58 protein-coding genes, 4 tRNA genes and 1 pseudogene (2 of these 63 running past the window's edge) are annotated in these 57,671 nt (G+C 41.5%); 30 read left to right on the top strand and 33 right to left on the bottom strand.

Features of this window, described 5'->3' with window-relative positions; all coding sequences use genetic code 11:
- The 6 genes from AO382_RS00900 to AO382_RS00885 all read left to right on the top strand — a co-directional run.
- Nucleotides 1-648: the 3' end of a MacB family efflux pump subunit gene (locus tag AO382_RS00900; protein WP_064617353.1), read on the top strand. 1,344 nt of this gene lie to the left of the window's left edge; only the last 648 of its 1,992 coding nucleotides appear in the window; its start codon lies beyond the left edge, outside the window; its stop codon occupies nucleotides 646-648.
- 159 nt (nucleotides 649-807) lie between these two features.
- A complete protein-coding gene (locus AO382_RS10585) occupies nucleotides 808-975 on the top strand; it encodes a hypothetical protein (RefSeq protein WP_154806245.1) in 168 nt (55 codons plus the stop codon).
- Entirely contained in the window at nucleotides 930-1,088 is a 159-nt protein-coding gene (locus AO382_RS11395) for an MliC family protein (protein ID WP_081261341.1), read from the top strand. The genes AO382_RS10585 and AO382_RS11395 overlap by 46 nt, the downstream gene beginning before the upstream one ends.
- A 259-nt stretch (nucleotides 1,089-1,347) precedes the next feature.
- A tRNA-Lys gene (locus tag AO382_RS00895) sits at nucleotides 1,348-1,423 on the top strand.
- A 20-nt stretch (nucleotides 1,424-1,443) separates the two neighbouring features.
- A tRNA-Lys gene (locus AO382_RS00890) sits at nucleotides 1,444-1,519 on the top strand.
- 4 nt (nucleotides 1,520-1,523) lie between these two features.
- A tRNA-Asn gene (locus tag AO382_RS00885) sits at nucleotides 1,524-1,599 on the top strand.
- A 135-nt stretch (nucleotides 1,600-1,734) separates the two neighbouring features.
- On the opposite strand, the gene AO382_RS11185 is transcribed toward AO382_RS00885, so the two are convergent.
- From AO382_RS11185 to AO382_RS10935, 3 genes are read right to left on the bottom strand one after another with little or no spacing between them, the layout of a single operon-like run.
- A complete protein-coding gene (locus tag AO382_RS11185) occupies nucleotides 1,735-1,935 on the bottom strand; it encodes a TonB-dependent receptor (protein ID WP_258865232.1) in 201 nt (66 codons plus the stop codon).
- Entirely contained in the window at nucleotides 1,929-3,428 is a 1,500-nt protein-coding gene (locus AO382_RS00880; protein ID WP_258865233.1) for a TonB-dependent receptor, read from the bottom strand. The genes AO382_RS11185 and AO382_RS00880 overlap by 7 nt, the downstream gene beginning before the upstream one ends.
- On the bottom strand, nucleotides 3,362-4,207 hold the full coding sequence (locus AO382_RS10935; RefSeq protein WP_258865234.1) for a TonB-dependent receptor plug domain-containing protein: 846 nt from the start codon (nucleotides 4,205-4,207) through the stop codon (nucleotides 3,362-3,364). Before AO382_RS10935 ends, AO382_RS00880 begins: the two co-directional genes overlap by 67 nt.
- 21 nt (nucleotides 4,208-4,228) lie before the next feature.
- Between AO382_RS10935 and AO382_RS00875 the strand changes: the two are divergent.
- Nucleotides 4,229-4,597, top strand: a pseudogene (locus AO382_RS00875) (epoxyqueuosine reductase QueH); the annotation flags it as partial.
- 43 nt (nucleotides 4,598-4,640) lie between these two features.
- On the opposite strand, the gene AO382_RS00870 reads toward AO382_RS00875, so the two are convergent.
- The 5 genes from AO382_RS00870 to AO382_RS00850 form a co-directional block, all read right to left on the bottom strand.
- Complete coding sequence (locus AO382_RS00870; protein WP_064617351.1) at nucleotides 4,641-4,997, bottom strand: DUF4298 domain-containing protein; 357 nt, start codon at nucleotides 4,995-4,997, stop codon at nucleotides 4,641-4,643.
- Between the two features lie 304 nt (nucleotides 4,998-5,301).
- On the bottom strand, nucleotides 5,302-7,716 hold the full coding sequence (locus AO382_RS00865; RefSeq protein ID WP_064617349.1) for a TonB-dependent receptor domain-containing protein: 2,415 nt from the start codon (nucleotides 7,714-7,716) through the stop codon (nucleotides 5,302-5,304).
- Nucleotides 7,717-7,875: 159 nt separating this feature from the next.
- Nucleotides 7,876-8,922: a YadA family autotransporter adhesin gene (locus AO382_RS00860; protein ID WP_064617347.1), complete on the bottom strand. Its 1,047-nt coding sequence runs from the start codon at nucleotides 8,920-8,922 to the stop codon at nucleotides 7,876-7,878.
- A gap of 135 nt (nucleotides 8,923-9,057) precedes the next feature.
- Nucleotides 9,058-9,345 carry a hypothetical protein gene (locus AO382_RS00855; protein ID WP_064617345.1) on the bottom strand — a complete coding sequence of 96 codons (288 nt, stop codon included), beginning with the start codon at nucleotides 9,343-9,345 and terminating at the stop codon, nucleotides 9,058-9,060.
- 53 nt (nucleotides 9,346-9,398) lie between these two features.
- Complete coding sequence (locus tag AO382_RS00850) at nucleotides 9,399-9,728, bottom strand: hypothetical protein (RefSeq protein ID WP_064617343.1); 330 nt, start codon at nucleotides 9,726-9,728, stop codon at nucleotides 9,399-9,401.
- A gap of 518 nt (nucleotides 9,729-10,246) precedes the next feature.
- Here AO382_RS00850 and AO382_RS00845 point away from each other — a divergent pair.
- A complete protein-coding gene (locus AO382_RS00845; RefSeq protein ID WP_064617341.1) occupies nucleotides 10,247-10,549 on the top strand; it encodes a hypothetical protein in 303 nt (100 codons plus the stop codon).
- 72 nt (nucleotides 10,550-10,621) lie between these two features.
- On the opposite strand, the gene sppA is transcribed toward AO382_RS00845, so the two are convergent.
- The 11 genes from sppA to ccoN all read right to left on the bottom strand — a co-directional run bounded on the left by sppA (nucleotide 10,622) and on the right by ccoN (nucleotide 23,065).
- A complete protein-coding gene (gene sppA, locus AO382_RS00840; RefSeq protein WP_064617339.1) occupies nucleotides 10,622-11,650 on the bottom strand; it encodes a signal peptide peptidase SppA in 1,029 nt (342 codons plus the stop codon).
- Nucleotides 11,651-11,745: 95 nt separating this feature from the next.
- Complete coding sequence (locus AO382_RS00835; RefSeq protein WP_064617337.1) at nucleotides 11,746-14,268, bottom strand: ComEC/Rec2 family competence protein; 2,523 nt, start codon at nucleotides 14,266-14,268, stop codon at nucleotides 11,746-11,748.
- Nucleotides 14,269-14,281: 13 nt separating this feature from the next.
- Nucleotides 14,282-15,001: a 2-C-methyl-D-erythritol 4-phosphate cytidylyltransferase gene (ispD, locus tag AO382_RS00830; RefSeq protein ID WP_064617336.1), complete on the bottom strand. Its 720-nt coding sequence runs from the start codon at nucleotides 14,999-15,001 to the stop codon at nucleotides 14,282-14,284.
- A gap of 66 nt (nucleotides 15,002-15,067) precedes the next feature.
- Complete coding sequence (locus AO382_RS00825) at nucleotides 15,068-15,478, bottom strand: FtsB family cell division protein (protein WP_081261319.1); 411 nt, start codon at nucleotides 15,476-15,478, stop codon at nucleotides 15,068-15,070.
- 34 nt (nucleotides 15,479-15,512) lie between these two features.
- Nucleotides 15,513-16,829 carry a phosphopyruvate hydratase gene (gene eno / locus AO382_RS00820; protein WP_064617332.1) on the bottom strand — a complete coding sequence of 439 codons (1,317 nt, stop codon included), beginning with the start codon at nucleotides 16,827-16,829 and terminating at the stop codon, nucleotides 15,513-15,515.
- Nucleotides 16,830-16,886: 57 nt separating this feature from the next.
- Entirely contained in the window at nucleotides 16,887-17,738 is an 852-nt protein-coding gene (kdsA, locus tag AO382_RS00815) for a 3-deoxy-8-phosphooctulonate synthase (protein ID WP_181878887.1), read from the bottom strand.
- Between the two features lie 146 nt (nucleotides 17,739-17,884).
- Nucleotides 17,885-19,519 carry a CTP synthase gene (locus AO382_RS00810; protein ID WP_064617328.1) on the bottom strand — a complete coding sequence of 545 codons (1,635 nt, stop codon included), beginning with the start codon at nucleotides 19,517-19,519 and terminating at the stop codon, nucleotides 17,885-17,887.
- Nucleotides 19,520-19,688: 169 nt separating this feature from the next.
- Entirely contained in the window at nucleotides 19,689-20,756 is a 1,068-nt protein-coding gene (gene ccoP, locus AO382_RS00805) for a cytochrome-c oxidase, cbb3-type subunit III (protein ID WP_064617326.1), read from the bottom strand.
- Nucleotides 20,753-20,935, bottom strand: a complete 183-nt coding sequence (locus AO382_RS00800; protein WP_064617324.1) for a cbb3-type cytochrome oxidase subunit 3 — start codon at nucleotides 20,933-20,935, stop codon at nucleotides 20,753-20,755. Before AO382_RS00800 ends, ccoP begins: the two co-directional genes overlap by 4 nt.
- Nucleotides 20,935-21,573 carry a cytochrome-c oxidase, cbb3-type subunit II gene (gene ccoO, locus AO382_RS00795; RefSeq protein WP_003657543.1) on the bottom strand — a complete coding sequence of 213 codons (639 nt, stop codon included), beginning with the start codon at nucleotides 21,571-21,573 and terminating at the stop codon, nucleotides 20,935-20,937. The genes AO382_RS00800 and ccoO overlap by 1 nt, the downstream gene beginning before the upstream one ends.
- Nucleotides 21,574-21,583: 10 nt before the next feature.
- Entirely contained in the window at nucleotides 21,584-23,065 is a 1,482-nt protein-coding gene (ccoN, locus tag AO382_RS00790) for a cytochrome-c oxidase, cbb3-type subunit I (RefSeq protein ID WP_064603872.1), read from the bottom strand.
- A gap of 607 nt (nucleotides 23,066-23,672) precedes the next feature.
- On the opposite strand from ccoN, the gene AO382_RS00785 reads away from it, so the two are divergent.
- From AO382_RS00785 to AO382_RS00775, 3 genes are all read left to right on the top strand, one after another.
- Entirely contained in the window at nucleotides 23,673-24,056 is a 384-nt protein-coding gene (locus tag AO382_RS00785) for an SCP2 sterol-binding domain-containing protein (protein WP_064603874.1), read from the top strand.
- 327 nt (nucleotides 24,057-24,383) lie between these two features.
- Nucleotides 24,384-25,835: a cytochrome c oxidase accessory protein CcoG gene (ccoG, locus tag AO382_RS00780; RefSeq protein WP_064617322.1), complete on the top strand. Its 1,452-nt coding sequence runs from the start codon at nucleotides 24,384-24,386 to the stop codon at nucleotides 25,833-25,835.
- Nucleotides 25,836-25,947: 112 nt separating this feature from the next.
- Nucleotides 25,948-26,580 carry a FixH family protein gene (locus AO382_RS00775; protein ID WP_064617320.1) on the top strand — a complete coding sequence of 211 codons (633 nt, stop codon included), beginning with the start codon at nucleotides 25,948-25,950 and terminating at the stop codon, nucleotides 26,578-26,580.
- A gap of 30 nt (nucleotides 26,581-26,610) precedes the next feature.
- On the opposite strand, the gene AO382_RS00770 is transcribed toward AO382_RS00775, so the two are convergent.
- The 3 genes from AO382_RS00770 to AO382_RS00760 are packed head-to-tail and all read right to left on the bottom strand — an operon-like array spanning nucleotide 26,611 to nucleotide 28,538.
- Nucleotides 26,611-27,579 carry a LysR family transcriptional regulator gene (locus tag AO382_RS00770; protein WP_064611624.1) on the bottom strand — a complete coding sequence of 323 codons (969 nt, stop codon included), beginning with the start codon at nucleotides 27,577-27,579 and terminating at the stop codon, nucleotides 26,611-26,613.
- Nucleotides 27,580-27,603: 24 nt separating this feature from the next.
- Nucleotides 27,604-27,999 (bottom strand): hypothetical protein, encoded by a 396-nt coding sequence (locus AO382_RS00765; RefSeq protein WP_064611623.1) that lies wholly within the window; start codon nucleotides 27,997-27,999, stop codon nucleotides 27,604-27,606.
- 38 nt (nucleotides 28,000-28,037) lie between these two features.
- Nucleotides 28,038-28,538 carry a L,D-transpeptidase gene (locus AO382_RS00760; protein WP_064617318.1) on the bottom strand — a complete coding sequence of 167 codons (501 nt, stop codon included), beginning with the start codon at nucleotides 28,536-28,538 and terminating at the stop codon, nucleotides 28,038-28,040.
- A gap of 203 nt (nucleotides 28,539-28,741) precedes the next feature.
- On the opposite strand from AO382_RS00760, the gene argG reads away from it, so the two are divergent.
- The 6 genes from argG (at nucleotide 28,742) to AO382_RS00730 (ending at nucleotide 33,250) form a co-directional block, all read left to right on the top strand.
- Entirely contained in the window at nucleotides 28,742-30,085 is a 1,344-nt protein-coding gene (argG, locus tag AO382_RS00755; protein WP_064611621.1) for an argininosuccinate synthase, read from the top strand.
- Nucleotides 30,086-30,215: 130 nt separating this feature from the next.
- Nucleotides 30,216-30,521, top strand: coding sequence for a hypothetical protein (locus AO382_RS00750; protein ID WP_064617316.1), 306 nt, complete (start codon nucleotides 30,216-30,218; stop codon nucleotides 30,519-30,521).
- 191 nt (nucleotides 30,522-30,712) lie between these two features.
- Nucleotides 30,713-31,780, top strand: a complete 1,068-nt coding sequence (gene pyrC / locus AO382_RS00745) for a dihydroorotase (RefSeq protein ID WP_081261318.1) — start codon at nucleotides 30,713-30,715, stop codon at nucleotides 31,778-31,780.
- Nucleotides 31,777-32,475 (top strand): ribonuclease T, encoded by a 699-nt coding sequence (gene rnt / locus AO382_RS00740; RefSeq protein WP_064617312.1) that lies wholly within the window; start codon nucleotides 31,777-31,779, stop codon nucleotides 32,473-32,475. Before pyrC ends, rnt begins: the two co-directional genes overlap by 4 nt.
- Nucleotides 32,476-32,523: 48 nt before the next feature.
- On the top strand, nucleotides 32,524-33,012 hold the full coding sequence (locus AO382_RS00735; RefSeq protein ID WP_003657554.1) for a YajQ family cyclic di-GMP-binding protein: 489 nt from the start codon (nucleotides 32,524-32,526) through the stop codon (nucleotides 33,010-33,012).
- Between the two features lie 162 nt (nucleotides 33,013-33,174).
- Nucleotides 33,175-33,250: transfer RNA gene (locus tag AO382_RS00730), tRNA-Glu, on the top strand.
- Between the two features lie 119 nt (nucleotides 33,251-33,369).
- Here the strand turns inward: AO382_RS00730 and AO382_RS00725 are convergent.
- From AO382_RS00725 to ffh, 8 genes are all read right to left on the bottom strand, one after another.
- Nucleotides 33,370-34,104: a pirin family protein gene (locus tag AO382_RS00725; RefSeq protein ID WP_064617310.1), complete on the bottom strand. Its 735-nt coding sequence runs from the start codon at nucleotides 34,102-34,104 to the stop codon at nucleotides 33,370-33,372.
- 375 nt (nucleotides 34,105-34,479) lie between these two features.
- Complete coding sequence (locus AO382_RS00720; protein ID WP_064617308.1) at nucleotides 34,480-36,069, bottom strand: inorganic phosphate transporter; 1,590 nt, start codon at nucleotides 36,067-36,069, stop codon at nucleotides 34,480-34,482.
- 206 nt (nucleotides 36,070-36,275) lie between these two features.
- Nucleotides 36,276-37,190: a 4-hydroxybenzoate octaprenyltransferase gene (gene ubiA, locus AO382_RS00715; RefSeq protein WP_064617306.1), complete on the bottom strand. Its 915-nt coding sequence runs from the start codon at nucleotides 37,188-37,190 to the stop codon at nucleotides 36,276-36,278.
- Entirely contained in the window at nucleotides 37,187-37,450 is a 264-nt protein-coding gene (locus AO382_RS00710; protein ID WP_003671710.1) for a hypothetical protein, read from the bottom strand. Before AO382_RS00710 ends, ubiA begins: the two co-directional genes overlap by 4 nt.
- A 55-nt stretch (nucleotides 37,451-37,505) precedes the next feature.
- Entirely contained in the window at nucleotides 37,506-38,321 is an 816-nt protein-coding gene (locus AO382_RS00705; protein ID WP_064617304.1) for a class I SAM-dependent methyltransferase, read from the bottom strand.
- Between the two features lie 42 nt (nucleotides 38,322-38,363).
- Entirely contained in the window at nucleotides 38,364-39,206 is an 843-nt protein-coding gene (locus tag AO382_RS00700; protein ID WP_064611612.1) for an undecaprenyl-diphosphate phosphatase, read from the bottom strand.
- Between the two features lie 151 nt (nucleotides 39,207-39,357).
- Nucleotides 39,358-40,044: a tRNA (adenosine(37)-N6)-threonylcarbamoyltransferase complex dimerization subunit type 1 TsaB gene (gene tsaB / locus AO382_RS00695; protein WP_064617302.1), complete on the bottom strand. Its 687-nt coding sequence runs from the start codon at nucleotides 40,042-40,044 to the stop codon at nucleotides 39,358-39,360.
- 15 nt (nucleotides 40,045-40,059) lie between these two features.
- Nucleotides 40,060-41,604 carry a signal recognition particle protein gene (gene ffh / locus AO382_RS00690; protein ID WP_064617300.1) on the bottom strand — a complete coding sequence of 515 codons (1,545 nt, stop codon included), beginning with the start codon at nucleotides 41,602-41,604 and terminating at the stop codon, nucleotides 40,060-40,062.
- Between the two features lie 221 nt (nucleotides 41,605-41,825).
- Between ffh and AO382_RS00685 the strand changes: the two genes are divergently transcribed.
- The 4 genes from AO382_RS00685 to AO382_RS00670 all read left to right on the top strand — a co-directional run bounded on the left by AO382_RS00685 (nucleotide 41,826) and on the right by AO382_RS00670 (nucleotide 48,338).
- Nucleotides 41,826-42,617 (top strand): inner membrane protein YpjD, encoded by a 792-nt coding sequence (locus tag AO382_RS00685; RefSeq protein ID WP_064611609.1) that lies wholly within the window; start codon nucleotides 41,826-41,828, stop codon nucleotides 42,615-42,617.
- A gap of 75 nt (nucleotides 42,618-42,692) precedes the next feature.
- Nucleotides 42,693-42,998, top strand: a complete 306-nt coding sequence (locus tag AO382_RS00680) for a YbeD family protein (RefSeq protein ID WP_064617298.1) — start codon at nucleotides 42,693-42,695, stop codon at nucleotides 42,996-42,998.
- Nucleotides 42,999-43,045: 47 nt separating this feature from the next.
- Nucleotides 43,046-44,428 carry an exonuclease SbcCD subunit D C-terminal domain-containing protein gene (locus AO382_RS00675; protein ID WP_227513588.1) on the top strand — a complete coding sequence of 461 codons (1,383 nt, stop codon included), beginning with the start codon at nucleotides 43,046-43,048 and terminating at the stop codon, nucleotides 44,426-44,428.
- Between the two features lie 19 nt (nucleotides 44,429-44,447).
- Nucleotides 44,448-48,338 carry an AAA family ATPase gene (locus AO382_RS00670; RefSeq protein WP_064617294.1) on the top strand — a complete coding sequence of 1,297 codons (3,891 nt, stop codon included), beginning with the start codon at nucleotides 44,448-44,450 and terminating at the stop codon, nucleotides 48,336-48,338.
- Nucleotides 48,339-48,421: 83 nt separating this feature from the next.
- Here AO382_RS00670 and AO382_RS00665 read toward each other — a convergent pair whose 3' ends face one another.
- The 3 genes from AO382_RS00665 to mnmG all read right to left on the bottom strand — a co-directional run bounded on the left by AO382_RS00665 (nucleotide 48,422) and on the right by mnmG (nucleotide 52,038).
- Nucleotides 48,422-48,883, bottom strand: coding sequence for a hemerythrin domain-containing protein (locus tag AO382_RS00665; protein WP_064617292.1), 462 nt, complete (start codon nucleotides 48,881-48,883; stop codon nucleotides 48,422-48,424).
- 207 nt (nucleotides 48,884-49,090) lie between these two features.
- Nucleotides 49,091-50,062, bottom strand: coding sequence for an AEC family transporter (locus AO382_RS00660; protein ID WP_404932969.1), 972 nt, complete (start codon nucleotides 50,060-50,062; stop codon nucleotides 49,091-49,093).
- A gap of 83 nt (nucleotides 50,063-50,145) precedes the next feature.
- Nucleotides 50,146-52,038 (bottom strand): tRNA uridine-5-carboxymethylaminomethyl(34) synthesis enzyme MnmG, encoded by a 1,893-nt coding sequence (gene mnmG / locus AO382_RS00655; protein WP_064617290.1) that lies wholly within the window; start codon nucleotides 52,036-52,038, stop codon nucleotides 50,146-50,148.
- Between the two features lie 210 nt (nucleotides 52,039-52,248).
- On the opposite strand from mnmG, the gene AO382_RS00650 reads away from it, so the two are divergent.
- The 9 genes from AO382_RS00650 to AO382_RS00610 form a co-directional block, all read left to right on the top strand.
- Nucleotides 52,249-52,437, top strand: coding sequence for an NF038104 family lipoprotein (locus AO382_RS00650; RefSeq protein WP_064617288.1), 189 nt, complete (start codon nucleotides 52,249-52,251; stop codon nucleotides 52,435-52,437).
- A gap of 178 nt (nucleotides 52,438-52,615) precedes the next feature.
- A complete protein-coding gene (rplM, locus tag AO382_RS00645) occupies nucleotides 52,616-53,047 on the top strand; it encodes a 50S ribosomal protein L13 (protein ID WP_003657573.1) in 432 nt (143 codons plus the stop codon).
- A gap of 9 nt (nucleotides 53,048-53,056) precedes the next feature.
- The gene (rpsI, locus tag AO382_RS00640; RefSeq protein WP_003657574.1) at nucleotides 53,057-53,443 is read left to right on the top strand and encodes a 30S ribosomal protein S9; all 387 of its coding nucleotides are present in this window, start codon (nucleotides 53,057-53,059) and stop codon (nucleotides 53,441-53,443) included.
- A gap of 518 nt (nucleotides 53,444-53,961) precedes the next feature.
- A complete protein-coding gene (gene petA / locus AO382_RS00635; RefSeq protein WP_064617286.1) occupies nucleotides 53,962-54,546 on the top strand; it encodes a ubiquinol-cytochrome c reductase iron-sulfur subunit in 585 nt (194 codons plus the stop codon).
- A 23-nt stretch (nucleotides 54,547-54,569) separates the two neighbouring features.
- On the top strand, nucleotides 54,570-55,775 hold the full coding sequence (locus tag AO382_RS00630) for a cytochrome b (protein ID WP_181878888.1): 1,206 nt from the start codon (nucleotides 54,570-54,572) through the stop codon (nucleotides 55,773-55,775).
- Nucleotides 55,775-56,500 (top strand): cytochrome c1, encoded by a 726-nt coding sequence (locus tag AO382_RS00625; RefSeq protein ID WP_064617282.1) that lies wholly within the window; start codon nucleotides 55,775-55,777, stop codon nucleotides 56,498-56,500. The genes AO382_RS00630 and AO382_RS00625 overlap by 1 nt, the downstream gene beginning before the upstream one ends.
- Before the next feature lie 140 nt (nucleotides 56,501-56,640).
- Entirely contained in the window at nucleotides 56,641-57,264 is a 624-nt protein-coding gene (locus AO382_RS00620) for a glutathione S-transferase N-terminal domain-containing protein (RefSeq protein WP_064617280.1), read from the top strand.
- Nucleotides 57,265-57,266: 2 nt separating this feature from the next.
- A complete protein-coding gene (locus AO382_RS00615; protein WP_064610957.1) occupies nucleotides 57,267-57,659 on the top strand; it encodes a ClpXP protease specificity-enhancing factor in 393 nt (130 codons plus the stop codon).
- Between the two features lie 3 nt (nucleotides 57,660-57,662).
- A protein-coding gene (locus tag AO382_RS00610; protein ID WP_064610955.1) for an NRDE family protein crosses the window boundary here: on the top strand, nucleotides 57,663-57,671 show its beginning. 786 nt of this gene lie beyond the right edge of the window; the window shows 9 of its 795 coding nt (coding positions 1-9); its start codon is at nucleotides 57,663-57,665; its stop codon lies beyond the right edge, outside the window.

Genomic DNA, 57,671 nt, shown 5'->3' with positions numbered 1-57,671 from the left:
TTATCCAAAAAGAGCACAAGCTTTGGTCGCCAAACCAATACCCCTCAGCTGTACATGCCCCATACCACCGTCATGCATCGGATATTGGGCACAAGCTACATTGATCGGTTTGTGGTACTCATCGATGAAGACACGCCATCGGCTGTCGCAGAAACTGCCATCAGCGACCTCGTCGAAGCACGGCATGGGACAGATGATTTTAGCATCATGAATACCGACTCAATCCGCCAAACGGTCGAGTCCACGACCAGCACGATGACCTTACTCATCTCATCAATTGCCATCATCTCCTTGGTGGTCGGCGGCATCGGTGTGATGAATATCATGCTCGTATCAGTCACAGAGCGCACGAGCGAAATTGGCGTAAGAATGGCAGTCGGCGCACGCCAAAGTGATATTTTACAGCAGTTTTTGATCGAGGCTGTCTTGGTGTGTATTCTCGGCGGCTTACTTGGCGTGGGCTTAGCCTATGCTATCGGCAGCGCGATCAATCGCTTTGGCGGCGAGAATTTTCAGGTCATCTATTCGCCTTTATCAATCGCTGCCGCCTTAGTCTGCTCAATGATGATTGGGGTGATTTTTGGGTTTTTACCCGCGCAAAATGCAGCACGCCTAAATCCTGTCGATGCTCTAAATCGCCATACTTAATATCTAAAAATAGTCGTTTTGGCTCACCCCAGATCCATCACCTAAGACGCCATAGCGATACTAAAAATGCTATGCTATACTAAAATACTCAAATCAGGCATTGTGATGAATGCTTATATTATCGTTTTTCCAAGGAGATTATTATGAAAAACTCACTAATTGCCTGTATTTGCGCAGTGGCTGTACTTGCTGGCTGACAAGCTACCGACAACAAAACATCCGCACCCACCACACCCAACGACAAACCTACTAAAACTCAGCGATTTGAGTGCGAAAATGGCATCAGTGTCGCAGTCAGCCCAGCAGGCACAAGCAGAAGACATCTGACCATCATCAGTCACCAAAATGCGACCGCCATTCTCAATCACACACCTTCCGCTTCAGGCGAACGCTATGTGAACACCGAAGGTTTCTTTGGTCACGGCGGCGAATGGCACTAAAAAGCAAGCACTGCTTACTTTACATTCATCGACGCTGCGGGCGCATCCATCGGTGTCTCGTGTGAAGCACTTTAATTAGCTGACCACCCTCCCAAGCTTTTGCTTGGGATTTTTTTAGCACTCAAGGCAAAAATTGAGATTTTAGCCAAATTTTCATTTTTTTGACATTTTTTGAAAATAAACACTTGCAATCAAAAAATTTTTGCGTATAATATGCACCACGTTAGCGATATGGAATACCGTATCCGACTAGATAAATGGGTCGTTAGCTCAGTTGGTAGAGCAGTTGACTTTTAATCAATTGGTCGCAGGTTCGAATCCTGCACGACCCACCATTGATTCTAGTACTCGCTAAGGGTCGTTAGCTCAGTTGGTAGAGCAGTTGACTTTTAATCAATTGGTCGCAGGTTCGAATCCTGCACGACCCACCATCATTCCCCAATAGCTCAGTCGGTAGAGCATCGGACTGTTAATCCGTGTGTCCCTGGTTCGAGCCCAGGTTGGGGAGCCATATTTTAAAAGCCCTTATTGGTTTGATATCAAATCAGTAAGGGCTTTTTCTTGTTTGTCTGAATGATTCATGCATTTGAATAAAATCACCCTAAGGTAATCTTAGGGTGATTTTTATTTATCAAACTCAATCAAATCAGAACTTCGTCGTCAGTCCCAAGGTCACATTACGCCCCATTTGCAGCACAAATGGTAAGAATGAGTTATGGACATAGATTTGCTCATCAAGCAAGTTATTGGCGCGCAAAGACAGCATATAATCCATATTTTTATACACATTATTATAATCCACGCCAAGATTGAGCAAATTATAGCCTGTGGTTTTATTTTCTACCACATAACGCGGCTGATGGTCAAAGGCTTATTTTTGCTCACCACACAGTCGCTGTCGATGCGCTCACAGCCTTCTGGGCGTCTGAATTTAGGCTTGATAGCGATGGTTGAGGTGGTTACTTTATTTTGTGAAAACACATGGCTAAACTCAGCATTGGCTGACCAATTATCACCAAAATAGCCTTGCCAGCGCAATCCTAGGCGGCTCGGTGGTACGCGCGGTGCATTGGTCGCATGGCGAGCCAAGCGGTCGTAATCTTTCTCTCCAGCGATGGTTTTGCCATTTTTATAGACATTGATGGTTGTACTACAATCATTGGATTCATTAATCTGCCCCCATTCTTCAGGCGTTTTTGAGCTGCAGGTCAAATCACTGGTATCGTCATAGTTACCATATTCATTCACTGTCAGCTCTTTGATGTCATCGTCAAAATACCCCCATTTTCTGCCAGCGTGCATGAGTCTGCCTTTAACATCTGGTAAAGCGCCGATTTTGCCACGCACCATATCGCCAAAGAGCGTGATACTGTGATTCATATTCGGCTGATAAGTCACCTCACCTTCTAAGCCATAAAACTTAGCAGTGGTTTGATTATAGCGGCGCATATAAAGATTGCCTTCTTTGGCGATATTTTCATTAAAAATATAATTATCAAAATCGCTATAATAAGCACTGCCTTTGTAGCTCAGTTTATCCCCTGTATGAGTCAGCCCAATCTCATAGTTGTCTGATTTTTCTTTGGTGAGATTTTTATTACCGTGCTCAAATGAGCTGGTCACCAAGTGACCACCTTGATAATACAGCTCCATCGGTGATGGGATGCGCTCATTATGCGAATAAGTAAACGACAAACGATACTCAGGCGTAATGTCCCACAGCGCCGGCCCTACATAAGATGCAGCACTTTGCTTATAAGTGCTCAAATCAGGATGATCAGGCGCTTTGACATGCGCTTTACTCAAAAAATACTCCAAAGCATGATCAAGCAAATGCTGCTCATAATCAATCGGTGTTTTTTGTTTTTCGTAGCGCGCCACCACCTCAAAGGTTAAATTATCCAATTTAAACTGCTCAAGCCCAAATACGCTGAAACTTTTATTGGTATTAGGCACCAATAAATATGGGCGATATTGGTTGATATTTTGGCTTTGGGCTTTTTGCCACTCTTCTTCTGACTCAAAATAGCTTGGTAGATATGCTTCACCTGCGCTAGATTTTTGATCTTGGTACTGCACACCAATCATACCCGATAAGCGCTCGGTCGATGTGTGATAAAACTCCAAGCGGCTATTAAATCCTTTTTTGGTAAAAATGGAGCTAGCATAGCCTCGTTCCACCGTCGTCTGTCGTTCAGATGGCTTAAAATTATCTAAGGTTTGCTCGTTGCCTGCGTCTTTTTCATCATGATAATAGTCAGCATAAGTCAGGCTTAATTTGACCTTATCCAAGCCTGCGATCGGCTGGCGCAGCTCGCCGCGAATATCGTAGCGATCCAAGGCGAATGGTGCTCATGGTTCACAGGGACGCCTGTTGGATTGTGCTCACCCACATGATCTTCATGATCATGGCTGCAATGCGTATGTGGATTGTCATAAATATCCTCATCTTCCATCAAATGTGGATAGATGGGCAGATAATAATTGGATTTTGAAAGATCATGCCATTTAATAAAGTGCTCACGCTTACTGTCACAGTGGATATGACCTGGAATGCCGTAGCGATCTTTACGGCGGCTATAAGATGCGCCAATAAAACCTTTGTCGCCAATATAAGACACGCCCACCATACCAACGGTAGATTTATTTTCACTGCCTGGTAAATAATCTAGCACTTTATCGGCTTGAAAATGTGGCACTTTATACTCATCAGCATTACGGCTCAAGCCCTCGACCCTCACCGCGATATTCTCACCCACACCAAAGGTAACGCCAGCGGTAGCGACTTTTTCGTTACTGTTTGTGTTGTATCGTAAAATCGCCTCGCCTTCCATATTTTCATGGATAGTCCCTTCAGGCATACGCTCAGGAATACGACCATCAACCATATTGATCACTCCAGCAGGCGATGCAGTGCTATAGAGTAGCGTATTCGCGCCACGCACCAGCTCCACTCGCTCAGCCAAAAGCGTATCGGCTGCCACCACATGATCAGGCGACATAGAAGACACATCGATGACATCTGTGCCATTTTGTAAAATCTTCAGGCGAACTCTCTCTTGTCCACGTACCACAGGCGCTGATGAACCGCCATCAAAAGGATTGCTGTGCACACCCATCTCATTTGCCAAAGCATTACCAAGCGTGGCAGACGCTGTACCATGTGCTTTGACATGCGGTTTGAACGCACTGCCCTATACGCCCATGAAAATGGTTTTCCTGTGATAACCAGTTCTTTGGGCATCTCACGCTGGAAGAACATGGCACAAATCAATGACTGTGGTCATCGTGCCGCTGCCCCTTATGATGACCTTGAATATTGGGATTTTAACTGGCGTAAAGGCGGTGGCAGTAATCGCATGATTGAGATTAGCAAACGAGAGCATTTTTATCAACAAGAATACTGTGGCTGTGCTTACTCACTGCGTGATACCAATAATTTTCGCCGTAGCCAAGGACGAGAACCCATTAAGATTGGGGTTAAGTATTATGGTGATGATGAAGAATGACAAAAGCGGAGATTTATCCGCTTTTTTAACAAGACAACTATCTTTATAACGACCGAACCAATTGCTTAATTAATGCCACTTGAGTTTGTTCAGCATCAATCAATACATTCCAAATACCATCTTCACTTAAAATAGAATAACCTTTGGTCTGTGCTTTTTTGTTCACATAATCCAAATCTTGCTCACTGATACTACCATTTTGGTAAGCGGTACAAAGACTTTGGCATTCTTTTTGATAAAATTCATCAAGTTTGGCATGTTTATCTTGCAATTTTTGTATTTGCTTGAGTGTATTTTTAAGTTGTTGTGTCAACGCTTGAATATCATCATTCAGCTTTTGCATTTCAATGAGTCTGCCAAGTATGTCAAGATGCTGATGGGAAGTGTGAAAGTCGGACATGATAGTACCTATAGTCTAAATGTATAAAGTTGACACGACCGCTATGATACACCATCTATCAAGACACTATCTATTAGGGTCGTTTGTATCATCTTAACAAAAATTACTGCTTTATTGGGTATATTTTTTAAACATAATACGAATTGGTCTTATGATTTTAGTATTTATCCGCCTGTAACCATCCATATAAAAATCTGCACCCAAATTCCTTAATTGTGAATGCAGATTTTTAATGAATATCACATTTAATCAATATAATAGTTTAGTACAAGCATATATTGATTGCTTTTAGTTAAATGATTTGTCAAAATTTGAAATTTGCCCCGAGCATAAAGTTTCGCCCCATTTGTGGCATGTCTGGGAAAAATGTCTCGTGAGCAAAGACTTTATCGTTTAATAGATTATTGGCATTAAAAAATACCTGAACCGAGCCTGGCTTATCACTTGGCTTGTGCTGATAGTTAAGCCCCAAATTCACCAAGTTATGAGCTGGGGTTGGGCGTTCAAAATTCGCCAATTTATCTTGTTTGAAGGTATGGCGATATTCCAAAGACCCTGACCAATTTGCATTAACATTGGCGGTTAATTTCATGCCAAGGCGTTTTGGTGGCAGTCTTGGCGTATGACTGTCTGGCTGTTTGATGAGAGGACGGTTGCCATTCGCATCGGTTCTGCCTTGTTTGTCAGGCAAATTGGTGAGTTTGCCACGAATATAATCACCAAATAACGCCACATGATACACATCATTAATCTGATAACCGATGTTGGCATCAAATCCATAGAATTTTGCCGCCGCTTGTTCATAGCGTGCGGTTTTTAAGTCTTTATCATGACGCATGCCACGCAAACCTTGCTTATACTGCGACAATGTTTGTAAAAACACATAGTTATCAAAATCATAATGATAGCCACCAAGACGGTAATCCCATTTATCACCTTGAAATGTCAGCCCCAAATCAATGTTGTTGGATTTTTCTTTGTTTAAAAAGCGGTTACCAATTTCAAACGAGTTGGTGGCAAGGTGCATGCCGTGAGCATACAATTCCTGAGCATTTGGCAGGCGTTCTTGATGCGACAGATTCAGCGATAATTTATGTTTGGGCGTTAATTGTAAATGCGTCCCAACAGCATACGAGCGTGCGGTTTGTTTTTGGGGGTTTAGAGTACCGCTGTCAAGCAATCGTTTAAAGCGTATGTCTGGTTCATGAGCGGTTGCCAAACCTAAGTTTAAGCTCTGATAAATGGCGTCTTTGTCATAATCCATGGTGATGGTTTGTTTCTCAATGCGAGCGGCGGCATCAACTGTCAGCTTGTCATTGGGCTTGTATTCTTCAAACCAAAACACACTGCCTGTCTTGGTTTTATTATTATGTAAGATGTTTTGGGTGTCTTGTTTATTGCCATCTTCATAGCGAGGTGGCACAAGTCCGCTGTTTTTTGAGGTGAGATAACCTATCCCAAACACCCCGCTAAACTTGCCCATCGGCGTATGAATGGGGGTATGTGAGGCTTCCAGACGCCACACATTGGCTTGATTGTCAAAAAAGCTGGTCTTCTCACCCCCATCTATCTCATCATGATGATAATCCGCTTTGCCCATGCTGGCTCGGATTTTATCAATGCCAGCAAACGGTGCATTGATTTGCCCTTGCACATCATAACGCTTCATTTTCAAATCAATCCACGGTTTGCCATGCTCGTGGTCGTGGTCATGAGCATGGTCATCATGTGTATGGCATTCAAGCCCTGCATTGTCAAACTCTAAGTCATCATTTTCCATCAAAAAAGGATACAAACGCAAATATGGCTTGTATTGTAAGGCAGACTGAGAAATGCCATGTACGCTACATTCTTCATATTCATGTGAATGGTTGGGCAGGCCATATTTGTCTCGGCGTAAGCTCACCGATGCCCCCAAAAAGCCTTGATTGCCAATCCATGATACGCCAAGCGTTCCTGCTTGTGATTTGGCATGGCTGTCTGGCAGATGCTTTAAGGTGTCTTTATAGATGAATTCTGGCTGAGTGTCATCGTATTCAGATTCTTCGTTAAAGACATGGCGGTCAAAGCGTGGCGTTTTATAGTCTGCTGCTTGTTTGGACAGCCCTGCAACACGCACCGCCACATGTTCTCCCAGTGGAGCTTCGGCACTGGCGGTGATTAATTTTTCACGGTTGGCACTGCTAAGACGCACCGCCAAATCACCTTGTAATTTGCTGGGCAATTTGCTGGGTATTTTGTCATCAACGACATTGACCACGCCTGCTGAGTTGCCAGAGGCGTACAACAATGCACCAGAGCCTCGCACAATCTCCACCTGTTTTGCCAGTGTGGTATCCACCGCTATGGCATGGTCTGGCGATAACCCAGACATGTCCACAACCTCTGAACCGTTTTGTAGTATTTTCAGGCGTTTTCCTTCTTGTCCACGAATGATGGGGGCTGATGCACCGCCACCAAAATGGTTAGAATGAACACCAAGCTCGCCTGCCAAAGCATCGCCTAGGGTGGTTGCTCGTTGTTGTAGTTGCTCTTTTGAAACTGTGATGCTGCTGACTGTTTTTGAATGATTAACGCCAAACGCTGTATTTTGGTCAGTTAAAGAGGTGATCAAAACACCATCTAAAATGACGGTTGGCTTATCCTTTAAATTCGCCTCTGCCAGCACTGGCATTGAAAAAGTTGCCAATATGGCACAGGCAAGCGGTTTTTTTATCATGATGCCCTCATAATATGATATAACATAACATTAAAGTCGTTATTATATAACATATATGAAAAATTACAACAATTCTTGATAAGTCTTTTATAATTCAGCAAAAAAAATCCAGCCTAATGAGACTGGATTTTTGATTTAACAATTTAAAACAACAGACGATTACCAAAAGTAACCTAGACCAGCACCAGCACCGAACTCACTTTCGGTATTGGCAGCAAAACTGATCTTCGCACCCCACTTGCTGTCATCAGCAACAGTGCTCAAACCAAAGGCGATCGCTGACGCATCCCCATAATGACCCAAAGCAACAGTTGTTGAATTTTGACCCGGACGATAGGCTTGGACAAGGTTACCCATTGCCATAGAAGTCGCACCCGCTGCATGAATTTGCTTATTCAGAACATCAATTCGACCATTAATACGATCAACTTTGGTCTCCATATTTGAGATGCGGGCATCGTTTAGTTTGATATCCTGATAAGCCGCATGCAACTGGCTGCCATTGACAGCATCAGTTGAAGTAGCAGAGACTTCGCCTGCAGCCACATAGTGGATTTGACGTTCTTTGCCCTCTGCACCGACCGACACTGAACCATTATCTTGAGAAGCAACACCAGCGAAATTATATGTGGTACCTGCCATTTCTTGGTTTGAAACTTCAGTCACTGCTTTACCAGCAGAAGCATTTCCCAATACAACGGAGTTGCTTTGTACATTAATGACATTGCTAGCCAGGATAAAGGTATCAGACACATTTCTGATGTCTTCGTTGTTATGACCAACGATTACCAAGTTTTTATTAGATTGTACACCAGTATTGTTATTACCAACGATACTGACAGAGCCAGAATTTTCATTGATGTCTTTGTTGTTATCACCTAAGACAGTAATAACAGAATCTTCCTCGTTTCGAGCAATCGTGCTATTGCCATTGCCATAGACGTTTACTTTGGCTTTATTTTTATTGCCAGTGACATCAGAGTTATTATTACCAACGATAGCAACTGGAGAGTTCTTGCCATTGTTGTAGATAATTTCGTTTGTGCTACCGATAATACTTACAACACCTTCGTTCTTAGTAATTCTGCTCTTATCACTACCAAAAACATTGACTGGGCCTGAGTTCTCGCCGATTTGGTTATTACCATCACCAACAAAAATTATTTTGCTCTCATTGTTTTTAACGTCAGTATTGTTACTACCCAAGATAATGACAGAGTCAGGGTTTTCATCCCAGTCGTTTTCGTGGCTGATAACATAAAAAACGGTTCTTTTTTGTTATTAGAAATAGATTTATTATTACCAAAAATGATGGCGGTTACATTATCACTATTGCCAATGTCACTTTCTACTACCAACAACAGTAACAATGGTATTCTCTATAATGGCAGAGTTTTCATCGCCTACGACACTCACGATTGAAGAATCCAGGTTACCCGCAACACTACTGTTAGAGCTACCAACAATACTGACTGAACCTGAATTATGGTTCACAGCTTCATTGGAATTACCCCAAATATTAATGCTTGAGCCTTCTTTGTTTCCTACGACTTCCTTATTTAAATCACCTGTTACAAAGATGACAGAACCTTCTTCGTTATCTTTGATTGAGTCATTTTTATTGCCCAAAACAGTAATTTGTGTATTCTCTCCATTTCCAAGGATGGCTCTATTTTGGTCACCTATGACCTTAACAATAGAGCCACCATTATAGGAGCCACCCCATCATTCTGATTGCCAATGATACCAATCTCACCTGCATTATGCGATATACCAGTATTCACATTACCAAAGATAACAAGTTTAGAGATTGCTGTATTGCCATTTACAACATTACCAGCACCCCAAATATCAATCTCAGCAGATTCAGCATTTTTCCCAATCGAATTTTGTCCAGTATGCTCACGTACCACAGCAGAAGCAGCAATTGCACCCAACATCGTTGCTACAGCTAGCGCACCTGATACTAGTTTAAAGCCTTTACCACGGCTTTTAGCGATTTCTGAACACACTATAGATTAACCCTGTGAGTTACGCTTTGTTTTGAAAATTTTGTTCATTAGGATTTATCTCAAAAGATTATTTGCTAATATACCTATGATTTATTAATATTACTATCGACCACCAACAATCTTTAGCGACGTTAGAAACATTTTTATCAACCAAAGCTTAATCAGGTAAGTAATATCAAATTAATAGGGCACTTAATAAGCCATCTTACAGGTTAGGAGTTTTTATAAGATGAAACTTTGGGATGCAAAGCTGCAATTATTGCAAATTCTACTATAGAGTTATTTGTGGGTATTTTCAAAACATTGATAATTATCATTACAAAATTTTACTTAAAAAAATATGAAAATTGTCATATAAATATGACTTTTTAGTATGAGTTTGCTCTGTTAATTTTAAACAAAAAACCCTCAATCATAGTAGTTGCCTTAAAAGACCACCAATTCGATTAAGAGCCCAAAAATTGACATCCCCTACCATCATGCTATAATCTTTTTGAAAATAAACCATCAGGATATTTATGTTACCCCCACACATTAAAAATCGCTATTCAGATCATCCACAGACCATCATGCGTCCTGTGCATTTGCGTTTGTCCGAAGAAATCATTCAGCATCTTGAAGAGACCGCTCAGATGCATGGATTTAGCCGCATCCAAGGTCTGATTCGCTTGTACATTCGTCAAGGTCTTGACCGAGATAATTCCAATTACACGCTTGCCCATGACACACTATTCATCGAAAAGCTGCGCAAAAAAGGCGTCAGTCAATCCATCATTGATGAAGCATTGACCGATGTCAATCAAACATGCGATTTGGGATAAATCTAAACAACTTCCTTAAAATCAATACAAAATAAAAACGCCCACTTTCTCAGTGAGCGTTTTTATTTTTAGTTATTTTATATCCGTTTGTTCTTGATTTAGGCTAAATTTCAAACCCTCGCCCAAGCCCTTACCGACCTGCACGCCAAAACGATCAAACAGTTTATTCATCGGATTAACATAGGTGTAATCTACCGTATCCAGCTCGAGCTGTCTTTTAAGCTCACTGATACTGCCTGTTTTATCCGCTAGCCCTAGCTCAACAGCATCTGTACCCGTCCAAATCAGACCACTAAATAGCTGATTTTGTTCAGGATTGATCAATTTATTGCCGCGACCTTGTTTGACAGCATTGATGAAATTTTGGTGTGTGTTGTCTAGCATATTTTGGATATGCTGCTGCTCACTGGCGGTCATCTCACGGCTGACGCTTAGGATGTCTTTATACTCACCTGCGGTCAGTGTACGATCTTTGATACCCACTTTTCTCATCAGCTCTTCTGCATTAAAGCCAGACATGATCACACCGATAGAACCGACCAAACTTGATGGATTGACCCAAATCTCATCAGCAGCCGATGCAATATAATATGCACCTGATGCACCGACATCACCGATGATGGCATAAAGCTTTTTGTCAGGATTTTCTTGGCGTAGCATCATCGCCATTTGCCAAATCTCATCTGACTGCACTGGCGAACCGCCTGGTGAGTTGATATTTAAAACCACTGCTTTGGCGTTTTGGTTATCAAAAGCTTCCATCAAAGAGTCATTGATATTTAAAGCATTGGTATCACCATTCGCGGTAATCGCGCCAGTCACATCCACCACAGCAATGTGCGGCTCGCCTATCCCAACGCGCTCAAATGATGATCCAGAACCGCTGCACCCAAAACCAAGCACAATGATAAAAAATACCAAAAAAGCAAAGGTCAATAATTTCAAAAATACCGACCAAAGACGGTTAGCCCTTTGCTCTTCAATGCTGGCAAGCAGTGTTTTTTCGAGCAGACGCCATTCTTCACCTTGTCTGGGTGCACTCATGGGTGTGTCAGCTGATATTTTTTGGGGCGATTTGTCAGGATTTGGTGGCCATGCCATAATTGATACCTTATACAAAAATACTTAAAATGTGAAAATGCACTTATTGTAACCCAAAAACCATATAAACGATAGTGTGCCTACCTGATTATTCACTATTTATCTAAGTAAAGTGATTGCGGGGTATCTAAATTGGCTTTAACATGGCTGGCATCAGAGGCGTGTGTGGTGCTAAGCCAAACCGAATGATAGCCTGCAGGCGTCACCAACTTTAGTTCTTCATTAAAAAGACACAGCATGTCCCATAGCTGCCAAAGTATTGGCTCACGATTTGTGCTGATGATCAGCTGTGTTTGATTTGAAGTGTCGGTATCAGTCTCCCCAAAATTAGGCTCAAGCTGATCTTCTATCAGATTTTGGGTATTTAGTGGCAAATCTGCCAAAACTTCAATTTCACAGTGCTGTACACGCTCATCACCAATCTCATGCCAACCCGTCAAAGCTTTTATACCAATGCCTTCAGATTGCCAATGTAAACCTGCACGACATGGTGTGTGGTGAATATTTGCCAAAGGCTCATGATTACCCGCCTGCCAAAAGCGATACACAGGTAATGCTTTAGCAAGCTGACCCACCACAGGCAAAAATATGGCACTTGGGCTTTGGACAATGATACCATCTATGCCATGTTGTGCCGCTCCCAGTCGATACAGCTGATCGGTCAATGTTTGGGTATGATTTGCTCTTAAGCTCTTGGCACCCAAATCATTTAAGATAAGCCAGTGTTTTTGCTGATTGGCATTGTGATAACTAAGCAGCATCTGACTGATATTAGGCGTATCACTTGGCAAAATAATCAGCTTAAAATGCGGTATCTGCTTGGGCAATCCCAAAAATATCATCGCCACCAAAGGTAGTATAATCAGTACCCTAGGTAAGACATTTGGCAATATCCATAAGCCCACCACCATAAAACTGAGTAAAAATCCTGCCATCCCAAAAGGCGCATACAGCCAAGCACCCAAACTACCAATTTGGCTGCTTAGTCCAAAATACAAAAAATCATGCAGCCAATAAAGTACAGCAGAAGATACGCCCCAAAGTAGCTGCGACAGCTCTGGCAAAATCCCAAAAACTGCACCAGCGATTAAGTTAATGGGTACAACAACAAAACCAAACAATCCGATGGCAAATAAATTCACCACCAAACCCCAGATTGATACCTTGCCAAATAATAAGATAGACACAGGCAGCATGCTAAAAAATAGCCAAAATTGCAAACGCACTGCCTGTTTGAATTGAAGCCATCGCCGTACAAGCTGTCCCTGATTTTGATTGGTCTCATTTATCATATCGATTTTGGACTCATAACGCATCAATAACAACACGGCAATAAATGACAACCAAAATCCTGCTTGCCATAACACATAAGGGTCAAGCCAAATCATCAACAAGGCTACCCACGCCAGCACAGAAATCATGCCAGTGGGCAGTATTAAGTAGCGAACCAGCCAAGCTGCAATTAATAAATAAACAGTTCGCACCGCAGGCACATCAAACCCTGTAAACAATGCATAAACCAAACTTGCCAACACCATGACCATCATACGAATTTGCCATCTTGGTAAATGTGCATAAATGCGTTGTGCAAATTTATCCGTCATAAAAGTGACAAGTGCTGATAAAATCACCGCTAAAAATAGCACATGTGTCCCTGAGATGGCAAGCAGATGAGAAATACCTGCCAATTGATCCAGTTCTTTGGTGTGCTTATCAATCAAAGCACGATCACCTGTCATCAAGCTCAAAGAAACCGCTCTTGCCTGTGATTGCGATGCACTAAGCTTATGCCAATCTTGATAAAAATGCGTTCTGAGCCGATGACGAAATTGCTCAAGACGAAAATAAAACCGCTGAGCCAAAGATTCTGCCTCAAGCGGTGCAATCTCACCAACAGACAAAATTTTTGCTTGAGCATGAATATGGCGAGTGCGTAGCCATTGATTGGTATCAAAACCACTTGCCGATGGCGTTTTATCAATCGGCGTAATCAAAATCTCGGCAGTCAAACGCATAGCAGGCTGAACCTTAGCAAGTTTGCTCAAATCGGCTTGAGTAATATTTGGATTGGCTGACAAAAGTACCGTCATACCCTCCATTGATTTTAATTTGTCTAAATCCTCTTGAGTTGACATTATTGAAGGGTTGGGATTAAATTCCCCAAAGGGATTATAAATCTTTAAAGTTGAGGAGTGATGAGCAGAAGGAATAATGGGTTTAATATTATGTAAAGTCGCTACTTGGCGAAATGAAGTACCTAAGATGTCATCATAAACCCCATCACTCAGAGTATGAATATGAGCGTCAGCACTGACCATGTAGCGAGCGTTTGGCGTATGCATCTCATAAGTAACATATGCGACCAATGTACGCACCACAAATAACAAAACAATACTTGCAAGTAGACACGCTTTGAGCAAGCGATTGATTTTGGCTAATTTAGATGTAGGTATCAGCGACCATCCAAGTAAACACAACAATAAACCTGCAGTTATTAATAAGATGAATTGATCTGAAGCTAAAACACCAAGCCATGTCTCATCAAACCAAAATTGCTCAATACTGCCCAAGATGGCAAGCACAGCCAAGACAACAAAAACAAATAACCAAACCGCCATAAGCTTAACTTAATTAGACCAATTCATCAAATAAACCGCTTAAAATCTTCTCCATAAGCGGCAAATCATCAGGATAAGTCAGCTTAATATTCATCCGAGATGCTGGCACAATGGTGACAGACTCTCCCATCGCTTCACACGCTGATGCCTCATCAGTAATCTGTAGGCGGTTGGTGATGACAAATTCAAAAGCCGACTTTAAAACCCCTATCTTAAATGCCTGAGGCGTCAACGCTTGCCATAAATAATCTCGGCTGACCGTATGGCTAATATGGTTATCTTTGGCAAACTTCAATGTATCCACGACAGCTGTCGCCAATATTGCTGCATTGCATTGATTGCTTTTGATTTTATGAATCAATCGATCTAAATCAGCATAAGGCAAACATGGTCTTGCTGCATCATGAATAAGCACCCAATCATTATCTTGACCCCCCTCGGCACAGATTTTGTTAAGTCCATTCATCACCGACTGCCATCGCTCATCACCGCCAGTTGTGTAGTAAACCGTCTGATCAAAAGAGGATTGAATGTCCAACATTTCGTTTTGGATATAGGCATCATCATGAGCAATCACCACGGTCAAAGCATCAAGATCGGGGTGATTTAATCGAGAAATACTGTGTGCCAAAATACTTTTAGTACCAATTTTAAGATATTGCTTGGGTCTATTAGCACCAAATCTTGATCCTGTGCCAGCAGCGACAATGAGCGGATAAATCGTTGTTTTCATAAGCCATCAAATAATAAAAATCGCCAAATCAGATCAAACAGTTTGGCGATCAAAAACTTTTGTATATCAGTGATTGGGTATGGGTTCTGGTACAGAATCAACAGCCTCGATACTCTCATCAATTTCAAGCAAGGGCTGGCGTGAATAAGTGATTGGTGCATTTGACAGCTGAATAAATGTTTCGCCAGGCTTAATTAGACCAAGGTCCAACCGTGCATGCTCCTCAATTGCCGAAAGACCCAATTTTAGATCTTTGACATCAGCCAATAAGAGGTTGTTTTTATTGATCTGCTCTTGATTCAAGCGATTTTGTTCATGCAGCTGATTTTTTACAGCAATTAGATTGGCATGACCATAATCGCCGTACCAATACTGTATTTGCATCAGCACCAAAACCACTGCCGCAATAATAATGCTGATAATCAGTTTAAGCTGATTACTCACCATGTGTCTAAGTATCTTATTCACATTTGCCACAGTGTTTTTCCCAAATCATTGATAAAATCGCAGATCAGCCACGCAGACCGATAAATTCTTCACGACCACGGTAAGCGGCACGCACTTGCTGCTCGATGCGTAAAAGCTGATTGTACTTGGCAACACGGTCTGAACGACACAGTGAACCTGTCTTAATCTGACCTGCCGCCGTACCAACCGCTAAATCAGCAATGGTTGAATCTTCAGTTTCACCCGAGCGATGGCTGATGACAGTGGCATAGCCATTTTGTTTGGCCAAATAGATCGCATCTAAAGTTTCGCTTAAAGTGCCAATTTGGTTAAATTTGATCAAAATGGCATTAGCAATGTCTTTATCAATACCTTCTTGCAAGATCTTTGGATTGGTGACAAACAAATCATCTCCCACCAATTGAACCTTTTTGCCCAACTGTTTGGTCAGATATGCCCAGCCTTCCCAATCGCTTTCATCTAAGCCATCTTCGATAGAGATGATCGGATATTGGTTGCATAAGCTGGTTAAATAATCGCTAAAACCTTGGCTATCAAAGGCTTTATTGCCCTCACCTGCCAAGATGTATTGACCATTTTTATAAAATTCAGATGCTGCACAATCTAAGGCTAAAAAGATATTCTCACCTGCCTTGTAGCCAGCTTTATCAATCGCTTGCATGATGACAGTAATTGCCTCTTCGTTTGAGCGTAAGTTGGGTGCAAATCCCCCTTCATCACCAACAGCCGTATTTAAACCTTGTGCTTTTAGAACTGATTTTAACGCATGGAAAATTTCGGTACCTGCACGCAGTGCCTCTGAAAATGAAGCAAATCCCACAGGCTCAATCATGAATTCTTGGATATCAACGGTATTATCAGCATGTGCGCCGCCATTTAAAATATTCATCATCGGCACAGGCATGGTTAAGCTGGTTTGTCCACGCAGATTGGCAATGTATTGATGCAGGGGCAATGATTGAGCAATGGCTGCTGCTTTGGCTACCGCCAACGATACCGCCAACATAGCATTTGCACCCATATTGCCTTTATTTTCCGTACCGTCAAGCTCAATTAAGATATTATCAATCTTGGTTTGTTGCGTGACATCTTTATCAAGCAGTGCAGTGCGGATTTGGCTATTGGCGTTCGCCACTGCTTTTTTGACGCCTTTGCCCAAATAACGAGAAGCATCGCCATCACGCAATTCCAATGCTTCACGAGAGCCTGTTGATGCCCCACTGGGTGCAGCTGCACGACCACGAATACCATTTGCAAGGATAACATCTGCTTCAATGGTTGGGTTGCCACGAGAATCCAAAATCTCTCGGGCAATAATGTCTTTAATTTCTACAACATTTTTTGTATCTTCAGCGTACATAGTAGCTCCTATCGCAATCGCTTATTAATGATAAAATTCTTTAATTTTGTGTATCTATTATTGTGTATCTAAAGTTTCAAAGCCTTTGACCAAATCATCAAGCTGCTTAATTTGTATCAAAAATGGCTCAAGTTGATTTAGGCGTAATGCACTTGGGCCATCACATTTCGCCTTATCAGGATCAGGATGAGCTTCTAAAAATAAACCCGCCAAGCCTGTCGCCATACCCGCACGAGCAAGTGTAGTAATCTGATGGCGTCTGCCACCTGCACTGTCACCACGAGCGCCAGGCTCTTGAAGTGCGTGCGTAACATCAAAAAATACTGGTACATTCATTGACTTCATGGTATCAAAGCCAAGCATATCGACAACCAAATTATTATAACCAAATGCCGAACCACGCTCACAAAGAATCACTTGATCATTACCAGCTTCCAAACATTTATTAATGATATGACGCATTTCATGTGGTGCCAAAAACTGTGCTTTTTTGACATTAATTACCTTACCAGTGCGTGCAATGGCACTCACCAAATCCGTCTGGCGGGACAAAAAAGCAGGTAATTGTAGGATATCGGCAACTTTGGCAACAGGTGCAGCTTGATAGGGTTCATGCACATCGGTAATAATGGGGACATTGTAAGTTTCTTTAATGTCATTTAGCCAAGTCAAGCCATTCTCAAGACTTGGACCACGAAAAGAGTGCAAACTTGAGCGATTTGCTTTATCAAAACTTGCCTTGAACACATAACCGATATTAAGCCTTTGGCAAATATCGATATATTGCTCAGCAATCTCAAAAGCCAATTCACGGCTTTCAAGCACATTCATACCGCCAAATAGAACAAAAGGCTTATCATTACCAATCTCAATCCCTGATACGGTAATGGTTGATTGAGCGGCTATCATTGGCTGTGTCATCTCAAATCCTTACAGTTTTATTTATCCTGCATAAGTTACAAGTTTGGTTTTGTCATTATACTACCAAGTATATTTAAAAACACGACAAATAGTAAAAAGCACATCAAAGCCAAAGCGTTTGATGTGCTTAATGATTAGACTTGTTTCACATCTATGGCAGCTTTGATGAAGCTATTAAATAGTGGATGACCACCTCGAGGAGAGCTGGTAAACTCTGGGTGATATTGCACCGCCACAAACCAAGGATGATTGTCAATTTCAACCGACTCAACCAAATGCTGTTTGGCAGAATAGCCTGAAATTTTCATACCAGCATTTTCCAAAGGCTCAATATAGCGATTATTCATCTCATAACGATGGCGATGGCGTTCGGTGATATTATGTGAGCCATAAATCTTAGCAAGCTTAGAGTTTGAAACCAATTCTGCTTCTTGAGCACCCAAACGCATGGTGCCGCCCAAATCACTGTCATCAGAGCGAATCTGAAGTTCACCTTTTTCATCAAACCATTCGGTAATCAAGCCGATAATCGGATTGGCTGTTTTTCGATCAAATTCAGTAGAATTTGCTTCTATGCCCAATACATTACGCGCATACTCAATCACTGCAAGCTGCATGCCCAAGCAAATGCCTAAAAATGGCTTGTTATTTTCACGCGCAAATTGAATGGCTTTTATCTTACCCAAAGTACCGCGTTCACCAAAGCCGCCTGGAACCAAAATCGCATCCACATCGGTAATCTGATTCATTGCCTCTGGATCTGTTTCTAGGGCCTCGGCACTGACATATCGAATACTAACTTTTGTTTTATTATAAATGCCTGCATGAAGTAGGGCTTCGTTAACGGATTTATAAGCATCTGGGAGTTCGACATATTTGCCCACCATGGCAACTACGATCTCGCCTTGGGAGTTGAACAAATCATCGACAACTTTATCCCAATCTGACAAATCCGCCTCTGGTGCTGTGATACCAAAACGCTCACAAATCAAATCATCCAAATCTTGCTCATATAAGCGGCGTGGAATTTGATAAATAGACCGGGCATCTTCACACAAGATGACGCCGCGTGGCTCGACATTCGTAAATAATGCAATTTTTTGACGGTTATCTTCAGAAATGGGTTGTTCTGATCGACAAATTAATACATCTGGCTGCAGACCAATGGATCGAAGTTCTTTGACCGAATGCTGAGTTGGCTTGGTTTTAGACTCGCCCGCCGAAGCAATATAAGGTACCAAAGTCAAATGCATTAGTAAAGAATGTGTACGACCAAGCTCAACTTGCATTTGGCGAACCGCTTCCATAAAAGGCAAGCTTTCAATATCGCCCACTGTACCGCCAATCTCAATAATGGCGATGTCATAGCCCTCACCACTGGTGCGGATTTTATGCTTGATTTCATCAGTAATATGAGGGATCACCTGAACAGTACCACCCAAATAATCGCCACGGCGTTCTTTAGCAAGTACAGTTTGATAAATGCGACCACTGGTAAAATTGTTGGCTTTGCTCATTTTTGAACGGCGTAAAAAGCGTTCATAATAACCCAAATCCAAATCTGTCTCCGCACCATCTTCGGTAACGAAGACTTCACCATGTTGAAATGGACTCATCGTGCCAGGATCCACATTAATATAAGGATCCATCTTGGTCATGGTAACTTTAAGGCCACGAGCTTCTAGAACAGCCGCAATGGAAGCTGCAGCAATGCCCTTGCCAAGTGATGACACGACACCGCCGGTTACAAAGATAAATTTCGTACTCATAGTAATATATCTGTTGCTGGTAAAATAGAATTTTACTAAAAATCATCAAAAAAATATAGGGGTTTGGGGAATATTTTTCTCTGCAAATAAATCATAGCATTAAAATCATTAATCATTTCACCGTCAATAAAAAGAGCCGCAAAAGCGACTCTTAAAACATTAGCTAAACTTATTCAGCAGCAGTTTGTGATAGTGAGCGTACATAAGCTGCCAGCAGCATAATGCGTTCATTACCCAATTTGGTTTGCCATTCTGGCATCACACCAGCACGACCATGACGAATGGAAGTTTGGACGGCATCACGATCACCGCCAAATAGCCAAATATCATCAGTTAGATTTGGTGCACCAATGGCAGTACTACCTTTGGCATCTGGACCATGGCAGACCACACAATTTGCCTCAAACAGTACTTTACCTTGTGCAACTTTAGCAGCATCAAGCTCATAGTCATTTTGATTACCAGAAAGCTGAAGCACATATTCGGCTGCGGCACGGACACCAGACTCGCCCAGTTGTTGTTGCCATGCTGCCATTGAACCAACACGACCATTATGAATTGTCAGTAGGATTTGGTCAGCGTTGCCACCATACAACCAATCATTATCTGTCAAATCAGGATAACCAAGCGCACCTCTTGCATTAGATCCATGGCATAAAGCACAGTTTTGTAAAAATAAACGGTTACCGATTTTTTGTGCTTCTGGATCTGATGCCAGTTTATCAACATAAGGTGCCAGCAGTTTGACTTGTTCATCAATCTGTGTTTGTAGTTCGGCATTTTCTTCGCCAGCTTTACGCTGTGATTGAAGATCATTTAGTTTAGCAAGGACAACAGTTGCCTCACTTGCACCTGCATTTGCCAAAATATTTTGCTCAAAATTTTCAGTAAATACACGGTTGTTAGCTTGAAGCTGGCTGTTTAGTTCATTAGCAGAAGTCCAAGGTACAGACTCACCGTCCACCTCAACGGTTGTCACACCTTTCCATGTATTTGGCTGAATTGATGGAAAAAGGATAAAATAACCCAAGCCCCAAATCATCGTACCAAAGAAAATCACCAACCACCATTTTGGCAGTGGTTTATCATATTCTTGAATGCCATCATATGAGTGACCTGTGGTCTCATCTTCTTCAAGAACTGGTCTAGATCGTAAGGTCCATACCAGAACACCAAAGATGAATAGCCAGCATCCCAATGATAAGATGGTAATCCAAGAACTCCAAAAAAAGCTCATTGTATATCCTTAGTGCGCTTATCTGATGATAGGCGTTGTATGTCCTGATCATCCAGCGCAAGTTGTGCATCTTCTTCAAAGCGTTTTTTATTTTTTGGGGAATAAGCCCACCATACGATACCGATAAAGGCGATAAAAGCCGCAACGGTCGCAATACTATGCAAAACGCCCCAATTCATTAGCGTTGACCTTGCATCGCAATACCCAACTGCTGCAAATAAGCAACTAGGGCATCCAGCTCGGTTGCACCTTGAACTTGGTCAGGTGCAGCTTCAATATCTGCTTCTGTATAAGGTAACCCAAAACGATCTTTAAACAGACGCATTTTTTCTTGTACTTTTGTCCCATTAACTTCATTGGTTGCAAGCCAAGGATAAGACGGCATCACAGATTCTGGAACAACAGAACGAGGGTCGGTCAGATGGTCAACATGCCACTGGTCTGAATAACGACCGCCCACACGGGCAAGGTCTGGACCAGTACGCTTAGAACCCCATAAAAATGGGTGATCCCATGTTGATTCTGCAGCACGACTATACGGACCATAACGCTCAACTTCTGCACGCAATGGGCGAATCATCTGTGTATGGCAAACATGACAACCTTCACGGATATAAATATCACGACCTTCAAGCTCAAGTGCTGTCCAAGGACGCATATTTGGCATGGGTTTGTTTACACCGCCTTCTTCGGCAACGGTTTCATCATAAATCAAAGGTACAATTTCAACCAAGGTTGCAAAGCTGACAGCAATGACGATAAAGATGACGAGTAAACCTGTATTTTTCTCTACTAATTCATGAGTGATATTAGACATTGTTTACCCCTTAAGCTTGTGCCGTTGCTTGTTCACTGCCAGTATTTACCTCTTCTGGCTCTGCGATATGTTCAGGCACGCTTGGCATTTTGATGGTGCGATAGCAATTATAAGCCATAACAAACATACCACCAACATATAAAGCACCACCCAATGCACGCACAACATACGGCCAATGTGAGACTACAACAGTTTGAATAAAGTCATACGCCAAAGTACCATCTGGGTTAGTGGCACGCCACATCATCCCTTGGGTAATGCCTGAAATCCAAAGTGCAACGATATACAATACCGTACCTGTTGTTGCAAGCCAAAAATGCAGCGTGATTAAGCTGGTTGAATACATTTTTGCCTTATTAAAGATACGAGGCAATAGCACATAAATTGAACCGATAGTAATCATACCCACCCAGCCTAATGCACCCGAATGCACATGACCGACAGTCCAGTCAGTATTATGGCTAATGGCATTAACTGCTTTAATTGAAAGCATTGGACCTTCAAAAGTACTCATGGCATAAAATGATAGTGCCACAATCAAGAAACGGATAATTGGGTCTGTACGCAATTTATCCCAGCTGCCTGAAAGTGTTAGTACGCCATTAATCATACCGCCCCAAGATGGTGCAAATAAAATCAATGAGAACACCATACCCAAAGATTGTGTCCAGTCAGGCAAGGCTGAGTAATGTAGATGGTGACCACCTGCCCACATATATGATGCAATTAATGCCCAAAAATGCACAATTGATAAGCGATATGAATAAACGGGGCGACCAATTTGTACAGGAATAAAGTAATACATCATGCCAAGAAACGCCGCTGTTAAATAAAAACCAACAGCATTATGTCCATACCACCATTGAACCATGGCATCGGTTGCACCACCAAAAAGTGAGTATGACTTAAATAAGCCAACTGGTACGACCAAGCTATTGACAATATGTAACAACGCAATCGTGATGATAAATGCTGCAAAAAACCAGTTTGCGACATAAATGTGAGAGGTTTGGCGTTTGATGAGCGTTCCAAAAAAAACAATGGCATAAGCAACCCATACCAATGCAATGGCAATATCAATTGGCCATTCTAATTCTGCATACTCTTTGGAAGAGGTAATACCTAATGGCAGTGTGATGACCGCAGAGACGATAACAGCCTGCCAGCCCCAAAAAGTAAACCATGCCAAATAAGGTGCAAATAATCTGGTCTTACAAGTGCGTTGAACGATATAGTAAGATGTTGCAAAAAGTGCTGAACCCCCAAACGCAAAAATTACCGCATTAGTATGCAGCGGTCTTAGTCGTCCAAAAGACAGCCATGATGTGTCAAAATTCAATACTGGCCATGCCAACTGTGATGCAATGAATACACCGACAGCCATGCCAACGATACCCCAAAATACCGCCATGATTGTAAAAAATCGTACGATCGTGATTTCATATTCATGATCAACGGATAAGGGGGCTACTGCTGATTTATATAGACTCATTGGATATTTTCCTGTGCAGCCCGATTTATTTAGCGTCGCAGTTTTATCAAATCGAGTGAAAAAACTACTCTTGCTTTGATCTTGTGTGTCTATTGTAACGCAAAGTTAGGCAAATATCATCAAATCAGCCAGCAAAAACGAAAAAATCCTTAATTTTTCTGTGGAATATGGACAAATTTTAGGTTTAAATTTGAAATTCCTTGCTAGCTTGGATTGCAAAACTGCTTGGCTTGCGTTTGACGGTGCGGCAAGGTGCCAACACCAAATATATCCCTACTGATAATATGGTATTACCAGCGGATTTTCACCTTTTATTATACAACACAAATGTAATTTTTGGGTATATTTTGTAAAAATATTGAGATTTTTTGGTAATAAAGCTGAATTTCTCATGATTATTTAATTTATTTTAATATTTATTTATTTTAATATGCAATCATTAACCAAAACTCATTTTATATTAACTGTATGAGATTAAACTGGTCTAAAGACGATTGTGACAAATCAGTGCTTTTGCTTTATAATATCTCAAATATACAAATCAAATTAAAGCATAGTGTCTTTTTTAACCTTAACCGATATTATCAAACAGTCAAGGATAATTATTATGGCAAAATTTTTAAGCCAAGCATGGTTTAATCAAGTCAATGAACTCAATCAAGCTGCAGGCAATTTAAATCTACCACCAAATTTAGCTAATGTCTTATTAAATGCCAAAGTTACTGGCGATGACAGTGGCGAACTACATCTTAAAGAAGGTAAAATTTTTCAAGGTTTGACAGAAAATGCCATCAGCACTGTAACCGTTGATAGCGAAACATTATCACAGCTCATCTCAACAGGTGATGCCAATCAAGCCATTGAAGCGTTTATGCTTGGCAAAATTCGTATTGACGGTGATATGACTCAAATCATGACGCTACAATCTGCCAAACCAAGCCAAGAACAAAAAGAGCTATTTAAAAAAATTCTGCAAATAACCGAATTTTAAGTCAAAGAATTTTAAGTAAAAGACTGTAAAAACACTTCAAACGCCCCCATCAAAATTAGCCTGATGGGGTTTTGTTTTGATTTAGGTAAGTGTGCTATAAATACTTGTTTTTATCATTTAAGAATATCTTTATTCAAAAATATAACTTGCATATTTTTATAAAATGTCAAAATATCATACAAAAACCCTACAAAAAATGGTAATATAAGATAAGTTACCAACTACCCGTTTTGGTGTTTTTTATTTACCAAGCCATGCCTTAAAAAAATGCTTCTAGCAAGTAAAGCGATTTTTAATTCATTTGGGCCATAAGCCAAGGTATCTGTTATGTCAGAAGAACAAAAACCAAAGAAAAAACCCCGCCCTGCCCCTGAAAAAATCATTCCCACCTCCAAAGATATGGATGCAACTAAGCACCGTGTGCATCCACGCTTTGCTAAAGGCAAATGTACCAACATTCGCCTAATTAGCATGTATTTGATTTTACTGGGATTTTTAATCGCACCTTGGCTTCGTTGGGATGGTAGACAAGCACTTTTATTTGATGTTATCGAACCTAAGTTTTATATTTTTGGGGCAACTTTTATGCCTCAAGATTTTTACTTCTTTGCATTTGTTTTTATCATTGCCGCTTTAATGCTATTTATGGTAACTGTCTATGCTGGGCGGGTTTGGTGTGGTTACGCTTGCCCACAAACCATTTATGTGCATCTGTATCAGCATGTAGAAAAATGGATTCTTGGTGAGCGTAACAAGCGTATCAAATTTGATAAAATGCCTTGGAATGCCGAAAAAATTCTCAAAACCGCCCTTATTCATACCATTTGGGGTGTTTTTTCTGCGATTACTGCGGTAACTTTTATTGCATTTATTGTTGGTACAGACTATTTATTTTTTAATGGACACCCTTTATTTTTTATGGGCTGGGGTAAGATGACATGGATATTTTTTATTCTGATTGTCTTTGTTACCCAAACCAACGCAGGCTATATGCGAGAGCATATGTGTGTGTACATTTGTCCCTATGGTCGCTTCCAATCTGTCATGTTTGACAAAGACACATTGATTGTTTCATATGATTATGAGCGTGGTGAGCCTCGTGGTGCGCGTAAGAAAGATACCACGCCTGCAGGTTACGGTGATTGTGTTGATTGCACCATGTGTGTTCAGGTATGCCCCACAGGCATTGATATCCGAAATGGGCTTCAGGTTGAATGTATCCAGTGCGCTGCTTGTATTGATGCATGCAACGAAATCATGGATAAAGTTGGTTACCCACGGGGTTTGATTCGTTATACCACCGAACGCCAATTGGTTGAAAAACAAAAGACCAAAATTATCGGATGGCGTATTTTTGCTTATACTGGTGTACTTTTGGCTTGTATCATTGCTGCAACGATGGTATTGGTTGGTCGTGCACCCCTTGAGATGGAAATCCGCCATGACCGTAAACAACTCTCAACAATCGGACGAGATGGCATGGTTGAAAATAGCTATGTCTTAAAAATCGTCAACAAAACCAATGAACGCCAAGTTTATCAAGTTCGTTTAGAGGCAGAAAATACAGCTGGTATGACTTTACGCTCACGCTTTAAAGAATTACCATTGCAAGCCAGTGAACCGTACGATTTGCCTGTCAGTATCATCGGTGACCCAAATATCATCAAGCCTGGCAGCACACCTGTAACCATCACTGTATATAGTAAAGATGGTCAATACAGTGCATCAGCTCAAGATGTCTTTATTTATGAACCAAAAAAATCCAAGCAGCCCAAATAACTAACCTTAACAACCAAGCTTGGTTTTTCACCTAAATGGGTCTAATTGTGCTACAATAAGACCCATTTTAGTTTAACCTACTTTGATGGCAATCCAATCATTGGCAAATATCATGAAACTGACACCCAAACCCAATAAACAGGCAAATATTTGGTACAAAAACTATATGGTTTTAATTTTTGTCATTGGATTGCCTGTGTTGGTTGTGGTGATTTGCTTATTTTTTATTTTTTATTCCATAAAAATTCAAGACTCAACCGTCCGTGATGATTGGTATATGGATGGTAAAACCTTATACCAAGACTCATCTCGTGATCAATTGGCACATGATTTGGGCGTTTTTGGTGTCATGCGACTATCTTGGCATGCCAACATAACTGATATACGCTTTGAATTAAATTATCCCACCCAAAATCTTTCAGCCCAAAACTTTCATAATGATACACCATTAACCTACCCAGATGAGTTATCTGTACATATCTCGCATGCCACTGATGATACAAAAGATCGTGATTTTACCATTATCCATCAAAAAGACAATGTGTATGTTGGCAAAGTGCAACTTGATGACACCCCTGCCAAATATTACTTGCAAATCAGTAGCCCTAAGCCACAAAACTGGCGATTAATTCAGCACGAAAATTTACCAAAAAGCAATATTATCTTCTTACCGCTGTCAAGTTTTGATGAAGAGCGTCGCATATTGCCCGACCAACGCAATAAACGCCCTTCTGCCAAACCATAAAACATGGCTTAAAGACACCTTAGATGGCTGCTATACTTTGATGACTTGATTTTCTTCAGCAATGACTTGTCGTGCGACATGCAAGATTAATTGGCGTAACCAGCGATGAGCAGGATGATGCTGAAGAAGCGGTGACCATGCCATGGTCAGCTCAAACTCAGGAATAAAAAACGGTGGTTCTTTGATGATGATATTGGGATTATTATCTGCTTGCAAGCGAGCGACTCGTGTGGGCAGTGTTGCAATTAAATCTTTATTCGCAACAAGCATTGCAGGCATCTGATAATGCCTAGTAAATACACTGATTTGCCGCTTTTGACCCAGTCTTTGTAGGGCTTGGTCGATCGAGCCAAGACCGCCTGACTTTTCAGGATTGACACCAAATCCCACGCCCATACCTGTCTTTGATACCCAAATATGATGCGCCTTTAGATAGTTTTTAAGATTAAAACGATTGGCGTAAGAGCTGTCCGCCGATAATAAGCAGCTAAAAGTATCTCTCCACACCAATACCTGATGAAAGCTTTGAGGAATTTCATTAAAGCGATTGATCGCCAAGTCCACACGCCCTTGCTCCATGTCTCGATAAGAGACATCTGATGGCGTCAAAAAATCCAAGATAACATTAGGTGCTTCGCTACGCAACGCTTTCACCAAACGAGGTACCAGTGTTGCTTCTGCATAATCACTGGTCATAATGCGAAATACTCGAGAAGTACTATATGGACGAAACTCGGTGCGCGGCTCAAGCAGTGTCGTGATATCTGAGAGCACCTCACGAATGCGCGGTTGTAACTCAAAAGCGCGCTCAGTAGGCGTCATGCCCTCAGATGAGCGCACCAAGAGCGGATCATTAAATAATGAGCGCAGACGCCGCAAAATATTACTCATTGCAGGCTGAGTAATACCAAGCCGCTCAGCGGCACGCGTGACATTTTTTTCACGCAAAAGCACATCCAAATAAAACAATAAATTTAAATCAACTTTTTGCAAATTCATACAGTTACCTTTGGGCGGCGACGCTTATTGGCTTGGCATTTGTGGTGTCGAACTGCCTTGATGAACCACAACTTTTGAAACGCCTGCGATCGATTTATAAACATTCACAGTCGCATTGACATCATGATGTACAGGGCGCACAACCATCGCATTAAAAATATCAAATTCATTTAAAATCAGATCGCCCCGTCGGCTTGCCAAAGCTTGGACGGCGGATTTGGCATTTGGCTGATAATAGACAATCAGACTGTCCGCCTGTGCACTAATTAGATCAATACTTGGCTTTGAGGTGGTTGGCGCATGATTCGGTACAGCTGTCACGCCGCCAGTTTGCTGAGTCATTGATGGCGCACTTGTGCTCTGACAAGCAGTCAAAGCAATCACACTCATTCCCAAAGCAATCGCAGTTAGTTTTTTCATAAGTTTTTCTCCATTTTAGATTTATAAATCATTTAAAATTAACAAATATCGACGCAAGTCCCTACTGCCACTTGATCAAACAGCCAAACAAGTTCATCCATCCGCATTCTGATGCATCCATGCGACATAGGCACGCCCATCGGCTCTGTGTCTGGCGTACCGTGAATATAAATATATCGCGACTTGGTATCCACCACCTTGCCATCAGTATTCAGACCACGATTATGACCCTCTATTTGTCCATCAAGCCATAAAATACGCCCAAGTATCCAGTCTCGATCAGGAAAATCATGCCCCAATTCATCAGTATAAAGCTCACCAGTAAACTGTCTGCCAACAAACACTGCATTGGCAGGCAAGCCATCGCCAATCTTTTGGCTGATGACATGCTCACCAAGCGGCGTACAGCCTGTACCCTCAAGCTGTCCTGTGCCGTTTTTTGCGGTGGAAATCGCAAATTGGCGCAGCAAAATATCGTCTTGATACAAAGTTAAGCACTGTGATTGGGTGTCAATCACGATACGCCGATCTACGGTCATTATTAATTCCTAAATAATAGCCATCATTTTTTAAAATGATAGTATAACAAAAGCATCGCATATTTGGCATACTAAAGTGTTATGAAATTCTTATTTTTATCACAAAAGACGAATTATCTTAGGTTTAATATCCATTAAGCATAAAAAATGTTATAATTTCTTGATAAGTTCATTTTATTTAGTCATAAATCAAGGATATTCATATGAGTAATGCAACCATTTTGCAGCACCTTCCTGTCGGCAAAAAAGTCGGTATCGCTTTTTCGGGCGGTTTGGATACTTCAGCTGCCCTGCTTTGGATGAAGCAAAAGGGCGCTGAGCCTTATGCCTATACTGCCAATTTGGGTCAGCCAGACGAAGATGACTACAATGCCATTCCTGATAAAGCCACACAGTATGGTGCGGTCAAGGCGCGATTGGTGGACTGCCGTCTACAGCTTGCTCAAGAAGGCATCGCTGCCATTCAGTGCGGTGCGTTTCATGTGACCACAGGTGGTATGCCCTATTTTAATACGACTCCTTTAGGGCGTGCGGTGACAGGCACGATGCTGGTATCAGCGATGCGCGAAGATGATGTGAACGTTTGGGGCGATGGATCGACCTATAAAGGCAATGATATCGAGCGTTTTTATCGCTATGGTCTGCTTGCCAATCCTGAGCTTAAAATCTATAAACCTTGGCTTGATCAAACTTTTATTGATGAGCTTGGCGGTCGCGCTGAGATGAGTCAATTTTTGATTGATAATGGCTTTGATTATAAAATGAGCAAAGAAAAAGCCTACTCAACTGACTCAAATATGCTTGGCGCAACTCACGAAGCTAAGGATCTTGAGTTTTTGGATGCCAGCCATAAGATTGTTGAGCCGATCATGGGCGTGCGTTTTTGGGATGAGAGTGTCGAAATCGCCGCTGAGACAGTGACGGTCAGCTTTGAAGAAGGTGTGCCCACAGCGCTAAATGGTGAAAATTTTGACAGCTTGGTTGATTTGATCCTAAAAGCCAATGAAATTGGCGGTCGTCACGGCTTAGGCATGACCGACCAAATCGAGAACCGTATCATCGAAGCCAAATCTCGCGGTATCTATGAAGCACCCGGTATGGCACTGCTGCACATCGCTTATGAGCGCTTGGTGACAGGCATCCATAATGAAGACACCATCGAGCAGTATCGCATCAATGGCTTGCGCTTAGGTCGCCTACTGTATCAAGGTCGCTGGTTTGATTCTCAAGCGCTCATGCTGCGCGAGACCGCTCAGCGCTGGGTTGCCAAGGCGATCACAGGGGAAGTCACGCTTGAGCTGCGCCGGGGTAATGATTATAGTATCTTAAATACCGAATCACCAAACCTGACCTATGAAGCTGATCGCTTATCCATGGAGAAAGTTGAAGATGCTGCGTTCACACCGCTTGATCGCATCGGTCAGCTGACCATGCGTAATCTAGACATTGCAGATACACGCCAAAAACTGGGGCTGTATGTCCAATCAGGCTTGCTAGGCTTGGGTGGCGGAAATGCCGTACCACAGCTTGAGCATAAAGGCAAATAAGCCAGTTTCTCTAAAACCATCAAATTCCCAATCGTTCTACGGTTGGGAATTTTTTTCAAATTACTTGACATTGTTTTTTTGCTATAGAATTTTAATTTAAATTGATATTTAATAATATTTGGAGTACTCAATGGCTTTTAATAGTGCCAAATACAAAATTGTAAAGAATCAGGCTAAAACCATGGGTTTTGTGACCGATTTGGAAACTTTTATTTACGGCAATCAAAAAGCAATTAATATCTTTAAGCTATTTAAATATATAGGTATTTTCGGTATTGTTGTGTCAATTCTGTTGATTGTTACAATTATTGGTCTCTTTCCTGGCATTGCTGGATTGGCACTCAGCATACTTTGTTACATTTATTCAAATAAAATGATTAATGAACATCTTTCTTTTATTGAATATGCCAAGAATGAAGATCCCGACTTTCGCTAAATTAATGCTTCATTTACATGGTCGCTTGCAAAATTTCAGCAAGCGACTTTTTTGTTTATGTATCAAATTTAAAACTTGACAAAACCGCCCCATGCTAGAATAATGGCAAGATATTGATTTTAGCCATTTCATTGAGAAATATTGTATAATTTATCAATCGTTACTCAATAGACACTCAGCCAAGTGAGCCGATTATGACCACTATTCTTACTCTCATTCAGCCAGATGATTGGCATATCCATCTGCGTGATGGTGAGGCTCTGGCGACCACCGTTCGGCATGCGGCAACCAGTTTTAACCGTGTGATTTGTATGCCTAATTTAGTGCCACCTGTTAAAACTGCCAATCAAGCCATCGCTTATCGTGAACGCATCTTAAAGGCATTAAAAGACAGTGATCTACCAGCCACTCGTAAAGATAGTTTCGATCCACGCATGGTGCTTTATTTGACCGATCAAACCACCGCCAAAGATATTGACGATGCCGCACAAACAGGCATTGTATCGGCAGTTAAGCTGTATCCTGCTGGAGCAACCACCAATTCAGCTGATGGTGTAACTGATATTTTGGCACGCAGCTTGGTATTTGAGGCCATGCAAAAACATGGTATGCCGCTATTGGTACATGGTGAAGTGACTCACAGTGAGATTGATATCTTTGATCGTGAAAAACGATTTTTAGATGATGTGCTAAATAAAATTATCACACAATTCCCTAATTTAAAAATTGTCATGGAGCATATCACTACCGCCGATGCAGCGGATTTTTGTCTTGCTCAAGGCAATCACATCGCAGCGACAATTACCCCACAGCATCTTTTATTTAATCGCAATCATCTGTTGGTTGGCGGTATTAAGCCGCACTATTATTGTTTGCCCATTTTAAAGCGTGCTGCACACCAAAAGCGTTTGCTTGAAGTGGCAACTAGTGGCAATCCTAAGTTTTTCTTAGGGACAGATTCCGCCCCTCATGCCACACACACAAAAGAATCATCGTGTGGTTGTGCAGGTTGTTATAGTGCCTTGCACGCTCTACCGCTCTATGCCATGGCATTTGAAAGTGTCAATGCACTTGATAAACTTGAAAACTTTGCCAGCCGATATGGCGCTGATTTTTATGGATTGCCAGTCAATACCACCCAAATCACACTCATCAAAGAGCCGCAGACCGTACCTGACAGCTTTGATTATTTGGGTGATAAGACGCTGACACCGTTGTTGGCAGGTGAGGTTTTACCTTGGCAAGTGGTTGGCATATGAGCAAGACAGTCAAACCAACAAAAACTCTCATCGCTGAACGATTTCGTGGATTTTTGCCTGTGGTGGTTGATGTAGAGACCGCTGGATTTAATGCTGCCACCGATGCATTGCTTGAAATCGCTTGCGTGCCGATTTTGATGGATAATGATGGGAATCTTTATCAAGGTGAGCCATTAAATGCACACATTGAGCCATTTGAGGGTGCTAATCTTGAGCCAGCTGCTCTAAAATTCACTGGCATTAATCCTGATAGCCCCTTTAGAAAAGCCATCAGCGAAGATGAAAAAACTGCCTTGCGTCGTATTTTTAAAGCATTAAAAGCCATCAAAAAAGAACATGGTTGCCGTCAGTGTATTTTGGTTGGGCATAATGCACATTTTGATTTGGGATTTTTAAATGCTGCCATTGCACGAACCAATAGCAAAAACCATTCGCCCTTTCATGCGTTTAGCGTATTAGATACGGTGAGTTTTGCTGCATTGGCTTATGGTCATACCGTTTTGGCAAAAACTTGTGTGATTGCTGGGCTTGAATTTGATAATCAACATGCACATTCAGCACTATACGATGCCCAAAAAACTGCTGAACTGTTTTGCCATATTGTCAATCAAAATACACTTTTATCAACCAATCATGCCAATTTAACCCAAGATGACACGCCAACCAGCTCTCATCAGACGCCATCACTGACTTGATGGATAAATTTAAAAAATTACTTAAAACCAATTATAAGGAGAATTATCATGCCATCTTTTGATGTGGTTTCAGAATTACAAGTTTTTGAGGTTAAGCACGCAGTTCAAAATACTGAAAAAGAGGTTGCCAACCGCTTTGATTTTAAAGGCAGCGATATCAGTATTCAACTGAATGAAAAAGCCAAAACAGTTACCATTACCACTGATAATGAATTACAATCAGATAATGTGTATGCGATTTTTGAAAAACAATTGATTAAACGAGGCGTTGATTTACAATCACTTGACCCACAAGACAAAAGCCAATCAGGGAAACAAACCAAGCAAATCATCCATCTAAAAGATGGCTTAGACAGCGATACTGCCAAAAAAATCTCAAAAACACTCAAAGAATCTGATTTAAAAGTATCTGCCAGCATCCAAGGCGATAAAATTAGAATCAGTGATAAGAAAAAAGATAATCTGCAACTTGCTATGGCTTTTTTAAAAGAAAAGACATTTGGTGTGCCTTTACAATTTAATAACTTTAAAGACTAGCAGACCAAATTATTTTATTAAAAATCAATTACTTAGCAGTTTTTGTCAAAATTTTGACATAAAACGCTTGACGACCAAAAATATCATGATATAATTGCAACCAATTTCGGATCAACGGTGAAAGCGCCGAAATTCAGCAAAGGTTTGAGCTTTGCACACTGTGTCCCATTCGTCTAGAGGCCTAGGACACCGCCCTTTCACGGCGGTAACAGGGGTTCGAATCCCCTATGGGATGCCACTATTCTAAAACGCGCTCAGTAAATTACTGGGCGTGTTTTTTATGCTTAATTTTTATTTGACAACAATCATAATCATACCAACGGCATCAATAAGACCTTACCTTAATGAATAAATGAATTAAGGCTGATTGGTATTGGTTGCAATATCCATTGGCACATCCATCAATAAGATTTGGGCGTCGCTGGTCGCAGTCAATTCAAAACCATCCACATCCCAAATACCCAAACCATCACGCTCGCCAAGTTGCTGACCATTAATGTTTGCACCGCCTTTGATCACAAATACATAAACCCCATTGTCTGACTTTTTGATTTGATAGTAGCGACTGGTATCTTTATCAAAGTTGGCTAATGAAAACCAAGCATCTTGATGAATCCATACCCCATCATCATCTGCATTTGGCGATAAAATTTGTTGAAAATCATTTGGCTTGGCTTGATCGGCAATGGTGACTTGTTGATAGCGTGGTTTTATGCCATTTTTACGAGTTAAGACCCAAATTTGTAAAAACTTCACTGGCTTATCAGCGTTAGCATTCATTTCGCTGTGAGTAATGCCCGTACCAGCAGACATAACTTGGATATCACCATTTTTAATGATACTGCCATTACCCATGCTGTCTTTGTGTGCCAAATCACCACTCAAAGGCAGTGAAATAATTTCCATATCTTGATGCGGATGTCTGCCAAAGCCCATTCCGCCTTGAACACAATCATCATTAATGACACGAAGCACACCAAAGCCCATACGCTGTGGATCATAATACTCTGCAAAGCTAAAGGTATGACGGCTTTTTAGCCAACCATGTTCGGCATCGCCACGAGAATCAGCGGCATGAAAGACGGTTTTCATTATTTTCTCCAAAGCTATTGATAATTAATTGAATTATAATGCAATTCATTGATACGATAAACGATCATTTGTAAGACTTAATGACAAAAATGACAAATCTAGAAATTAAACAATTAAGAAAAACCAAGCAACAATTTAAGGGCAAATATTGTCAATATCAACCCTTTTAACGATTGTCTTTATCTATTTTTAGAGTTAATTTATTTAATTTTTATTAAAGTATATTATTATTATTTTATATATGTACATTTGAATTTATCATAAAAATTAAATCATAAAAATTAAAAAAAATTATCCCTTTGAATATCAGATCCAAAGGGATTTAGCGGCTTAAGATTAACACAAGCCTACAAAATAACCATTTTGTGCTGTCAATCAAAGAAAATAGGTGAGCAATAAGAACGAGATGGCACTGATGGTTGCTGCTGCTGGCAAGGTAATGACCCAAGCCAAACCAATAGGTTTCATCAAACGCCAATTGGTATTTTTATTCACCAAACCAATACCAAGCACAGCACCCACCAAAATGTGCGTACTTGAAACAGGAATGCCTAAGCTAGAAGCACCCATGACAACTGCAGCCGCTGCAAGCTCTGCTGAAAAACCTGAAGCTGGATGCATTTCGGTAAGGTTTGTGCCAACTGTTTGAATAACCTCTTTACCAATAAACCATAAACCTACAATCAGTGAAACGCCAAAGGTTAGCATGACAGGTGCTGGTACCGTTGCCTGAGCCTCAACTGCGTTATTTTTAATCACATCCATAATGGCAACAAAAGGACCGACTGCATTGGCAATATCGTTGGAACCATGGCTAAAAGCAAAGGCACATGCTGTAAATACCTGCATCCAGCTGAACATAACAAAAGTCGCTTTACCTAAGGCTTCTTTATGTTTACCACGAATGGTTTTGGTATAAATAAAAGCGGTCAACCATACCAAAGCACCCAACATACCCATCACCAAACCAGCTTGGAGAATGGATAATTGTAAACCTGTATTTGCCAAACCCTTAAATACAACCATCGCTGTCATAATCACCGCACCCAAAGCGGCAATGAGTGGCACCCATGTCTTTAAAGCCTTTAGTGTATCAAGATTATCACGGCGGCGTTCAAGGTCAAAAATGGCACGGTAATATTGGGTTTCTAAATCATCACGCTGACAATCACCGTCTTTAAAAGCCTCTTGGTCACGCAGCAACGCATTGGTATATGGCAACTTTTCTTTATCATCAAGTGTCTCAAAATACTCTTTTTGTTCACGCTTAAGTGCCTTTTTTTTGGCTTTAATGGTCTTAACGACCAATTCCGCTTTATCATTATATGCCAATATATTTTTTTTAATAATACTGTATAATAAATATGATAATGCCCCGCCTAACACAGGTGATATCACCCAAGAAAGTGCAATATCACGAATCTTTGACCATTTGATAGTTGAAAATGCAAAATCAACCCCACCGATACTAATGCCAAGCACGATTGAACTGCCCACAATACCACCAATAATGGCATGTGTGGTTGATACTGGTAGGCCACGCTTCGTTGCAAACAATAGCCAAAATGCCGCTGCAACGAGTGCTGAAAGCATCAAGTAAATAAACTGATTTGGGGAAACGCCCAATTGACCGATATCAACAATGCCGCTACGAATCGTATCTGTGACCGCTGCACCCGCCAAAACGGCACCTGATACTTCAAAAATTGCCGCAACTGCCAACGCCTGAGTGACTGATAGCGTACCTGCACCCACGGATGTGCCAAATGAGTTGGCAACATCGTTACCGCCAATGTTGAATGCCATAAAAATACCAAAGAAACTTGCAATCATAAACAATAGCACCTGCTGATGCATTGTGTAGACCAAGCCCCATTGGATAAAATAGATACTCATTCCAGCCAATAGCAAACCAAAAAATAGATTGACTGCCATCGGCGTGGCTTGTTTTGTAGAATTTACCATAAATTCACCAAAGATAAATGAAAAACCACTTCAAACAACCTAAGTTTCCAAGGTTTTTTATACAGTGGCTTAGTTACTTAAGCTGTACAAATTATAAATTTGGTTTATGACAATTTGATGACAATTTAGCAAAATGCCAAAAAGTTTCTTTAAAATAACAGAAAATAATAGACAGTCAATTTTTATAAATTTATAACATGATAAGATTATCTAAAATAAATCAAACAAAAAATCACCGTCATAGTCAAAACATACCGCCCCACCCAAACATTTTCTTTAAAGGCGGTAAAGCACGCTAAGCGTTCACGATTGGCGATAAGCTGATATTGCCGAAAAAACATCGCAAGCACAGGCATAAATGTCATAATGCACAGCCATTTGGGTAAATTATCAAAATAATGCCAAAATGAAACACTCATCAGCACCGTAAAGATAAGGTTCAAACCCATGGTGATTTTTACATCGTATCTACCAAAGAGTATGGCGGTTGATTTTACACCAATTTTAAGATCGTCATCTCGGTCACACATGGCGTACTCAGTATCATAAGCAACCGTCCAGCACATATAGGCAATAAATAGCACCCAAGTCCATAAATCAGGCACGCCTTGTACAGCGACAAATGCCATCGGAATTGCCCAGCCAAATGCCGCTGCCAACACCAACTGTGGTATATTGGTGAATCGCTTCATAAACGGATAAATAAATGCCAATAATACTGCACCCAAAGACCAATAAAAAACTGCTTGAGGTAAAAAAAACAGCAAGCACGCCGCCAATAATGATAAGCCGATAAAAGTGAGTACTGCCGTTTTTGGTGACAGTCGACCATCTGCCAAAGGTCTTGTATTGGTACGCTTGACTTGCCCATCCACCTTTCGATCAGCAAAATCATTGATCGCACAGCCAGCGGCACGCATCAAAATCGCTCCCAAAGCAAAAATTACAATATACCAAAAATTTGGTAATATATTTTTACCTGCATAGACCAAAAATAATGCCCAAAGCGTGGGATGTAATAACAGCTCGGTGCCAACAGGTTTATCAAAGCGTGTCAGTTGCAGCCATGCAATGAACTTTTCGTTAACCGTCATAGGTGCGTGGGTCTTAAGATTTTTCATGAGTGATTCTTTGGTGGGCTTACCATAACATACAACTGCACGGCTTGCCTGAAGCTGATTTCTGGAAATTTGGCACGAATAGCTTTGATGGCTTTGACTTGTGGTAAATTTGCTTGCGATTGTGCGTACTCAAGCCATTCTTGTTTTTTATAGACAAACAACGCATCTTCAAGTTTTCGGATGCGAGTTTTTTGTGTGAAATTTTGTATTAATATCAAAACATTTAAGGCAAGGTATGCCCATATGATCCAGCCATCCATTTTAAATTCTCCCAAATAAATAGGTTTTCATGACCAGCCTATTGATAAATGACCATTACCCCAGATGCAAGGCTGAATGTCTGTTTTTATCATAGCGATCAAATCTTAATGCGTCGTTTTGAATGCTGTGATTTGGTGGTTGTTGAACAAAATATGGTGCGCCGATTGGTCTTTTGATAATCAGTCTGCCATTTGGTTTAATCATGTTCATCGACCGACAAAAAATCTGGTGTGCTTCTGATTGTGTTGGTGGTGCTGCCAATTCATGCAACGCTTGCATTTGCTTATTTACCTTGGCTTTATAGCTATCTTTGGGAAACATCGGATCTAAATACACACAGTCAAATTCCCCTGTCATCTCACTGGTATCTTTGTAAATAATATCCATACGACCCAAAAGTCCTTGCCAATTTGCCTCTTGGGCCATTGCCTGATATTCATAATAGAGCAGTAATGCCATCACAGGATTACTCTCACACAAAGTCACATGAGCGCCACTACTTGCCAAAATTAGTGCATCATGACCAAACCCTGCAGTACCGTCTAGCGCCGTCATGCCTGCTTGCAGTTTACACGCCTGCAAAATCAGCTCTGATTTACGCCCTGCTGTCACAATGCGATGCTGAAGTGCTGACCAATTTAGTGTAGATTTGATGATTGTTTTATCTTCGACTTTGATTAATGTTGGTGTGTTTTTTAAGATGGCAATGATGGGCGTATCGCCAGTTTGTTTCAACTGTAAAATTTGCTTATCATTGAGCTTATTGTGCCGATGCACCGCCCAATCAAGTGGCAAATCATACACCTGACAGATAGACAAAAGCTCATCTACTACGGTATTTGGCTTGTCATAAATCAATGATAATCGCACAATCGCTCTCTAAAATGTCAGTTTATTACTTAAAAGGATGATTCAAGCTTGGATTTGATAATTAAACCCAAAAAATGCAATCAACACCAAAACACCTGTCGCAATTCGCAACCAAGCAAAAATCATAAAGTCTTTTTGACTCACCCAAGCCACCATCAATCGAATGCACAAAAGTGCGACAACAAAAGACACTCCTGTCCCAATCAGCAAGATCAGCCAATCAGCTAAGGTTTGTATTGCATCAAAATGCTTAATTAAATCAAGCAATGCAGCACCAATAATTACAGGAATGCCTAAGAAAAAAGAAAACTCTGTCGCCGCCTTGCGAGATGTCCCTAATAGTAGCGCTCCGATAATCGTCGAGCCTGAACGACTCGTCCCTGGAATCAAGGCCAAGCACTGACACAGACCAATACCAAGTGCTGTTTTAAAGCTGATATTTTCAGCTTCTGGTGCATGGATGGGACGAGGGTTTTTTTCAGCATAAATGATAATCAATGCACCTAAAATGAGCATGGTCGCCACCACCAAAGGATGAAACAGTGCATTGGTGATAAAATCCGCCATCGTAAAACCAACCACAACCACAGGCAAACTTGCGATCATCAAAGAAAAGCCAAGCTGTCTTGGCTTGGTAAGATCTGATGAATGCCCTGTCACCAATCCCATGAACGCACCCCAAAGCCTACCCCAGTAATCATAAATGACCGCCAAGATTGCACCCAATTGAATAAATACAATGAATAAATTGCGAAATTCACCACTTAAAAAATTCATGATATCTGCAGACAAAATCAGATACCCTGTGCTTGAAATGGGCAAAAATTCAGCAATGCCTTCCACCACACCCATTATGATCGCCTTGATAATTAGCAAAATATCCATCAATCATCTCAAAAATAAAAAAATAGAATGCCACCGCTTCAACCAACTTAAATAGCCAGCAGCTTAATGAGGCTTGATTGGCTATTAGAAATATATAAATATTGCTATTTATTATCCAACATGCACTCATGATAAAGGCGGTTGATAGCCATCATTTACCTTGCTCAGCCAAAGTTTTCCAAGCATTATCTCTGAGATAAACAGGTAAAGCGTGTTCTGCACGCACCGCATAACCTTGTTGATATTCGCCCCAAGCCAATCGAGCGATATCGCTTGCTGTTGGTTGAATTTTTAGTTTAATATTGGCATTTGTGTTAATCAAAGATACGCCATCACCGACGATAACATCAGCAGGCACGGCACTGCCATAATCTACCAAAAATTCGTTACCATAGGCATTGCTGGCATCTACGATTGGCTGAATATTGCCATGTTTAACCATAAAATTACCAGCATAGACTTGATTTTGGCGTGCATCCATAACCGCCGTGATACACGATGATTCTGCAAATTGGTGTATCTGATGTGCTGTGTCCGCCAACGCAGCCAAACTTGAAACACCCACGCACAAAGTTTCATGTGCCACCGATAAAGCCTGTACCACTGCGGTATTAATGCGAATGCCACTAAATGCACCAGGACCACGATTAAACGCCAAACAGTCTATGTTTGATAACTTAATATTCGTCTGAGATAACGCCTCATCCACCAAAGATAAGATAATCTCGGTTTGACCACGACCGCCTGCCACAGTCTGTTCATAAATTACGGCGCCATCTGTCAAAAGTGCAATCGAACATTGCTCAAATACCGTATCAAATGCCATTAAATTTGACATAACAGCCACCACCCATCAAAAACGCTTTTTAAAGTTTGATGGAAGCTGGCTTTGCATTTCTTGCATCTTTTTTTGCATCTCTTCCATGCTGGGCATATCTTCTGGCTTTAGACCCAGATCCTGCATGGATTTTTGCATGTCTTGCATCGTTGGCGCGCCTGCCTGATTAGCGTCTTTATTACCAAATAAAGGGCCGCCACCTGACATGCCACGAGTCAGACCTTGCACCGCTTTCATCATTTTGCCAATGCCGTCAGGTCGGCTGATCATTTTCATCATTTTTGCCATTTGTTTGTGCTGCTTGAGGAGGCGATTAACATCTTGAATCTGCCTACCTGAGCCTGCAGCAATACGGCGTTTGCGGCTTGGTGTGATTTTATCTGGATTTTGGCGTTCAAACGGTGTCATTGAGTGGATGAGTGCTTCCATTTCTTTGACTTTTTCTTCAGGCTTGGCTTCTTCCATTGCTTTTTGGATATCAGCACCACCCAAGCCTGGCATCTTATCCAAAAAGCCTGCCATCCCACCCAAATTTTTCATCTGCTGAAATTGGGTGAGCAGGTCTTCTAAATCAAACTCGCCACCTTTTTGAATTTTTTTCGCCATTTTTTCGGCTTTTTCACGGTCAATTTTTTGTTCAACTTCTTCGACCAAAGACAGCACATCACCCATACCTAAAATACGCTGAGCGATACGCTCGGGGTGGAACAACTCAAGTGCTTCTAGTTTTTCGCCACGACCCAAAAACTTAATCGGCTTACCTGTGATCGCACGCACTGAAAGTGCTGCACCGCCGCGCGCATCGCCATCAGTTTTGGTTAAAATCACGCCTGTCAAAGGCAGTGCGTCATTAAATGCTTTGGCAGTATTGGCCGCATCCTGACCTGTCATCGAATCCACCACAAACAGCGTCTCCACAGGATTGACTGCCTTGGTTAACTCCTTGATTTCACTCATCATCTCATCATCAATATGCAGACGACCTGCGGTATCAATGATCAAAATATCTTGATACTGAAGTTTAGCCTCATCGATAGCTCGGCGTGCGATATCAATTGGGTTTTCATCGGTTGTTGAAGGTACAAAGCTTGCACCGACTTGTGCTGCCACCTGTTCAAGCTGCTTGATGGCTGCTGGACGATATATATCAGCTGATACCAGCATGACCTTTTTGCTTTGTTTGTCTTGCAAAAACTTAGCCAGCTTGCCTGCAGTAGTCGTCTTACCTGCACCCTGCAAACCTGCCAGCAGATACACCAAAGGTGGCTTACCCGTCATCTCAAGCGTCTGATTGGCACTGCCCATCATCTCAGTGAGTTCATCATAAACGATTTTAACAAACGCTTGCCCTGGGGCGAGTTCTTTGAGTACTTCTTGACCAAGTGCTTGTTCCTTGACGCGTGCGACAAAGTTGCGTGCAACTGGCAATGCAACATCCGCTTCAAGCAGTGCCATGCGTACTTCTCTTAGAGTATCTTTGATGTTGTCTTCGGTCAGCTGTCCTGTGCCTGCGATATGACGCAAACTACCAGAGAGTCGTTCAGTTAAAGTATCAAACATAATTTTTCCAATGTGTTATTTCAAAGTTTGGACATCACTTAAGATTTACCTGTCATCATTTGGATATCCATAAAAGTATTGCTACAAATACCTGCTATTTTATGCTAAATTAGGCAAATATTCCAATTTAATTGCACGATTTATGCTGATTGTTAGGATTTGGAGCAAAATTCTTTTACCGATATCCAAATGATTAATCAGACATCAACAAAGGGGTAGCCGTGCTTGTTATTTTTTTACTGTGTCTGATACTTTATATAGGATCAGGTCTTTATTTGGCATATGCCTTATTTCAAAAGACACCGATTCATCGGTCGGTGCTTGGCATATTAATTTTTGCTATCTTATTACATGGTTGGGTATTGACACCTGAAATCATCACGCTCTACGGACTAAACTTTAACTTATTTAATACGCTAAGCTTAACCAGCTTATTTTTTGTATTATTTTATGTATTATTTGGTCTGTATCGCCCAATTTTAAGCTTAGGGATTTTGGCGGTTCCGATGGCAGCGGTTGGGGTGAGCTTGGGCTATTTTGGTCAAGTGGCTTACAAACCACTCACGGATTTATCAAACACTCTACAAATCCACATTTTACTATCATTTGCTGCGTATTGTGTGCTACTGATGGCAGCCGTTCAAGGGGTACTCTTACGCTTACAAATTCGTGAGCTTAAACGCAAAACCATTCATCGATTTTGGGTCAGTCGCCTGCCGTCTTTACAGAGTATGGAGAGTCTTTTGTTTGATATGGTGCTGACTGGATTTGTGATTTTGAGTATCGCACTTGGGTTTGGTCTGGTCGCAACTTATGACATCTTAGATCAACATTTGGCACATAAGATGGTATTTAGCTTGCTGAGCTGGCTATTATATGGGCTGTTGATTGCTGGTCATTATCGCTACGGCTGGCGGGGTAAGCGTGCCGCAAATTTTGCGGTATATGGATTTTTATTACTGGCGATCGGTTTTGTCGGCTCAAAGGCGGTGATGGAGTTTTTAATCAGCTAGGTTTTGATGATACTACTTTAATTTTGACAAAATTCCCCCATCTTATTTCTACACCAAAATCATTTAGGATAACTTATGACTAATACGCCAAAAACTCCAACACGCACCGAAATTCAAACGCCTGAGCTTTGGAATTTTCCTATGGATTATCCCATGAGTATCATCGGACACGAAGGACATCATGAAACTTTGATCAATGAAGTGAAACTAATTTTAGCAGAGATTTTTCCTGAATTTGATGCAGCGACCATGCAGGTTCGCCCATCTCGCACAGGTCGCTTTCATTCTGTACGCGTGAATTTGTATTTAACCGATGCCGATCAAGTCAATCGCTTGTACACCGCTTTGGATAAAGCTGCAACTGTGCGTACCACTGTTTGACCAAAGACCGCTGTTTGCGGTCTTTTTTTGATAATTTGGCAACTGTCATGACGATATTTAAAACACATCTAACCCATCAAAGCCCCATTGTGCCTACCCTACCCAAACCCAAGGACTCGCTGCGTCTATTGCATACATCTGATTGGCATTTGGGCAAGCTTTTATACAATCAGTCACGCTATGATGAATTTGCTAAATTTTTGGATTGGCTGATTGAGGCTTTGACATTACATCAAGTGGATATTTTAATTGTTGCTGGTGATATCTTTGATACCATGACACCAAGCAACCGTGCAGAATACCTTTACCATCACTTTCTTGCCTCCGCCTTTAAAAATCATATTCAGCACATCATCATCGTCGCAGGCAATCATGATTCTCCCACCAGCCTACAAAAAACCAAAGAAGTGCTCGGTGTGCTAAATACCCATGTGATTGGCAGTGTCAGCCAAGACAAATCTGATGAGCTCATCGTTCTAACAGATGATGCAGGTATCCCAAGTGCTATCGTGATGGCGGTGCCTTATATTCGTGATCGTGATGTCAGAAGTGGGATTGATGCCAACTCAATCCACCAAAAAAATCAGCTCTTACTGGAGGGCGTGGCTGACTATTACCAGTCTTTAGCCAATCTTGCCAAGGATAAGCAGCAAGCCGTTTATCACACCCACCAAAAAACCATCCCCATCATTGCCACAGGACATCTCTATGCCGCTGGTGCCGCTGTCTCATCCACCGATGATGGCATGCGTGATATTCAGATTGGAACACTTGGTCAGATCAGTAGTCAGATTTTTGATGATGCCATTGATTATGTGGCACTTGGTCATATTCACGCTGCCCAAAAAGTCGGTCAAAAAAATCACATCCGCTATAGCGGCTCGCCAATCGCGATGGGATTTGGAGAGATTGGACGCCACAAACAAGTGCTGATTGTTGATTTACCACTCAATAAACGCATACCGATATCAAAGTCGCCAAAGAATGATGATTTGCATGGCGAAAATCAAGATAACGATACCATATCAATCCATAGCCTACCTGTTCCAATTTTTCATAGCCTTGCTAGAATCTGCGGTGATATGGCGTTCATCGCTAGCGCCATCGACACCCTAAAGGCACATGATGAACCCATTTGGCTTGAAATTGAGTATGTTGGCGACACCCTAATCACCAATTTAAAGCAGCAAATTGTCGATCTGCTTGAAGGTTCAAGCATTGCTACGATCAGCATCAAAAACAAAACCACCTATCAAGGCAGCCTAAAATCAAACACGCCTACCCTAAATTTAGAAGAACTTGATGAAATGGATGTGTTTTATAAGCGGCTTGATAAAGAAGATCTCAATCAAGACGAAAAAAACGATCTTATCGGCGCTTATCAAGATTTGATCAAAGAAATCCAAGAAACCGATCATAAAGCTGTCTGATCTTAAAGGTGAACTTAAAATGAAAATCTTAAAACTTACCTTTGAAAATATCAACTCCCTAAAAGGCAAATGGCAGATAGATTTTGAAGATCCTGCTTTTAATAGCCACGCTTTATTTGCCATCACAGGTCCCACAGGTGCTGGCAAAACAACGATTTTGGATGCCATCTGCTTAGCCTTGTATGGTGAGACGCCTCGTCTGAATGTTTCTGCCACGCATAATGAGCTGATGAGTATTGGCACCGCCATGGCTGCGAGTACCGTTGTTTTTCGTGCTAATAATAAAATATATCAAGTCAGTTGGTCGCAGCGCAGAGCTAAGCAAAAAGTCGATGGTAATCTTCAAGCCGTCAGCCGAGAGATCAGCTTACTTGAGCACGCCGATGATACGCATGGAAAAATCCTTGAAGAAAAAGCAAGCTTGGTCAATAAGGAAATTGAGCGTATTTTGGGCATGAATAAAGTCCAATTCACTCGATCGGTCATGCTTGTACAAGGCGAATTTGCGGCATTTCTACAGTCGGACGCCGCCGAGCGCGGTCAAATTCTTGAACAAATTACAGGCACGCACATCTACGCCAAAATCGGGCAAGCAGCCTTTGAAAAGCACAAAGAACAGCTTAATTTATTAAAAAATCTACAAATCAAACTGGGCGAAGTTCGTTTATTAAATTCAGAAGAATATGACCAATTAATTGAGCAAATCAGCAAAGTCACAGAACAAAAAAGCTCGCTTGAGTCTCAGATTAAGCTTGTCAGCGATCACCAAAAAACTGCCGATGACTATCAAACTTTGAATAAGGAAATCAATCATTATCAAGCAAAGCTGATCGAGCATCAAGAAGACTTAACCAATTTTGAACCAAATATACAACGCTTGAATCGCGCTTATAATGCCAAAAATTTGCAGCCACTTTACACAGTGTTTCATGAGCAGCATCTTGAGCAGCTCAATAAAAAAGAGCAGCTCGTCGCATTTAACGCACGTCTGAACGAAATACATTTAAGCCACCAAAAGCACAGTCAAGCGCATGATCAATTTCAAGAAAATATTAATAAATTAAATAATGATTATGAAATTTTAAAGCCAAAACTACAAGCGGCTCGTAGGCTTGATCAGCATATCAGCGCTTTATATAAAGAGCAGCAAAGCCTCATCCAAACCCTTGAAAAAACAAAACAAACGCATTCATCCGCGCAAGAGCTACTCAAAGAAACCCAAGCCAATCAATCAGCTTTGGTGAAAGATATTGATAGTATCCAACAAAAAATTAGTCGCATTGATAGCGATAACATAAATGAAAAATTACACCTATGCAATAATCATATCTCACAATATGATACGCTGCGGCGCGCGATAACACACGCTCATCAGCAGCAGCTTCAGCGCATTGGGACATTCAACATTCGTCTTGGCGAGCTTAAGGATAAGCGAAAGACTTTTAAAGCTATCGGTGAAGCTCTACACTCTATCGAGAGCCAAATTATCGCTATAAATGATAAAATTATTGATAAATTAAACTTAAATAAAAAAGATATTATTAATGTAGATATCCTACAAAAAACCATAGAAAATCAATACGCAAAAATCAAGCAGCAGACACATATTCTGCATACGCTAGATCGCATCTATGAAAATTATGAGCAATACACACTTATTCAATCTGAAATCAGCGACACCAGTCGCAAGATGAGTGATCTACAAACAGAAAAAACCAACATCCAAACTGCTTTAGAGACACTCTCTCAAAAGATCGAACAAGCGAGCGAGACTCATAAAGCGGTCTTGGAAAATTATGAGCTGCATAAGCAAATTTTGCATATGAAAGCGCACTTTGATCAGCTCAAAGATGGCGATCCTTGCCCGCTTTGTGGAAGTACTGAACATCCTTTTAAGTCGCAGCCCAATCACTTGGACGGTAAAAACGCTGAACTTACCAAAGAAAAATTATTATTGTGCGAAACCAAGCTCAATGAACTCAATGAGACCGCCAATCAGCAAACGACCACATTACACAAGCTACAGGTGACTTTGGATGCTCATCAAGATCATTTGAGCCTTGCACAAAATAAAAGCAAGCATCTGCATCACGATCTTAATGCCACATGGCAGACGATCGCAGGTGAGATAAACTCAGATAATTCAACCACCCTGCCAAGTAAAGGTGAAATTGATAAATTGATTAAAAATAGTCAAGATAACATTCAACATCTTGAAGAAACTTATCGGCTAAGCAGTGGGCTTTTGCATGAACTAAATCAGCTGATCGCTCAAAAAGACAAACAGGCGATTAAAAAAGAAAATCTAAAGGCTAACGGTCTAATGCTTCGTGATAATACAGAGATGCTGATGCGCGAGATCTTTGATGCCAAATCGCATTTTTGCGATCAGCTATTAGCTGCATTTAATCAGCTGATCCAAGCACAAAGCACCATTAGCATGCCAGATGAGTTTAGCGCCATTAAACAGCATCTATCCGAAATCAGCACTTGGTATGATATCATCGCACATCACACCCAAGGCAATGTCCTACCGAATGCTGAAGACTTTAGTCTGAGCGTATTAAAGCTTAATGAAGAAGAATTTGACCAAGTTTGGCGCACTTTATCCAGGACTCAGCACTCACTTGAATCTCAAGCCAATCAAGCGATGGCGCTGAATGATGATCTTTTGGAGAAACAAACCAAGCTTATCCACTTAGATGCACAGATCAACGCACACACCGAAAAAATTCAAGAACTTACGCCTTTAATTGATGAGCTAAACCGCACTTTGGATGACAAAACTCTTGAAATCAAAACCCAAGTCACTGAGCGCACCGCTCTGCTGGGTGATCAAGATCCTGACCAAACCGAAAAACATTATCAAGATCAACTCACCAAAGCCAGAGCGGATCTTGATAGTAGCACCAAAGCTTTGCATGATAATCTGACCGCCTTACACGCCCAAAAAGCAACCATCGAAAGCTTGGATCTTAGCATCACAGAATTGACTAATAAGCTTGATCAAAGCAAAGCAGCGTTTGATGACGCACTGATGGCATCGGAGTTTGGCACTCAAGATGAATTTCTAACAGCGATGATCTCAGAAGATGAGCTGATTGAGCTCAAAACCGCACATGATACGCTCATCAATCAACTAAACCAAGCGACAATATCAATCAATAACTGTCAAGAAAAACTTGATAATTTAATCAAATCAAACCCTAATGCTCATCAATTCAAGCTTGAAGATTTACACACAGAGCTCATCAATCTGCAACAACAGCTAGAGAGCATCAACCAATCTATTGGCGAGCTTAACGCCATCAAAAATAGCGAGCTTCAAAACCGTCAGCGGCATACACAGATTCTTAAAGACATCCAACGCCAAGAACAAGAAAATTCAATTTGGGCAAAGCTTGATATGCTGATCGGCTCAGCAGACGGTAAAAAATATCGAAACTTTGTGCAAGGTTTAACACTGGATTTGGTGCTACATCATGCCAATCAAATTTTGGCAAAAATGAACGATCGCTACCTGCTCACCTTTGATGGCGATAGCTCAAAGGCGCTTGAAATCTTAGTGACAGATCTTCACCAAGGCGATGCGGTACGCAGCAGTAAAAATCTATCAGGTGGTGAAAGTTTTATCATCTCACTGGCTTTGGCACTCGGTTTATCGCAGATTAATAGCCAAAATGTACAAATTGAATCACTATTTTTGGATGAAGGCTTTGGTACACTGGATGAAACTGCTTTAGATTTGGCGCTTAATACCTTGTTTGAACTACAACAAAGCGGTAAAAGTATTGGTATTATTAGCCATGTCGCCAGCCTAAAAGAACGCATTGATACCCAAATCATCGTTGAAAAACACGCAGGCGGATATAGCACCTTACATGGTGCTGGTGTCAAAAACCTTTCTTAAATCAAATCAACCTTAATAATAAAAAACCTTGTTAGCCATAACAAGGTTTTTTATGAAATCGCTACTATTTTAATGTGTGATGATTACTCATCATTATTACGCTCGAAATGGTTGTGTTCCACTTCATAAAGTGCACCTAATCTTTCTTGCTGCTCTTCATCCAATAATTTTTTAGCTTGGATAAAAAACTTCTTTTCTTCTTCTTTTAGATGATGTCGTAGCTCATGGATTAGGGCATGGCAAGTTTCTTTCCAAGTATCATCACTGATACGCCCATCATTTAATTTATGCATCATCTCATCCATTTCATGATGTTCAGCAATGGCATGACGAGATAAATCCAGCCCATCATCATATTCCATGACAGGTGTATACAGATGACGCTCTTCGGCGGCAGCATGTGCCTGTAGCTCGATCTCAAGTTCAGGGTAGACTTTTTTGGCAGCATCAAGGTCAGAATCCATCAGCGATTCAATCTTATCACACAATTTACGCTGTCTGTCATGTGATTCGGTTAGGGCTTGAAAAATATCTTGTTGGCTCATCATAGCATCCTTATCATTATTTGGCTTAATACCAAACGGTATCAGCTAAGTGTATAAAAAATTTTAATGAATTTTAATGGTTTAACCATCTTTCATTGGATTATTCTTATAATAACAATTTAGCCCAAATTTACCACTAATCATTTGTTGTGTTTGTGCTACAGTTTGTATACACAGAAGTTTGTATACACAAAAAAATAATAGAGGTTAAGCCCAGCCAAGCACCCTTAACAATGCCATGCCCACCGCCATGCCAATCATCCCAAAGACTGTCGTAAACCCCAAAATGTTTGCTGCCAGTACATCATTACCGCCCATCGCCTTTGCCATCACATAGCTTGCGGCAGCTGCTGGACTTGCTACCATTAAAAATAACACGCCAAATTGCAAAGGTTCTAAGGCAAACACCACACCCACCGCCACCGCTAAGAGTGGTGCAATGACAATACGCCCAATGCTTGCCTGCATGGACAATCCTGATAAGCTTATCATGGATTTGATATTCAAAGTAGCACCAGCACAAATCAGTGCAAGTGGCAATGCGACCGCCCCTAATAATCCGCCTGTTTTATTAATAAATTCTGGCAACATGGGCAAATCAAGTGCTTTATAAACAAAAGCAGACACCAAAGCGATGATCAGTGGATTTTTGATGATTTTGATTAAAATATCTTTAGCTTGCGTGAACAATCCGCCCGTGTTTTGAGTGGTGCGTGACAGCGTGATGACCGCCAAGATATTATATAAAATGGTGATGACGCCCATATAGACTGCACCCACGCCCAAACCTTCGCTGCCATAAGCATTAGAAACGGTTGTAAGGCTGATGATTGCCATATTTGAGCGAAACACCCCTTGCACAAATACGCCCTTATCTTTAAGCTCGCTGATAAAAAATTTGGCGTAAATTTCCGCCAAAAAAAACAGCGTAAAAGTCGTGATAAATCCTGCCAACAACAGCTTAGACTGCGCCAAAATCTGCACATCGCTTTTTAGGACACTAAAGAATAACAAGCAAGGCAAGCAATAATTAAACACCATGCTCGATGCCACTTCGATGAAATTTGCATTCACCACACCGCGCCGCTGCATACCGTACCCCAAAGTCATCAAAGCAAGGTTTGGAAAGACAATGACAAATGCAAAACCAATGGCAGCAAATAACTCTTGAGCACTCACAGTGTTAGACTCACGCGTTGTTTTTTATATTAATTTAAATGAATGGCTGACAAAATACAATCATTCATTTGATCAAAGACCTATTAGCGCTTCATCGCAGCTTTTTGTTTTTTAAGGGTCATGGCAAGCAAATTGATCGCGGCAGGCGTAACGCCGCTGATACGGCTTGCTTGACCCAATGTCGCTGGTCGCACCTGTGAGAGTTTTTGGACAATCTCATTAGACAAACCCGACACGCTCACATAATCAAAATCAAGGGGCAGCGCTGTGTTTTCAAGGCGTTTCATCTGCTCAATTTCTTCATTTTGGCGATCGATATAGCCTGCATATTTGACGCCAATTTCAATCTGCTCACCCACTTCGGCGCTCACTTGACTGTTAGATACCAAAGCAATGTCAGAAAAATTAATAGTAGGACGCTTAAGCAGATCCAGCAATGAATTTTCTTTGGTCAAAACCTCGCCTGTATTAGCCATAAACTCTTTACCGATGGCATTGTTTGGTGCTGCCCAAATGTCTTTTAGGCGCGCAGTTTCTGTGGCGATGGCGTCCATTTTTTGATTAAATTTATCCCAGCGCTCATCATCAACAAGACCAAGCTTGCGCCCGATGGCAGTTAGGCGCTCATCGGCGTTGTCTTCGCGCAAAAGCAGGCGATGCTCAGCACGGCTGGTGAACATCCGATAAGGCTCTTTGGTGCCATGAGTAATCAAATCATCCACCAACACGCCCAAATAAGCCTCATGACGCTGCGGGGTCCATTCTTCTTGATTGGTTGCTTGGCGCGCGGCATTTAGTCCAGCCAGCAACCCTTGAGCGGCAGCTTCTTCATAGCCTGTTGTGCCATTGATTTGACCTGCAAAATACAAACCGTCAATGGATTTGGTTTCTAGCGTGGGTTTTAGATTTTGTGGATCAAAATAATCATATTCAATGGCATAGCCTGGACGCGTGATGTGCGCATTTTCAAGCCCTTTCATACTATGAATAAAATCAACCTGAACATCAAATGGCAAACTGGTCGAGATGCCATTTGGGTATAATTCATGCGTCGTAAGCCCTTCTGGCTCAATAAAAATTTGATGGCTGTCTTTATCAGCAAAACGGTGAATCTTATCTTCGATACTTGGACAATAACGAGGTCCAACACCTTCAATTTTACCGCTGAACATGGGGCTGCGATCAAGATTAGCACGGATAATATCATGCGTGCGTTCATTGGTATGAGTGATATAGCAGTTAATTTGGCTCGGATGCATTGATACATCACCCATATAGCTCATGACAGGCAGTGGCGTATCACCTGGCTGCGGCGTCATCACGCTAAAATCCACCGTTCTTGCATCAATGCGCGCCGGTGTACCAGTTTTTAGGCGTCCCACCGGCAGCTTGAGCTCACGCAAGCGATCCGCCAAGCGAATCGACGGCATATCCCCCGCTCTACCCCCGCTTTGGCTGTCTAAGCCAACATAAATCACCCCGCCCAAAAATGTCCCTGATGTCAGCACCACGGCACGCGCACCGATCCGCACACCCGATGCCGTCACCACCGCCACTGCTTTACCATTTTCAATAATAATATCATCTACAGGCTGCTGAAATAGATCAAGATTAGGCTGATTTTCAAGCGTATGCCGAATGGCAGCTTTATATAAGATACGATCCGCTTGCGCGCGCGTGGCTCTGACCGCCGCCCCTTTTCGACTATTGAGCACCCGAAATTGAATGCCTGCCTTATCTGTCGCCAGTGCCATTGCACCGCCCAAGGCATCAACTTCACGCACCAAATGCGACTTACCGATCCCACCAATGGCAGGATTGCAGCTCATCTGCCCCAAAGTCTCAATATTATGCGTCACAAGCAAAGTCTGTGCGCCAGTTCGAGCTGCTGCCAATGCAGCTTCAGTGCCTGCATGACCACCGCCAATGACGATGACATCATAAGTTTTGGGATAATTATAAGTGGTTGCATTCATGGGCTTTTTTCCGATAGACTTGCTTTAATAGGCAAAATCAGTGATTTGATAAAAACTTGCTATTTTAACACAATTTAGGCGATAATTTCACAAAATCAATGATGTCAAGCCGCTTAAATTTCAAGATTTACTTAAATTAGCCAAACATCTCTTGCTAAATGTGACCGAAACATTTAATATATTAAGCCATTCATGTAAGCCAATCATTCTATGAAATTTTTTCCTATATTAGCCATGCTCATGACTTGCACCTTACTGAGCGCCTGCGTTCATAAAGTTGTCACTGTACCTGCCAAAATTGCCTATAAAACAACCAAAGGTGTTGTAAAAGGTACTGTCGCCATCGGTAAAGCAATCATCCCAGGTGATAGTAACGATAAAAAAGATAAGAAAAAATAACCATGTCATCGGCTAAAAACTTTCAAAATAACGCTTGCATAACGCCATAATGATTTGATATAATTGCAACTGTTTTTTGAGAGCCCTTCGTTTCCCCAAATCTAAAAACAAGTAAAATCAAGCTTAGGCTTGACATTTTTATTTGTATTACTCTCAAACTCAACTAAATAGGTTTTATATGACTACTACTATCAGTGCCAAACCCGCTGAAGTTGTACATGACTGGTATGTCGTGGACGCTGAAGGCAAAACTCTGGGTCGCCTAGCTTCTGAGATTGCTTCTCGTCTTCGTGGCAAGCATAAGCCATCGTACACTCCACATGTTGATACAGGCGATTATATCGTTGTTATCAATGCTGACAAAATTGCTGTTACTGGCAAAAAAGCTCAGGATAAAAAATACTATCGTCATACTGGCTATCCAGGCGGTATCAAGGAAACCAACTTCACTAAACTTCTTGCACACAAGCCTGAAGATGTGTTGTTTAAAGCTGTTAAAGGCATGCTTCCAAAGGGTCCTTTGGGCTATGCAATGATTAAAAAGCTAAAACTGTATGCAGGTACCGAACATCCACATACAGCTCAGCAACCTAAAGCATTAGACATCTAAGGAGACATTATGGAACGCAATTACGGCACTGGTCGCCGCAAAACTTCTACCGCTCGTGTCTTCTTGTCAAAAGGCACAGGCAACATCGTTGTTAATGGCAAATCATTGGACGAATATTTTGGTCGTGAAACTTCACGCATGGTGGTGCGTCAGCCTCTAGAGCTACTTGAGCTTACTGACAGCGTCGATCTTTATATCACTGTTGTTGGTGGTGGTATCAATGGTCAGGCAGGTGCAATCCGTCACGGTATTACTCGTGCATTGATTGAATCTGATGAAAGCCACAAGCCTGCACTTAAAGCAGCTGGCTTTGTAACTCGTGATGCTCGTGAAGTTGAGCGTAAAAAATTGGGTCTACGCAAAGCTCGTAAACGCCCACAATTTTCAAAACGCTAATTCACATTTATCGTTTCAAAAAAGCTCTCGATTTATCGAGAGTTTTTTTATACTTATTTTTCATCAGTTCATCAATCAAATGATCATGGTGAGTCAAAAATACCTATCATTCTTATTGGTTTAATGACAGTTGTTGCAAGTGCTAAATTTCTCAATTTTGAGTTGAAACATTTGCAAATTTTTGAGTGTTTTATCAGCTTTAGTGCAGAAAAAATTTTTAAAATATGGTAACATTATAGAGATAATTTTTTACGAAAATTTTAATTATATTAGTTTTTCAAACACCTTTTATAAGCTAGTATTTTATAAAAATACATTTTCGTTCAATCACTCAATTTTTTTGCGACTTTTTTGATAAGTTTGTAAAAGAGTAATTTATTTTATTACAAAAATAGCTTAAAATAGTCATATTTAGCAAAAATAGGCACAGCAAATGTGGCAAATTTAATAAAAGTGTTTTATTATAGCCACACACCCAGTATGGGAATATTCCCATTCTTTTTCTGGAGGAAGTTTTAATGAGCCATGCCGAAGGCGTGAATGTTAAACGCCGTAGAGTCCTAATCGCAACCACAGCTGCCATTGGAGCGGTTGGTGTTGGTGCGATTGCCACCCCATTTGTGCGATCTTGGTATCCAAGCGCCAAAGCGGAAGCTGCAGGTGCCGCTGTCGTTCAAGACATTTCAGGCATTGAAAACGGTCAAATGATCACCGTTAAATATCGCGGTAAGCCCATCTTTGTTGTCAGACGTACTGAAGAAATGGTGGCAAATCTAAGCAAAGTAACCCCAAAATTAAGCGATCCAAATTCTGAGGCTTCAATCCAGCCTGAAGAGTGCAAAAACGAAACGCGCTCCCTGCAGCCAGAACTTTTGGTAGTGGAAGGTGTGTGTACGCATCTTGGCTGCGCACCGACTTACCGTCCTGAAGTAGGCGCGGCAGATTTGGGTGGTGCTGATTGGTTTGGCGGTTTCTTCTGTCCTTGCCATGGATCTTTGTATGATTTGGCTGGGCGTGTTTATAATGGCGTACCCGCCCCTACAAACCTACCTGTGCCAATTTATAGTATCGATGGCTCAATCTTGACCGTTGGGGAGGCTTAATCATGAGTATTGCTAAGAAGTTTATGAGCTGGGTAGACGCACGCTATCCTGCCACAGAAACTTACGAATACCATATGTCCAAATACTATGCACCAAAAAATTTCAACTTTTGGTATTTTTTTGGTGTCTTGTCAATGGTTGTCTTGGTGAACCAATTGGTAACAGGTATTTGGCTAACCATGATGTTTAACCCAAGTGCTGAAGGTGCATTTGCATCGCTTGAATATATCATGCGTGATGTTAAAGGTGGTTGGCTGATTCGCTATATGCATTCAACAGGTGCATCGGCATTCTTTATCGTTGTTTATTTACATATGTTCCGTGGTTTATTGTACGGCTCATATAAAAAACCGCGTGAGCTGGTTTGGCTGATCGGTATGGGCATCTACCTATGCTTGATGGCTGAAGGCTTTTTTGGTTATTTACTCCCTTGGGGTAATATGTCTTATTGGGGTGCTCAGGTTATCTTAAATTTACCTGCTGCCATTCCGTTTATCGGTGATGCTTTGGCTGAATGGGTTCGTGGTGACTATCTTATTTCTGGTATCACTCTAAACCGCTTCTTTGCCTTGCATGTTATCGCCATTCCTTTGGTGTTGGTTGGTTTGGTATTCATGCACTTAGTGGCATTGCACCATGTTGGATCAAACAACCCAGATGGCATTGACATCAAAAAACTCAAAGACAAAAATGGTGTACCGCTCGATGGCGTTCCATTCCATCCATACTATACTGTGCATGACATGGTCGGTATTGTTGTCTTCTTTATCTGTTTCTTTGCTGTTGTATTTTTTGTACCTGAGGGGGGTGGTTACTTCCTAGAAAAGCCAAACTTTGAAGTTGCAAACGCCCTGAAAACGCCGCCCCACATTGCGCCTGTATGGTACTATATGCCGTTCTATGCGATTTTGCGCGCGGTACCGCATAAGCTGGGTGGTGTCATCGCTATGGGTGCTGCAATTGCCGTATTGTTCGTGCTGCCATGGTTAGATCGTTCGCCAGTACGCTCAATTCGTTATAAAGGCATTTTATCAAAAATTGCATTGGCGATCTTTGTTGTAAGCTTCATCATTCTAGGCTACTTGGGCGGTACAGCTTCAACACCAACAGCTACCATCGTGGGTCGTATCTGTACAGTCCTATACTTCTTGTACTTCTTACTGATGCCATTTTATACATCAATTGAGAAATGCAAACAACCACCTGAACGTGTTACCGGAGGTCACTAATGAAAGCGCTTAATTCACTGATCAAATTTGGTGCAGGTGCGGTATTGGCAACGGCTGGTGCTTTTGCCAGCACCAACGCCCTAGCCTCTGGTGGTCATGGTTGTGGTGAATATACCGAAGCTGATGGTACGGTTATTACCTTAGAATGTAGCAAAGCTCCAATTGATTTAACCAACAAAGGCTCACTGCAACGCGGTGCTGCCATGTTTATGAATTATTGTGCAGGTTGCCACTCAGCCCAATATGTGCGTCATTCAAGATTGGCTCAAGATTTAAACATCCCACCTGAGTTGGTTGAAAAATATTTGCTTGTCACAGGTGATGCGATTGGTGACCATATTAATGCAGGGATTGATCCAGAATTACAAGGTCAATGGTTTGGTGCTGCGCCACCTGATTTATCGCTAGAAACTCGTCTGCGTGGTGATGACTGGGTATATACTTATTTACTGTCATTCTATGAAGACCCGAGCCGTCCTTGGGGTGCTAACAACCTAGTACTTGCAAACGCTGCAATGCCTCATGTTCTTCATAATCTACAAGAAGAGTTGGGTAAAGAAGAATATGAAGCGCGCGTTGGCGATTTGGTCAACTTTATGGCATGGATGGCTGAACCTGTCCGCCATGACCGTAAGATTTATGGCGCCTTTGTGATTTTGTTCTTATTGATTTTATTAATTCCAGTTTATCTGCTCAATAAAGAATTCTGGAAAGATGTCAAATAAAATCCTTCAAAAAAAAAGACCGAAAATATTCGGTCTTTTTTATTTTTATGCAAACAATGATGTTAGGTCTAAGCACATAATTTCACACTTCAAGCAAAAATTTTGATACACTAAGAGGCTCATTTATATCATCGCTACACATGGCAAATTTACCTCATCTTTCTTTAACACAATTCGTTCTTTATGCTGATCATGGAATTAACAGCCATATCGTACGGCTATTGCTTGAAGAAAAACACTTAAATTATGAAACTGTGTTCATTGGTGAGGAGCGTCCTGAAGAGCTGATTGAGCTAAACCCTTATCACACCCTCCCCATCTTGGTCAATCGAGATATTTCACTATATGAGCATAATGTCATCTTTGAGTATCTTGAGGAGCGTCACCAAGTCCCACGCCTCATGCCTGATGCACCAAGCGAGCGCGCCAAAGTGCGCCAACTAGCGTGGCGGCTACAAAAAGACTGGTTAAAGCATGGCTATACTCTACTGACCCATTCTGACAGCTTTGATATTCAGGCTGCGGCAGCCGCCAGAAAGTCATTGAGTGATTCGCTGGTAACGATTGCGCCATTATTTGGGCATAAGCCATATTTTATGTCGGATACTTTTGGATGGTGTGATGTGTTATTATTGCCGCTACTTTGGCGGCTGCCTAAGATGGGCATTGAGCTTCCTACACATCTAATACGCCCACTGATAGAATATCAAGAGCGCCAATTTTCCAGACCAAGCTTTATTAATAGTATTTCTTTTAAGGAATGATTATGACCCCAAAACGCCCTTATATCGTACGCGCTTTTCATGAATGGATAGAAGATAACGATTTAACTCCCTACCTGATGATTGATGCGACATATGACGATGTTGTTGCACCGCTTGAATATGCCCAAGATGGTCGCTTGGTGCTAGCCGCTTCTTATCAAGCCACGCATAACCTGCAAATTCATAATGACGCCATCAGTTTTGCTGCCAGATTTGGCGGCATATCTCAAGATGTCTGGATTCCCATGGCAGCCTTGATGGCAATATATGCCAAAGAAGACCCTGAACATGGCGCATTTTTTGATCCTGCTGAATACGCCGACCAACAATCGCCCAAAACCGACACCGAAAATCAGCCCACCTCAAAAGGTTCAACTCTAAGAGTATTGGACTAATTAATGTGCATT

The organism is Moraxella catarrhalis (genome assembly GCF_001656295.1).
Taxonomy (GTDB): domain Bacteria; phylum Pseudomonadota; class Gammaproteobacteria; order Pseudomonadales; family Moraxellaceae; genus Moraxella; species Moraxella veridica.
This window is presented reverse-complemented; position numbering and strand designations above follow the sequence as displayed.

Bases quoted from the DNA above. Each gene is read 5' to 3' on its own strand.
- argG (WP_064611621.1), top strand. From the start codon at position 28,742: ATGAGTAATGCAACCATTTTGCAGCACCTTCCTGTCGGCAAAAAAGTC.
- AO382_RS00670 (WP_064617294.1), top strand. From the start codon at position 44,448: ATGAAAATCTTAAAACTTACCTTTGAAAATATCAACTCCCTAAAAGGC.
- ccoN (WP_064603872.1), bottom strand. From the start codon at position 23,065: ATGAGTCTATATAAATCAGCAGTAGCCCCCTTATCCGTTGATCATGAA.
- AO382_RS00620 (WP_064617280.1), top strand. From the start codon at position 56,641: ATGGCAAATTTACCTCATCTTTCTTTAACACAATTCGTTCTTTATGCT.
- AO382_RS00650 (WP_064617288.1), top strand. From the start codon at position 52,249: ATGAAATTTTTTCCTATATTAGCCATGCTCATGACTTGCACCTTACTG.
- AO382_RS00725 (WP_064617310.1), bottom strand. From the start codon at position 34,104: ATGAAAACCGTCTTTCATGCCGCTGATTCTCGTGGCGATGCCGAACAT.
- AO382_RS00770 (WP_064611624.1), bottom strand. From the start codon at position 27,579: ATGAATTTGCAAAAAGTTGATTTAAATTTATTGTTTTATTTGGATGTG.
- petA (WP_064617286.1), top strand. From the start codon at position 53,962: ATGAGCCATGCCGAAGGCGTGAATGTTAAACGCCGTAGAGTCCTAATC.
- ubiA (WP_064617306.1), bottom strand. From the start codon at position 37,190: ATGAAAAATCTTAAGACCCACGCACCTATGACGGTTAACGAAAAGTTC.
- AO382_RS00720 (WP_064617308.1), bottom strand. From the start codon at position 36,069: ATGGTAAATTCTACAAAACAAGCCACGCCGATGGCAGTCAATCTATTT.
- AO382_RS00630 (WP_181878888.1), top strand. From the start codon at position 54,570: ATGAGCTGGGTAGACGCACGCTATCCTGCCACAGAAACTTACGAATAC.
- rpsI (WP_003657574.1), top strand. From the start codon at position 53,057: ATGGAACGCAATTACGGCACTGGTCGCCGCAAAACTTCTACCGCTCGT.
- ccoP (WP_064617326.1), bottom strand. From the start codon at position 20,756: ATGAGCTTTTTTTGGAGTTCTTGGATTACCATCTTATCATTGGGATGC.
- ispD (WP_064617336.1), bottom strand. From the start codon at position 15,001: ATGAAAACAACGATTTATCCGCTCATTGTCGCTGCTGGCACAGGATCA.
- ccoG (WP_064617322.1), top strand. From the start codon at position 24,384: ATGTCAGAAGAACAAAAACCAAAGAAAAAACCCCGCCCTGCCCCTGAA.
- AO382_RS00710 (WP_003671710.1), bottom strand. From the start codon at position 37,450: ATGGATGGCTGGATCATATGGGCATACCTTGCCTTAAATGTTTTGATA.
- sppA (WP_064617339.1), bottom strand. From the start codon at position 11,650: ATGGCATGGCCACCAAATCCTGACAAATCGCCCCAAAAAATATCAGCT.
- eno (WP_064617332.1), bottom strand. From the start codon at position 16,829: ATGTACGCTGAAGATACAAAAAATGTTGTAGAAATTAAAGACATTATT.
- AO382_RS00865 (WP_064617349.1), bottom strand. From the start codon at position 7,716: ATGATAAAAAAACCGCTTGCCTGTGCCATATTGGCAACTTTTTCAATG.
- AO382_RS00870 (WP_064617351.1), bottom strand. From the start codon at position 4,997: ATGTCCGACTTTCACACTTCCCATCAGCATCTTGACATACTTGGCAGA.
- AO382_RS00735 (WP_003657554.1), top strand. From the start codon at position 32,524: ATGCCATCTTTTGATGTGGTTTCAGAATTACAAGTTTTTGAGGTTAAG.
- AO382_RS00665 (WP_064617292.1), bottom strand. From the start codon at position 48,883: ATGAGCCAACAAGATATTTTTCAAGCCCTAACCGAATCACATGACAGA.
- rnt (WP_064617312.1), top strand. From the start codon at position 31,777: ATGAGCAAGACAGTCAAACCAACAAAAACTCTCATCGCTGAACGATTT.
- AO382_RS00785 (WP_064603874.1), top strand. From the start codon at position 23,673: ATGGCAAAATTTTTAAGCCAAGCATGGTTTAATCAAGTCAATGAACTC.
- AO382_RS00835 (WP_064617337.1), bottom strand. From the start codon at position 14,268: ATGGCGGTTTGGTTATTTGTTTTTGTTGTCTTGGCTGTGCTTGCCATC.
- kdsA (WP_181878887.1), bottom strand. From the start codon at position 17,738: ATGATAGCCGCTCAATCAACCATTACCGTATCAGGGATTGAGATTGGT.
- AO382_RS00810 (WP_064617328.1), bottom strand. From the start codon at position 19,519: ATGAGTACGAAATTTATCTTTGTAACCGGCGGTGTCGTGTCATCACTT.
- AO382_RS10935 (WP_258865234.1), bottom strand. From the start codon at position 4,207: ATGGGTGTGCACAGCAATCCTTTTGATGGCGGTTCATCAGCGCCTGTG.
- AO382_RS00760 (WP_064617318.1), bottom strand. From the start codon at position 28,538: ATGACCGTAGATCGGCGTATCGTGATTGACACCCAATCACAGTGCTTA.
- AO382_RS00615 (WP_064610957.1), top strand. From the start codon at position 57,267: ATGACCCCAAAACGCCCTTATATCGTACGCGCTTTTCATGAATGGATA.
- AO382_RS00680 (WP_064617298.1), top strand. From the start codon at position 42,693: ATGACTAATACGCCAAAAACTCCAACACGCACCGAAATTCAAACGCCT.
- AO382_RS00775 (WP_064617320.1), top strand. From the start codon at position 25,948: ATGAAACTGACACCCAAACCCAATAAACAGGCAAATATTTGGTACAAA.
- AO382_RS00765 (WP_064611623.1), bottom strand. From the start codon at position 27,999: ATGAAAAAACTAACTGCGATTGCTTTGGGAATGAGTGTGATTGCTTTG.
- AO382_RS00625 (WP_064617282.1), top strand. From the start codon at position 55,775: ATGAAAGCGCTTAATTCACTGATCAAATTTGGTGCAGGTGCGGTATTG.
- rplM (WP_003657573.1), top strand. From the start codon at position 52,616: ATGACTACTACTATCAGTGCCAAACCCGCTGAAGTTGTACATGACTGG.
- AO382_RS00750 (WP_064617316.1), top strand. From the start codon at position 30,216: ATGGCTTTTAATAGTGCCAAATACAAAATTGTAAAGAATCAGGCTAAA.
- tsaB (WP_064617302.1), bottom strand. From the start codon at position 40,044: ATGTCAAATTTAATGGCATTTGATACGGTATTTGAGCAATGTTCGATT.
- ccoO (WP_003657543.1), bottom strand. From the start codon at position 21,573: ATGTCTAATATCACTCATGAATTAGTAGAGAAAAATACAGGTTTACTC.
- ffh (WP_064617300.1), bottom strand. From the start codon at position 41,604: ATGTTTGATACTTTAACTGAACGACTCTCTGGTAGTTTGCGTCATATC.
- AO382_RS00700 (WP_064611612.1), bottom strand. From the start codon at position 39,206: ATGGATATTTTGCTAATTATCAAGGCGATCATAATGGGTGTGGTGGAA.
- AO382_RS00800 (WP_064617324.1), bottom strand. From the start codon at position 20,935: ATGAATTGGGGCGTTTTGCATAGTATTGCGACCGTTGCGGCTTTTATC.
- AO382_RS00845 (WP_064617341.1), top strand. From the start codon at position 10,247: ATGTTACCCCCACACATTAAAAATCGCTATTCAGATCATCCACAGACC.
- AO382_RS00675 (WP_227513588.1), top strand. From the start codon at position 43,046: ATGACGATATTTAAAACACATCTAACCCATCAAAGCCCCATTGTGCCT.
- mnmG (WP_064617290.1), bottom strand. From the start codon at position 52,038: ATGAATGCAACCACTTATAATTATCCCAAAACTTATGATGTCATCGTC.